The sequence below is a fragment of the Bradyrhizobium sp. HKCCYLS3077 genome (assembly GCF_051167555.1).
Taxonomy (GTDB): domain Bacteria; phylum Pseudomonadota; class Alphaproteobacteria; order Rhizobiales; family Xanthobacteraceae; genus Bradyrhizobium.
On the sequence record NZ_JBNPTH010000001.1, the window covers coordinates 907,243 to 964,507 of the forward strand.

At 65.9% G+C, this 57,265-nt stretch carries 47 protein-coding genes (2 of these 47 running past the window's edge); 30 read left to right on the forward strand and 17 right to left on the reverse strand.

Annotated elements, in window-relative coordinates; all coding sequences use genetic code 11:
- Both ACQR0Z_RS03985 and ACQR0Z_RS03990 read right to left on the reverse strand, forming a co-directional pair.
- Positions 1 to 1,954: the 5' portion of a methyl-accepting chemotaxis protein gene (locus tag ACQR0Z_RS03985; protein WP_434917744.1), read on the reverse strand. The gene continues 140 nt to the left of window position 1, outside the view; 1,954 of the gene's 2,094 nt are visible here — the first part of the coding sequence; it begins with the start codon at positions 1,952 to 1,954; its stop codon lies beyond the left edge, outside the window.
- Between the two features lie 65 nt (positions 1,955 to 2,019).
- The gene (locus ACQR0Z_RS03990; RefSeq protein WP_434917745.1) at positions 2,020 to 4,113 is read right to left on the reverse strand and encodes a methyl-accepting chemotaxis protein; all 2,094 of its coding nucleotides are present in this window, start codon (positions 4,111 to 4,113) and stop codon (positions 2,020 to 2,022) included.
- A gap of 176 nt (positions 4,114 to 4,289) precedes the next feature.
- On the opposite strand from ACQR0Z_RS03990, the gene ACQR0Z_RS03995 reads away from it, so the two are divergent.
- A complete protein-coding gene (locus tag ACQR0Z_RS03995) occupies positions 4,290 to 4,445 on the forward strand; it encodes a Thivi_2564 family membrane protein (RefSeq protein WP_434856295.1) in 156 nt (51 codons plus the stop codon).
- 63 nt (positions 4,446 to 4,508) lie between these two features.
- Here ACQR0Z_RS03995 and ACQR0Z_RS04000 read toward each other — a convergent pair whose 3' ends face one another.
- Positions 4,509 to 6,683 carry a malate synthase G gene (locus ACQR0Z_RS04000; protein ID WP_434917746.1) on the reverse strand — a complete coding sequence of 725 codons (2,175 nt, stop codon included), beginning with the start codon at positions 6,681 to 6,683 and terminating at the stop codon, positions 4,509 to 4,511.
- Positions 6,684 to 7,736: 1,053 nt separating this feature from the next.
- Between ACQR0Z_RS04000 and ACQR0Z_RS04005 the strand changes: the two genes are divergently transcribed.
- On the forward strand, positions 7,737 to 8,210 hold the full coding sequence (locus tag ACQR0Z_RS04005; protein ID WP_434917747.1) for a hypothetical protein: 474 nt from the start codon (positions 7,737 to 7,739) through the stop codon (positions 8,208 to 8,210).
- Positions 8,211 to 8,411: 201 nt separating this feature from the next.
- Here the strand turns inward: ACQR0Z_RS04005 and ACQR0Z_RS04010 are convergent, their stop codons facing one another.
- Positions 8,412 to 8,798 (reverse strand): hypothetical protein, encoded by a 387-nt coding sequence (locus ACQR0Z_RS04010; RefSeq protein WP_434917748.1) that lies wholly within the window; start codon positions 8,796 to 8,798, stop codon positions 8,412 to 8,414.
- A 333-nt stretch (positions 8,799 to 9,131) separates the two neighbouring features.
- On the opposite strand from ACQR0Z_RS04010, the gene ACQR0Z_RS04015 reads away from it, so the two are divergent.
- Complete coding sequence (locus tag ACQR0Z_RS04015) at positions 9,132 to 10,118, forward strand: cytochrome-c peroxidase (protein WP_434917749.1); 987 nt, start codon at positions 9,132 to 9,134, stop codon at positions 10,116 to 10,118.
- Between the two features lie 229 nt (positions 10,119 to 10,347).
- On the opposite strand, the gene cysC is transcribed toward ACQR0Z_RS04015, so the two are convergent.
- Positions 10,348 to 12,264 carry an adenylyl-sulfate kinase gene (gene cysC, locus ACQR0Z_RS04020; RefSeq protein ID WP_434917750.1) on the reverse strand — a complete coding sequence of 639 codons (1,917 nt, stop codon included), beginning with the start codon at positions 12,262 to 12,264 and terminating at the stop codon, positions 10,348 to 10,350.
- 16 nt (positions 12,265 to 12,280) lie between these two features.
- A complete protein-coding gene (gene cysD / locus ACQR0Z_RS04025) occupies positions 12,281 to 13,075 on the reverse strand; it encodes a sulfate adenylyltransferase subunit CysD (protein WP_434918021.1) in 795 nt (264 codons plus the stop codon).
- Positions 13,076 to 13,309: 234 nt separating this feature from the next.
- On the opposite strand from cysD, the gene cysG reads away from it, so the two are divergent.
- The 14 genes from cysG (at position 13,310) to ACQR0Z_RS04095 (ending at position 26,069) form a co-directional block, all read left to right on the forward strand.
- Complete coding sequence (gene cysG, locus ACQR0Z_RS04030) at positions 13,310 to 14,740, forward strand: siroheme synthase CysG (RefSeq protein ID WP_434917751.1); 1,431 nt, start codon at positions 13,310 to 13,312, stop codon at positions 14,738 to 14,740.
- Complete coding sequence (locus tag ACQR0Z_RS04035; RefSeq protein ID WP_434917752.1) at positions 14,741 to 15,055, forward strand: DUF2849 domain-containing protein; 315 nt, start codon at positions 14,741 to 14,743, stop codon at positions 15,053 to 15,055. It abuts the gene before it with no gap.
- Positions 15,056 to 15,065: 10 nt separating this feature from the next.
- A complete protein-coding gene (locus ACQR0Z_RS04040) occupies positions 15,066 to 16,721 on the forward strand; it encodes a nitrite/sulfite reductase (protein WP_434917753.1) in 1,656 nt (551 codons plus the stop codon).
- Positions 16,708 to 17,226 (forward strand): DUF934 domain-containing protein, encoded by a 519-nt coding sequence (locus tag ACQR0Z_RS04045; protein WP_434917754.1) that lies wholly within the window; start codon positions 16,708 to 16,710, stop codon positions 17,224 to 17,226. The genes ACQR0Z_RS04040 and ACQR0Z_RS04045 overlap by 14 nt, the downstream gene beginning before the upstream one ends.
- The gene (locus ACQR0Z_RS04050; protein WP_434917755.1) at positions 17,223 to 17,951 is read left to right on the forward strand and encodes a phosphoadenylyl-sulfate reductase; all 729 of its coding nucleotides are present in this window, start codon (positions 17,223 to 17,225) and stop codon (positions 17,949 to 17,951) included. The genes ACQR0Z_RS04045 and ACQR0Z_RS04050 overlap by 4 nt, the downstream gene beginning before the upstream one ends.
- Before the next feature lie 203 nt (positions 17,952 to 18,154).
- Positions 18,155 to 19,144 (forward strand): sulfate ABC transporter substrate-binding protein, encoded by a 990-nt coding sequence (locus ACQR0Z_RS04055; RefSeq protein WP_434856282.1) that lies wholly within the window; start codon positions 18,155 to 18,157, stop codon positions 19,142 to 19,144.
- 43 nt (positions 19,145 to 19,187) lie between these two features.
- The gene (gene cysT, locus ACQR0Z_RS04060; RefSeq protein ID WP_434856281.1) at positions 19,188 to 20,024 is read left to right on the forward strand and encodes a sulfate ABC transporter permease subunit CysT; all 837 of its coding nucleotides are present in this window, start codon (positions 19,188 to 19,190) and stop codon (positions 20,022 to 20,024) included.
- Positions 20,025 to 20,034: 10 nt separating this feature from the next.
- Positions 20,035 to 20,940, forward strand: a complete 906-nt coding sequence (gene cysW, locus ACQR0Z_RS04065) for a sulfate ABC transporter permease subunit CysW (RefSeq protein WP_434917756.1) — start codon at positions 20,035 to 20,037, stop codon at positions 20,938 to 20,940.
- On the forward strand, positions 20,930 to 21,967 hold the full coding sequence (locus ACQR0Z_RS04070) for a sulfate/molybdate ABC transporter ATP-binding protein (RefSeq protein WP_434917757.1): 1,038 nt from the start codon (positions 20,930 to 20,932) through the stop codon (positions 21,965 to 21,967). The genes cysW and ACQR0Z_RS04070 overlap by 11 nt, the downstream gene beginning before the upstream one ends.
- 387 nt (positions 21,968 to 22,354) lie before the next feature.
- The gene (locus ACQR0Z_RS04075; RefSeq protein ID WP_434856278.1) at positions 22,355 to 22,873 is read left to right on the forward strand and encodes a CAP domain-containing protein; all 519 of its coding nucleotides are present in this window, start codon (positions 22,355 to 22,357) and stop codon (positions 22,871 to 22,873) included.
- 146 nt (positions 22,874 to 23,019) lie between these two features.
- Positions 23,020 to 24,195 (forward strand): DUF3734 domain-containing protein, encoded by a 1,176-nt coding sequence (locus ACQR0Z_RS04080; protein ID WP_434856277.1) that lies wholly within the window; start codon positions 23,020 to 23,022, stop codon positions 24,193 to 24,195.
- A 4-nt stretch (positions 24,196 to 24,199) separates the two neighbouring features.
- Positions 24,200 to 24,991, forward strand: coding sequence for a 3-hydroxybutyrate dehydrogenase (locus ACQR0Z_RS04085; protein WP_434877929.1), 792 nt, complete (start codon positions 24,200 to 24,202; stop codon positions 24,989 to 24,991).
- A 263-nt stretch (positions 24,992 to 25,254) separates the two neighbouring features.
- Positions 25,255 to 25,506, forward strand: coding sequence for a SemiSWEET transporter (locus ACQR0Z_RS04090; protein WP_006614646.1), 252 nt, complete (start codon positions 25,255 to 25,257; stop codon positions 25,504 to 25,506).
- A gap of 11 nt (positions 25,507 to 25,517) precedes the next feature.
- Complete coding sequence (locus ACQR0Z_RS04095; RefSeq protein ID WP_434917758.1) at positions 25,518 to 26,069, forward strand: RNA 2'-phosphotransferase; 552 nt, start codon at positions 25,518 to 25,520, stop codon at positions 26,067 to 26,069.
- A 14-nt stretch (positions 26,070 to 26,083) separates the two neighbouring features.
- Here ACQR0Z_RS04095 and ACQR0Z_RS04100 read toward each other — a convergent pair whose 3' ends face one another.
- From ACQR0Z_RS04100 to ACQR0Z_RS04110, 3 genes are all read right to left on the reverse strand, one after another.
- Positions 26,084 to 26,743, reverse strand: coding sequence for a L,D-transpeptidase (locus ACQR0Z_RS04100; protein ID WP_434917759.1), 660 nt, complete (start codon positions 26,741 to 26,743; stop codon positions 26,084 to 26,086).
- A 172-nt stretch (positions 26,744 to 26,915) separates the two neighbouring features.
- The gene (locus tag ACQR0Z_RS04105) at positions 26,916 to 28,292 is read right to left on the reverse strand and encodes a lipopolysaccharide biosynthesis protein (RefSeq protein WP_434917760.1); all 1,377 of its coding nucleotides are present in this window, start codon (positions 28,290 to 28,292) and stop codon (positions 26,916 to 26,918) included.
- A gap of 114 nt (positions 28,293 to 28,406) precedes the next feature.
- A complete protein-coding gene (locus tag ACQR0Z_RS04110; RefSeq protein ID WP_434856272.1) occupies positions 28,407 to 29,246 on the reverse strand; it encodes a protein-disulfide reductase DsbD domain-containing protein in 840 nt (279 codons plus the stop codon).
- Positions 29,247 to 29,383: 137 nt separating this feature from the next.
- Between ACQR0Z_RS04110 and ACQR0Z_RS04115 the strand changes: the two genes are divergently transcribed.
- Complete coding sequence (locus ACQR0Z_RS04115; RefSeq protein ID WP_434877934.1) at positions 29,384 to 30,034, forward strand: YqgE/AlgH family protein; 651 nt, start codon at positions 29,384 to 29,386, stop codon at positions 30,032 to 30,034.
- Between the two features lie 287 nt (positions 30,035 to 30,321).
- Here ACQR0Z_RS04115 and ACQR0Z_RS04120 read toward each other — a convergent pair whose 3' ends face one another.
- Entirely contained in the window at positions 30,322 to 31,209 is an 888-nt protein-coding gene (locus ACQR0Z_RS04120; RefSeq protein WP_434917761.1) for a TauD/TfdA dioxygenase family protein, read from the reverse strand.
- Between the two features lie 134 nt (positions 31,210 to 31,343).
- Entirely contained in the window at positions 31,344 to 32,123 is a 780-nt protein-coding gene (locus tag ACQR0Z_RS04125) for an SDR family NAD(P)-dependent oxidoreductase (protein WP_434917762.1), read from the reverse strand.
- Between the two features lie 163 nt (positions 32,124 to 32,286).
- On the opposite strand from ACQR0Z_RS04125, the gene ACQR0Z_RS04130 reads away from it, so the two are divergent.
- The 3 genes from ACQR0Z_RS04130 (at position 32,287) to ACQR0Z_RS04140 (ending at position 34,692) form a co-directional block, all read left to right on the forward strand.
- Complete coding sequence (locus ACQR0Z_RS04130) at positions 32,287 to 33,402, forward strand: PQQ-dependent sugar dehydrogenase (RefSeq protein WP_434917763.1); 1,116 nt, start codon at positions 32,287 to 32,289, stop codon at positions 33,400 to 33,402.
- Between the two features lie 112 nt (positions 33,403 to 33,514).
- Positions 33,515 to 34,249: an SDR family NAD(P)-dependent oxidoreductase gene (locus ACQR0Z_RS04135; RefSeq protein WP_434877938.1), complete on the forward strand. Its 735-nt coding sequence runs from the start codon at positions 33,515 to 33,517 to the stop codon at positions 34,247 to 34,249.
- A 74-nt stretch (positions 34,250 to 34,323) separates the two neighbouring features.
- A complete protein-coding gene (locus tag ACQR0Z_RS04140) occupies positions 34,324 to 34,692 on the forward strand; it encodes a CsbD family protein (RefSeq protein WP_434856266.1) in 369 nt (122 codons plus the stop codon).
- A 558-nt stretch (positions 34,693 to 35,250) separates the two neighbouring features.
- On the opposite strand, the gene ACQR0Z_RS04145 is transcribed toward ACQR0Z_RS04140, so the two are convergent.
- Both ACQR0Z_RS04145 and ACQR0Z_RS04150 read right to left on the reverse strand, forming a co-directional pair.
- Complete coding sequence (locus tag ACQR0Z_RS04145; protein WP_434917764.1) at positions 35,251 to 36,987, reverse strand: SGNH/GDSL hydrolase family protein; 1,737 nt, start codon at positions 36,985 to 36,987, stop codon at positions 35,251 to 35,253.
- 139 nt (positions 36,988 to 37,126) lie between these two features.
- Positions 37,127 to 38,488 carry a lytic murein transglycosylase gene (locus tag ACQR0Z_RS04150; RefSeq protein WP_434917765.1) on the reverse strand — a complete coding sequence of 454 codons (1,362 nt, stop codon included), beginning with the start codon at positions 38,486 to 38,488 and terminating at the stop codon, positions 37,127 to 37,129.
- A 250-nt stretch (positions 38,489 to 38,738) separates the two neighbouring features.
- Here ACQR0Z_RS04150 and galU point away from each other — a divergent pair, with 250 nt between their 5' ends.
- A complete protein-coding gene (gene galU / locus ACQR0Z_RS04155; protein ID WP_434917766.1) occupies positions 38,739 to 39,614 on the forward strand; it encodes a UTP--glucose-1-phosphate uridylyltransferase GalU in 876 nt (291 codons plus the stop codon).
- An 18-nt stretch (positions 39,615 to 39,632) separates the two neighbouring features.
- Here galU and ACQR0Z_RS04160 read toward each other — a convergent pair whose 3' ends face one another.
- Positions 39,633 to 41,150, reverse strand: a complete 1,518-nt coding sequence (locus tag ACQR0Z_RS04160) for a sensor domain-containing diguanylate cyclase (RefSeq protein ID WP_434856262.1) — start codon at positions 41,148 to 41,150, stop codon at positions 39,633 to 39,635.
- 174 nt (positions 41,151 to 41,324) lie between these two features.
- On the opposite strand from ACQR0Z_RS04160, the gene ACQR0Z_RS04165 reads away from it, so the two are divergent.
- The 7 genes from ACQR0Z_RS04165 to ACQR0Z_RS04195 all read left to right on the forward strand — a co-directional run bounded on the left by ACQR0Z_RS04165 (position 41,325) and on the right by ACQR0Z_RS04195 (position 49,455).
- A complete protein-coding gene (locus tag ACQR0Z_RS04165; protein ID WP_434856261.1) occupies positions 41,325 to 41,582 on the forward strand; it encodes a DUF7662 domain-containing protein in 258 nt (85 codons plus the stop codon).
- 121 nt (positions 41,583 to 41,703) lie between these two features.
- On the forward strand, positions 41,704 to 43,497 hold the full coding sequence (locus tag ACQR0Z_RS04170) for a peptide ABC transporter substrate-binding protein (RefSeq protein WP_434917767.1): 1,794 nt from the start codon (positions 41,704 to 41,706) through the stop codon (positions 43,495 to 43,497).
- Between the two features lie 258 nt (positions 43,498 to 43,755).
- Positions 43,756 to 45,549: a peptide ABC transporter substrate-binding protein gene (locus ACQR0Z_RS04175; protein WP_434917768.1), complete on the forward strand. Its 1,794-nt coding sequence runs from the start codon at positions 43,756 to 43,758 to the stop codon at positions 45,547 to 45,549.
- Positions 45,550 to 45,592: 43 nt separating this feature from the next.
- The gene (locus tag ACQR0Z_RS04180; RefSeq protein WP_434856258.1) at positions 45,593 to 46,552 is read left to right on the forward strand and encodes an ABC transporter permease; all 960 of its coding nucleotides are present in this window, start codon (positions 45,593 to 45,595) and stop codon (positions 46,550 to 46,552) included.
- Positions 46,518 to 47,459 (forward strand): ABC transporter permease, encoded by a 942-nt coding sequence (locus ACQR0Z_RS04185; RefSeq protein ID WP_434856257.1) that lies wholly within the window; start codon positions 46,518 to 46,520, stop codon positions 47,457 to 47,459. The genes ACQR0Z_RS04180 and ACQR0Z_RS04185 overlap by 35 nt, the downstream gene beginning before the upstream one ends.
- The gene (locus ACQR0Z_RS04190; RefSeq protein ID WP_434856256.1) at positions 47,459 to 48,457 is read left to right on the forward strand and encodes an ABC transporter ATP-binding protein; all 999 of its coding nucleotides are present in this window, start codon (positions 47,459 to 47,461) and stop codon (positions 48,455 to 48,457) included. Before ACQR0Z_RS04185 ends, ACQR0Z_RS04190 begins: the two co-directional genes overlap by 1 nt.
- Complete coding sequence (locus tag ACQR0Z_RS04195; RefSeq protein WP_434917769.1) at positions 48,457 to 49,455, forward strand: ABC transporter ATP-binding protein; 999 nt, start codon at positions 48,457 to 48,459, stop codon at positions 49,453 to 49,455. The genes ACQR0Z_RS04190 and ACQR0Z_RS04195 overlap by 1 nt, the downstream gene beginning before the upstream one ends.
- A gap of 247 nt (positions 49,456 to 49,702) precedes the next feature.
- Here the strand turns inward: ACQR0Z_RS04195 and ACQR0Z_RS04200 are convergent, their stop codons facing one another.
- Positions 49,703 to 51,688: a cache domain-containing protein gene (locus tag ACQR0Z_RS04200; RefSeq protein ID WP_434877945.1), complete on the reverse strand. Its 1,986-nt coding sequence runs from the start codon at positions 51,686 to 51,688 to the stop codon at positions 49,703 to 49,705.
- A gap of 181 nt (positions 51,689 to 51,869) precedes the next feature.
- Positions 51,870 to 53,729: a feruloyl-CoA synthase gene (locus ACQR0Z_RS04205; protein ID WP_434917770.1), complete on the reverse strand. Its 1,860-nt coding sequence runs from the start codon at positions 53,727 to 53,729 to the stop codon at positions 51,870 to 51,872.
- 293 nt (positions 53,730 to 54,022) lie between these two features.
- Here ACQR0Z_RS04205 and ACQR0Z_RS04210 point away from each other — a divergent pair, with 293 nt between their 5' ends.
- Positions 54,023 to 54,502: a MarR family winged helix-turn-helix transcriptional regulator gene (locus tag ACQR0Z_RS04210; RefSeq protein ID WP_434917771.1), complete on the forward strand. Its 480-nt coding sequence runs from the start codon at positions 54,023 to 54,025 to the stop codon at positions 54,500 to 54,502.
- 181 nt (positions 54,503 to 54,683) lie between these two features.
- Here ACQR0Z_RS04210 and ACQR0Z_RS04215 read toward each other — a convergent pair whose 3' ends face one another.
- Positions 54,684 to 57,265 carry the 3' portion of an EAL domain-containing protein gene (locus ACQR0Z_RS04215; RefSeq protein ID WP_434856251.1) on the reverse strand. The gene runs 295 nt beyond the window's last position, so 2,582 of the gene's 2,877 nt are visible here — the last part of the coding sequence; its start codon lies off the right edge, out of view; it ends in the stop codon at positions 54,684 to 54,686.

Here is a 57,265-nt window from a genome sequence, read left to right on the forward strand (position 1 = left end):
TGTTGTCGGAGACGTTCCTGGTGCCGTCTGCGGCGAACTGCGTGCTGCGCGAAATCTCCTGCGTCGCCGCGCCTTGCTCCTGCACGGCGGCGGCGATGGCGGTGGCGACCTCGTTGACCTCTCCGATGATGCCGCCGATGCGCTGGATCGCATCGATCGCGTCATTGGCGACGCGCTGGATGTCGGCGATCTGCTCGGAAATCTCGTCGGTCGCCTTCGCCGTCTGGCTTGCCAGGGTCTTGACCTCCGAGGCGACGACGGCGAAGCCCTTGCCGGCCTCGCCGGCGCGCGCAGCCTCGATGGTCGCGTTCAGCGCCAGAAGATTGGTCTGCGAGGCGATGCTGTTGATCAGGCCGACGACCTCGCCGATCCGGTTGGCCGACTGCGACAGGCCCTGAACGGTGCCGTCGGTCATGCGGGCCTGGTCGACGGCGCGGCTGGCAATGCCGGCGGCATGCGAGGCCTGCTTGCTGATATCGGCGATCGAGGCGTTCAGCTCCTCGGCGGCCGACGCCACCGTCTGCACGCTCATCGAGGCATCGCTCGAGGCCTTTTCGGCGACTTCGGCGCGGTCGTTGGTCTGCCGGGAGACGTTGGTCAGGCCGGCCGACGTCGCCTGCATGTCGGTCGAGGCGCGGCCGAGCTGCTCCAGTGATTGGCGCACCTGCCCTTCGAAAGCGGCGACATGGGCTTCGATCGTCCGCTGGCGCGTGGCCGTGGCGGCATTGCGCTCGCGCTCCTGGGCCTCGATCGCAAGCTTGTCCTGAGCCTGCTGCTTGAAGGTTTCGAGCGCGTGGGCCAAGGCGCCGATCTCGTCCTGCCGCTGCGTATAGCCGGTGTTGACGGCGAGATCGCCGGAAGCCACCTTCAGCATCGCGTCGCGCATGGTGTGGAGAGGAATGATCACGTGCCGGCTGATGGCCATGACGGCGGCAGCCGCGGCGATCATGGCCAGGATCAGCAGCGAAGATTGCAGCAGCAGCGAGCGCAGAGCTGCGGCATTCTGAGTGCTGGCCTGCTGTCTGGCCGCATCGAGGGCGGCTTCCGCGACCGTGATCGCGGTGGCCATGCGGCCGACCGCCAAGGGGCTCCATTGCGTGGTGGTGATCTCCGGCTTCTCACCCTTGGCGACGGCTGCAACGAGCCGGTCAGCGAGCCCGACATATTGCGGCTCGAAATAGGCGGTCTGCGCGGCCTGAAGGGCCGTCGAGAGGGCCGGCGGCAGCTCCATGCCGGTCGTCGAGAGCTGCAACGCGGTCCAGCTCGCCTCGGCGCCCCCCATCAGCTTCCGGTAAGCGAGCTGGTTCTCCGGCGAGATGCTGCCGCTGTTGATCGCATTGCCGACGATCGACGATGCCTCGCCCGCGACGCTGCGCAACAGCCAGGCAAACTGCTTGATCGAGAGCAGCTGATCGATGGCAGCGTCCTGATGATTGACGCTCGTGACCAGCGCCGTGCTGATCTTGTCGAGCGTGGTCAGCAGCGTGGTGACCGTTTGCACGTAGTTGTCGGCCAGCGCCAGCCGGCGGGAGGATTTCGGCTTGGCGACCTCGCTCCAGAATTCGGTCTGATAGGCCAGGAGGGCCTTTTCGAGCCGTTCGAGCTCCGGAATGAGCGACTGGCTCTGTGCGAATTCGATCGCCGGCAGCAGTTCGCGGGCGCGCCCCAGCGCGGGCATTTCGGTGTCGCGCAGCGAGCGCACATATTTCTCGGCCGCCGGCTCCATCGCCTGGTCGGCATTGATCGCGCGCGGCGTGGTCGACCGGTCGCTGCGCAGATTGGTCATCGCGGTGAATAGGAACGCGGAAGCCTCCGTGACCTTGACGATGTTGCCGGTGACCTGCAGCCGCCGCCATGATTCCCAGGAATTCCAGGCGAAGGTGCCGATGACGATCAGGGCAGAAAATATGATCACCGTTTTGAGAACCGCGGCGACGGTGAAGCGACTAAGCATGGAATCCTCGAGTCTCTAGGGCGTTTCGCGTGTTCGTCTGCAGGATCGTCATCCCGATGGTCTCCTCAAGCCGCGCGAATCTTGCGGAGAAAATCCGTGACCTGATGGCCCAGGCTGCTGCTCTGGTGCTCCAGCGTCTCCGAGGCGTGGCGCACGTTCTCGGCTGCGGCGGCCGCAGCGTCGGCGTCCGACTTCACGCCGGCGATATTGTCGGAGACGTTCCTGGTGCCGTCGGCCGCGAACTGCGTGCTGCGCGAAATCTCCTGCGTCGCCGAGCCTTGCTGCTGCACGGCGGCGGCGATCGCGGTGGCGACCTCGTTGACCTCGCCGATGATGCCGCCGATGCGCTGGATGGCATCGATCGCGTCGTTCGCGACGCGCTGGATGTCGGCGATCTGCTCGGAAATTTCGTCGGTCGCCTTGGCGGTCTGGCTGGCGAGCGTCTTCACTTCGGAGGCGACGACGGCAAACCCCTTGCCAGCCTCGCCGGCCCGGGCAGCTTCGATGGTTGCATTCAGCGCCAGCAGGTTGGTCTGCGAGGCGATGTTGTTGATGAGCCCGACGACCTCGCCGATCCTGGTCGCGGATTGCGACAGTCCCTGCACCGTGCCGTCGGTCATGCGCGCCTGTTCGACGGCGCGGCTGGCGATTCCCGCGGCATGCGAGGCTTGCTTGCTGATGTCGGCGATCGAGGCGTTCAGTTCCTCGGCCGCCGAGGCGACGGTCTGCACGCTCATCGACGCATCGTTCGAAGCCTTCTCGGCCACCTCGGCGCGGGCATTCGTCTGCCGCGAGACGTTGGTCAGCCCCGCCGACGTCGCCTGCATGTCGGTCGAGGCCCGCCCGAGCTGTTCCAAGGACCCGCGCACGAGCCCCTCGAACTCGGCGACATAGCTCTCGATCGTGCGCTGGCGCGCGGCAGTGGCGGCATTGCGCTCACGCTCCTGGGCCTCGATCGCGAGCTTGTCCTGAGCCTGCTGCTTGAACGTCTCCAATGCATTCGCCAGTGCGCCGATCTCGTCCTGCCGCTCGGTGTACCCGGTATCGACGCTGAGATCTCCGCCGGCGACTGCGAGCATCGCATCGCGCATCCGGCGCAGCGGCCGGATCACGCGGCGGTTGACGGCGGCAATCGCTGCGCCGCCCGCGATGATGGACACCAGCAGTATCGTGAGCTGCAGGATCAGCGCCTCCATCGCGGCGCCATGTTGCGCGCCGGAATATTCTCGCGCCGCCTCGAGCGCCGCCTCGGCGAGCGTGACCGCGCTGCTCATCTTGCCGACCGAGAACGGACTCCACTGATAGGGCGTCATCTCAGGCTTCTCGCCCTTCTGCAGTGCTCCCAGCAGGCGTTCGCGCAATCCGGTGTATTCGGCGGTGAAGTAGGCCTTCTCGGTATTCGTCATCGCCGCGGACAGCGCGGGCGACAGCTCCATGCCTGAGGCCGCGAGCTGAACGGCCTTCCAGCCTGCATCGATGCCGCCGACGAGCTTGTTGTAGGCCAGCATGGACTCCGGCGACACTTTGCCGGCCGTCAGGCCGTTGCTGACGATCAACGACGCCTCGCCGGCGGTGTTGCGCATCAGCCAGGCCATCTGCTTGATGATCAGCAACTGATCGACGGTCGCGCTCTGGTGATTGACGCTGGCCGCGGCACTCGTCGCGGCCTTGTCGAGCAGGATCAGCAGAGCGTCGAACGTCTCGCCATACTCCTTGGCCAGGCCGGCGCGGCGTGCCGGCTTCGGCTTGACGATCTCGGTCCAGAATTCGGAATGCTGGTTGGTCAGCGTCTTGTTGAGGCGCTCGAGCTCGGAAGCGAGGCTCGGCGCCCCGGTGAAGTTCATGACCTGCAGCAGCTCCAGGCCATGGCTCAGGGCCGGCACGTAGATCTCCCGGCCCGCGCGGAGAAACTTCTCGGTATCGGCATCCATGGCCTGATCCGCGTTCAAGACGCGGATCGTGGTCGAGCGGTCGCTGCGCATGCTGTTCATCGCCTTGAACATCACGGCGGAGAGATCAACGACGCGCGCAATCCGCTGAGCCGCTTGCAGCCTGTTCCAGGACGCCCATGCATTCAGTGAGAACACCACGATCACGGCGAGCGCGGCCATCATGATCACGGTCTTCAGCAGCGACGAAATAGTCAGGCGGTTCAGCATGTTCAGCTCCGATTCACCGCATCTGATCGTAAAGCGGTAAAGATCCGCATGACTGTTCGGTCCGTGAAACTACGGGGGTTGAATGCGCGATCAGAGGTTCCGGACACGGAACCTCGCGCCTCCGAGCGGGTTGGGTCCCCAGCGCCAGCGCGTCCACCACTTGTCAGGGGCCCTTCATGCTCGTCAGTGCTCTCGTCACCTTTCTCGTCGTCATCCTCATTCTCTATCTAATCAACCTGTTGCCGCTCGACGGCCGGGCCAAGCAGATCTGCCGCGTCGTGGTCATCGTTCTCGGCGTGATCTCGCTGCTGAGGTACATCGCGGTGATATGATCCGGATCATGATACCGTCATTGGAAAAAAAAAGCCCCGGCCGATCGCCGGGGCTTTTCGTTGTCAGGCCTTTGCCTTCTCGCCTGCCTTGGCCTCGCGCCGCCGCGCGGTCAGGATGTATTCGGTGTAGCCGTTCGGCTGGGTCCGGCCTTCGAACACGAGATCGCACGCCGCCTTGAACGCGACGCCATCGAATGACGGCGCCATCGGCTGATACAGCGGATCGCCGGCGTTCTGCTTGTCGACGACGACGGCCATGCGCTTCAGTGAGTCCATCACCTGGTCCTTGCTGACCACGCCGTGATGCAGCCAGTTGGCGAGATGCTGGCTGGAGATGCGCAAGGTCGCGCGGTCTTCCATCAGGCCGACATCGTGGATGTCGGGCACCTTGGAGCAGCCGACGCCCTGGTCGATCCAGCGCACGACATAGCCGAGAATGCCCTGGCAGTTGTTGTCGATCTCCTGGCGGACGTCATCCGGCGCCCAGTTGGAGTTCGACACGGGGATGGTGAGGATGTCGCCGAGCTTGGCGCGCGGCCCGCCCTTCGTCAGTTCGTCCTGCCGAGCCTTCACATTGACCTGGTGATAGTGCAAAGCGTGCAAGGTGGCGGCGGTCGGCGACGGCACCCAGGCGGTGGTGGCGCCCGCCTGCGGGTGGCCGATCTTTTGCGCCAGCATGTCGGCCATCTTGTCCGGCGCGGCCCACATGCCCTTGCCGATCTGCGCATGGCCGGGCAGGCCGTCAATCAGGCCCATGTCGACGTTCCAGTCTTCGTAGGCCTTGATCCAGGGCTGCGCCTTCATCTCGTTCTTGCGGATCATCGGACCCGCTTCCATCGAGGTGTGGATCTCGTCGCCGGTGCGATCGAGGAAGCCGGTGTTGATGAAGACGATGCGCTTGGACGCCTGCTGGATGCAGGCCTTGAGGTTGACCGTGGTGCGGCGCTCCTCGTCCATGATGCCGACCTTCATGGTGTTCTCCGGCAGGCCGAGCAGCTTTTCGACGCGCGCGAACAATTCGACCGTCAGCGCCACCTCGTCCGGGCCGTGCATCTTCGGCTTGACGATGTAGATCGAGCCGGTGCGGCTGTTCTTGACCTTGGAGTTGCCCTTGAGGTCGTGGATCGCCAGCAGGCCGGTGACGACGGCATCGAGGATGCCTTCCGGCACTTCCTCGCCGTCGGCGCCGAGCACGGCGTCGGTGAACATGTGGTGTCCGCAGTTGCGGATCAGCAGCAGGCTGCGGCCGTGCAGAGTGAGCGTGCCGCCGGACGGCGTCGTGTAGCTGCGGTCGCTGTTCAAGGCGCGGGTCAGCGTCTTGCCGCCCTTCTCGAAATCGGCCGACAGCGTGCCGTTCATCAGGCCGAGCGTGTTGCGATAGACCAGAACCTTGTCCTCGGCGTCGACGGCGGCGACCGAGTCCTCCATGTCGAGGATGGTCGAGACCGCGGCCTCGAGGATCATGTCGGAGACGCCGGCCGCATCGTCCTTGCCGATGACGTGGCTGCGGTCGATCACGACCTCGATGTGCAGGCCGTTGTTGGCGAGCAGGATGACGCTCGGTGCGTCGGCCGAGCCCTGGTAGCCGGCGAACTGGTCGGCATTCTTCAGCGCGGTGGCATTGCCGCTCTTCAGCTTCGCTGCGAGCTGGCCGGCGATGACGCTGTAGGCGGTGACGTCGGTGTGGCTGCCGGTGGCGAGCGGCACGGCGGCGTCGAGGAACGCCTTCGCCTTGGCGATCACCTTGTCGCCCCTGGCCTTGTTGTAGCCGCGGCCGCCCTCGCTCGGATCATGCGGGATGGCGTCGGTGCCGTAGAAGGCGTCGTACAGCGAGCCCCAGCGCGCATTGGCGGCGTTCAGCGCATAGCGGGCATTGGTCAGCGGCACCACCAGCTGCGGGCCGCAGATCTTGCCGATCTCTTCGTCGACATTGGCGGTCTCGACCTTGTGGGTCGCGGGCTCGGGCAGGAGGTAGCCGATCTCCTTCAGGAACGCCGTGTAGGCGCCGAGGTCGAACGCCTTGCCCTTGTTGGCGAGGTGCCAGGCGTCGATCTTGTCCTGCAGCGCGTCACGGACTTTGAGCAGCTCGCGGTTTTTGGGGCCGAGATCGCGCAGGAGCGCGGCCAGCCCGGCCCAGAACGCGTCCGGATCAATTCCCGTCTTGGGGGCCGCCTCCTTGGCGATGAAGTCGAACAGAACCGGGGCGATCTTCAGTCCATGGGCGTCGATACGGGTCATGATGAGACGTTTCTCTCGGGTCAAAGCGACGTTGCGCGTGTTCTGGCATGCTGAAATGGCCGCCTGCGACGGGCGGCGTGTGCAGTGCATTTAACGCCAAAGCGGGGGCCAAGGAAGGGGGGAGGGGGGTATCGCCGTTGGTCGGGGGAGGGGCGCGGCGGGGTCGGTCTGGGCGCTTCCGGAACAACCCGCGCCTGCCGCATGCGATCCTGCCGCCGCCTCCACGGCTGTCATCCCGGGTCCGCCGCCACGCCGGAACTGTCGCCATTATCTCCGCTGTCATCACCCGCGAAAGCGGGTGATCCAGTACGCCGCGACCTCTCGTGGGCCTCACTGCCGACTCTGGAATACTGGATCGCCCGGTCAAGCCGGGCGATGACGGCTGTGGGTGGGGATGCGGCGGCGCACTCACGGGGATGGTCGCTCATCGAAATCATAACTCATGCGAACCCATCCTCGCGGCGCCAGATCGCGTCCGAGCTTTGCTCTTGCTCGCCCCTCGATCACGAGAGGCGCAGGGAAGGCCGGGTGCAGGCTGCACCCATGGCCCGCCTGCAGAAAAAAATGCAGGCGGCAGTCACCACAGGTACGAGCCGGACATCCGGCCTTCCCTGCGCGATGGATTGACGGTTGCTCCGTGGTCTCCCCGGTGCGCCGGGCTTTCTGGTCACCGTTGCCTACGCAGCGCGTTGGCGCTTCGCAGACGTGGCATCAGCATCGGGATGCCAGGACCCCACGGCTTGGCCGTGCGCCCCGGGACTGTCCGTCGACATGATTGCTCGCGCCGCAGCCCAAAGCGCCCACCGCATCCCGCACCCGACGTCCGTGACGGCCGCGAACTGTCCCTCGTGTGGGACGGGATGGGCAGAGATAAACATGATTTCCGAAAAAAAGAAAGAAGAATATTTTTCGCCACGGGACTGGACAGGGCAAATCAGGTTGAACCGGCAGACGAATTCGAGTTTTTAGCGTGCAGGGGAATAGGTGCATCAACAGAACACGCGTAGGGCGCTCAGCAGCCCTCGATGCGCTTCAATCGCACGGGAGCCGTACATGCCTGATCTTGCTCTCGATAGGATAGCCGGGGGCCGTGCCGGAGCCGCTGCAACGGAGGACGACATTCGCATGTTGACGTCGCGGCTTGGAAGTCGCCTGACTCCGGAATGGCTGCTGTCATTGCTCAGAACGTACGCTTTGGCCGGAAAACATTTCGACTTGCCGAGCGACGCGGACGCGTCCGGTATCGGCGTGGCGCTGGTCTGGTTGACACCGAGCCAGATCGCTTCCGAGGCGACCGAAAGCGAGCCGGGACTTTCGGTCGCCTCGCTTGGCTTCGTTCCGATAGGCGCCTGCGCCGTGGGATCAGGTGATCCCTATTTTCTCGATCTCCGCCAGGGCGCCGCCGATCCGCCCCTGGTCCGGATTCCTCATGACTTCGCCGTCGAGCAGCCGTACCCGCTGGACCGTGTCGAGATCGTGACGGGCACGTTGAGCGAATTCTTTGCCCGGGCGAGGCTTTCGCTATGAGGCGTGCGCTAGCGCGTGTCTCCTGAGCAGTGTGCCAGCGGCGTCAAAAGGCGGACTCCTCTGAGTGCACGTCCGGTGCTAGAATTTGAATAACGATCGGATGCTCATCGATGCAGGCCGATTGCGCGGTGTGAGACGGTGGGCACGCGCCGCCTTCAGCATCGCTTTGCCCACCCTACGAAACCGGCACTTCCGCTACTATCAACCGCCTGCCGCCACCCGCCTTCGCTCATTGGCATGCTCGTTGTCGTATTTGACGCGGGCGCGCTGCTCGGGGGTGACGCAGACGATGTCGCCGGCATAGGCCTCGCGCCAGACATAGCCGGGGATGCAGGCCTTGGGGCCGTTGCTGCGGTCGGCGTAGTTGATGCGGTTGGGCGCCTGGCGATTGTCGTTCGCGGCGCGGCTGCGCTGATCATAGGTCACGCAGGTGCGGTCGCCGGGATAAGCCTGGCGCCAGACGAAGCCGGCCTTGCAGCCGTCCGGCGGATAGAGGCGGCCCGCCTGGGTGTGGGTCATCCCGCTCAGCACGGACATCGACAGCAGCATGACAACCAAGACGATGTTGGTGGTGCCGAAACGTCCCATGGGTCCCTCCGTGAGTACAACGCATGCGGCCGGTGATTGCCGCTCAGCCGGGGCTGTCGCTGCGCGCGGCTCGACAGCGCCGCCGTCAGCGATACGCTCACGTTTAGAAATCGCGGGCTGCGCCGACCGTGATGCGGATCACGCAATGGGGTGAGGCCGCGTTTGATCCCTCGAACGCCGGAGCCAACAACAGCAACTCATGCGGGGCGAGGCACGGCGGTTGTGCGGCGGCCGGCGCACCCCGCGCCGATTCAATGCCGCCGCGCAGTCCTACTTCGGACTTAAAAGCTTTCGATAACGACTCGCATCTGGTGGGGTGCGGGGAGTGGTGTCATGGCGTTCACTGGGCTGCGGTCGGTCGTCCTGTGTCTCGGACTACTCACCTTGCCCGCGCTCGCGGCCGACAAGTCGGTGACGCCGTATCTCTCCGTGGTGCCGGAGAAGCCGAGCCTGCTGCAGCGGCTGGCGTCGGTGCTGCGACCCAAGCCGGTGCGGGCGGCCGAGCCCGCACACAAGGCCGCGCCTCGTCATGTCGCCAGCGTGGCCAAGAAGAGCAAGGCTCCGCCTGCCGCTGTGGCGACGGAGACGCCGGCGTTGTCCACGACCGTCGGCGCGGCGATGACCTCTCCAGCGCAACTCTCCGAGGCCGACCTCGCCGCCAAGGGCCTCGCGCTGTTCAACGATGCGAGCCTGTCGGGCGGCAGCAAGGCGTCCTGCGCCACCTGTCACTTCTCGACCGGCCACACCAACAACAAGACCTATGTCGGCCTCGATGTGGTTGCGGACGGCGATCCCAACGGCCGCAACACGCCGACCCTGTGGGGAGTCGGCGAACGCTCGGTGTTCGGCTGGCAGGGCCAGGCCGCGACGCTCGAGGACAGCATCCGCGGCATCATCGTCAACCGCATGAAGGGGCCGGAGCCTTCGAAGGAAACCCTGGCGGCGCTCATCGCCTATGTGAAGACGCTGAACTATCCGGCGAACTGGCAGGTCAGGGAGGACGGCACGCCGCGCGAGGATGCGAGCCCGGCGGTGAAGCGCGGCTTCGAGCTCTATGTCGGCGACGGCGGCTGCGGCACCTGCCATCAGCTCCCGAGTTTCGACAAGAAGAGCAAGGACGACATCGGCACCGGCGGCAAGTTCAAGGTGCCGACCCTGCACGCGGCCGCATCGACCGCGCCGTATTTCCATGACGGCCGCACGGCCTCGCTGCGCGACGCGGTCAAGCTGATGTGGGAGTTCTACGCCAAGAAGATGGAATCGCGGCTGCCGACGGAGGCCGAGCTCGATGATCTCACGGCGTATGTGGGGGCGCTGTGACGCGCGTTAGAGCAGTCTCATTCGCAACTCGACCCGCGCGAACCCTCAACCCTCTCCCTGAGGAGCCCGCCCTGAGGCGGGCGTCTCGAAGGGCGAGGCCCCGATGCGGGCCTCATGGTTCTCAAGGCGATGCGAGAGCATCGCCTGAACGCGCCGCCTTGGGCAGCTGTCGCGGAGAGGCTGCGGAGTAAGGCGCTCCTCACCATGAGGGGCAACAGCGGCCTTCGCCTCAGATATTCGCGCCGAGATCGGCGATGTCGTCGAACAGCACGCCAGTCCGGGAGAGCAGCGCTTCGAGTTCATCGGTGGCGTCGGCGATGCCGCGGGTGGCGGTGTCGAGCACGAGCTCGGCGTCCAGCGGCGGCTCGTAGTCGTTGCCGATGCCGGTGAAGTTCTTCAACGCGCCGGCGCGGGCCTTGGCATAGTGGCCCTTGGGGTCGCGGCTCTCGCAGATCTCGGCCGCCGTGGCGACGTAGATCTCGCGGAACAGGTCGCCGGCGATGCGCCGCGCGGCGGCGCGGTCCTCGCGCGCCGGCGACACCGCCGCGACGATCGCGATGTGGCCGTTGCGGGCGAGATGGGTCGCGACCTCGGCGAGGCGACGGATGTTCTCGGCACGGTCCTCCGGCGTGAAGCCGAGATCCTTGTTGAGGCCGGCGCGCACGGTGTCGCCATCGAGCAGCACCGGCGCGCCGCCGCGGCCGAACAGCCGCCGCTCCAGCGCGCGGGCAAGCGTCGACTTGCCGGCGCCGGGCAGGCCGGTCATCCAGACGACAGCGCCCTTGTGGCGGTAGCGGTCGGCACGCTCCTGCGGCTGCAGCGCGGATTCCACGGGGATGATGTCGACCGGCGCGGCGCGCTTGCCCGCAGCGATCGACAGCACGAGCCCGCCGCCGGCGATGCGGCCCTGGACCTCGATGACGAGGCGGCCGGTGCGCGCGTTCTCGGTATAGGGATCGACGGCGACCGGCTGGGTCAGCGCGATCTCGATCTCGCCGACATGGTTGCGCGCGATCGCATTGTTTTCCTCGTTCGAGAGCGAGCCGGGATCGACGGCCTTCTCGATCGCGACCACGCTGCCGCGCGCCTCGCGAGTGCCGAGCCGCACCAAAATGTTGTCGCCCTTGGCGAGCGGCTGGTCGTGCAGCCAGAAGATGCGGGCATGCAGCCGGCGCGCCGCCTGCGGCTCGCGGCCGACATGGGCGATGATATCGCCGCGCTCGATGAACAGCTCGCGGTCGAGCGTGATGCCGACCGAGCGGCCCGCGCCTTGCGCCGATGTCACCGGCGTCTGCGGCCAGCCTTCAACGGTCTTGATCTTCGCGATCTTGCCGGCCGGCATGATCACGATCTCGTCGCCCGAGCGCAATTCCCCGGCCTCGACGCGGCCGGCGACGATGCGGCGGTCGTCGAACTTGTAGATCGCCTGCACCGGCAGGCGCAGCGGCAGGCTTGACAGCGGCTTGGCCGGCTCCAGGCCGTCCAGCGCCTCGACCACGGTCGGGCCCTTGTACCAGCCGATCCGCGAGGTCAGCTCGGCGACGCCATCGCCGTCGCGCGCGGAGATCGGGATGACGGCGACCGGCTTGACGCCTAGGCCCTGGAGATGCGCCGAGATCTCGGCCTTGATGTCGTTGAAACGGGCTTCGCCGAAATCGACGCGGTCCATCTTGTTCACGACCACGGCGACTTGGCGAACGCCGAGCAGATGCAGGAGATAGCCGTGGCGGCGGGTCTGGTCGCGGACGCCTTCGAGCGCGTCGATGATCAGCACCGCGCCGTCGGCCTGCGAGGCGCCGGTGATCATGTTGCGCAGGAACTCGGCGTGGCCGGGCGCGTCGATCAGCACGACCTCGCGCGCATTGGTGCGGAAGCGGATCTGCGTGGTGTCAATGGTGATGCCCTGGTCGCGCTCGGTCTGCAGCGCGTCGAGCAGGAACGACCATTCGAACGGCATGCCGCGGCGCGCGGAGACCGCCTGCAGCATTTCAAGCTTGCCATCGGGCAGGCTGCCGGTCTCATGCAGTAGGCGGCCGACCAGGGTCGACTTGCCGTGGTCGACGTGGCCCACGATGACGATTGAGACCTGCGGGCGGCTGGTGCCGTTCGGCGTGGCGGGAGCGGCGGCCGGGACTCTCATGTTCATGACCTCGCGCTCCGCTCTAGAGATAGCCGGCGACGCGCAGACGCTCGAAGGCGTCCTCGGTCTCATGGTCGAGCGCGCGGCCCGCGCGCTCCGGCACCTTGGTGCTTTCGAGCTCGGCGAGAATTTCCGCGATGTTCGACGCATTCGACGCGACGGGGAAGGTGATGTCCTGGTCGCCGAGCGAGCGATAGCGCTTGCCGTTCTTGGCGAGATACAGCGGGATGATCGGAATGTTCTCGCGCGCGGTGTAGGCCCAGATATCGGCCTCGGTCCAATGCAGGATCGGATGGATGCGCAGATGCGCGCCCTGCGGCGGCGAGGCGTTGAAATGGTCCCAGAACTCCGGCGGCTGGTCGCGCACGTCCCAATTGCCTTCGGCGCCGCGCGGCGAGAACACGCGCTCCTTGGCGCGGGTCGCCTCCTCGTCACGGCGGATGCCGGCGATCAGGCCGTCAAAGCCGTGCTTGGCGAGCGCCATCTTCAGGCCCTCGGTCTTGCGCGCCGCGGAGCGCGCGGCTGGCGGCAGGGTCGGGTCGACGGCATCGATCGGCGGGCACGGTTCGACGCGGAGATCGAGGCCCCATTCCTGCGCGTAGGTGTCGCGGAAGGCGTACATCTCCGGAAACTTCTTGCCGGTATCGACATGCATCGCCGGAAACGGCACCCGGCCGAAGAAGGCCTTGCGCGCCAGCCAGATCATGACGTTGGAATCTTTTCCCAGCGACCACAGCAGCGCGAGCTTCTTCAGCCGTGCAAAGGCCTCGCGGAGAATGTAAATGCTCTGCGCCTCCAGCTGGTCGAGATGATCCATCGTCGGCGCGGCGCCGAGGACACGCGGCATGGAAGATGCTTGATCCAGCTCGGAAGAGGGCAACCGGTCTCTGGAAACGTCGTTGGTGAGAATGTGCATGCTGTCAGCCATCGCCTGCTTGGGAGAAAATTCTATGGCGAAGCCAAGAAATAATTTTCTCTTTACGTCCGCAGCGTGACACTTATATAGAAAATAATTCCAGTCAACCCCGAAGAGTCGAAGCCGAAGAGCGCAATGCAATATCTGCCGGTGTTTCTCGATCTGAAGACCGGCCCCGTGCTGCTGATCGGCGCGGGCGAGCTCGTGCGCGCCAAGCTGAGAGTCTTGCTGTCCGCGGGTGCCCGCATCCGCTGGTTCGCGACCGATGGCGATTTCGATCTCGGCGGGCTTAACGACGATCACGGCCAGATCGAGCGCGCCGAGGGCGATCCGCTGAGCGCGGATCTCACGGGCGTCATTGCGGTGCTCTGCGCCGGTGCCGGCGACATCGGCGTGGCGATGTCGGCGCGGGCGCGCAGCGTCGGCCTGCCGGTCAACGTGATGGATGACCTCGCGCATTCCAGCTTCATCTTTCCGGCGATCGTCGATCGCGGCGACGTCGTCGTGGCGATCGGCACCGGCGGCTCGTCGCCGGTGGTGGCGCGCCGCGTGCGCGAGCGCATCGAGGCGCTGCTGCCGGCGCGGATCGGCGAGCTCGCGGGCTTCATCGGCGACTTCCGCAAGATCATCAATCCGCTGATTGCCGAGATGCCGCTGCGCCGCCGGTTCTGGGAGCGAGTCGTCGACGGCCCGATCGGCGCGCTGGTGCTGGCGGGGCGCAAGCAGGAAGCTGAGGCGGCGCTGAACGGCATCGCCGATCTCACCGCGTTCGCGGGCGCCGATCATGCCGGCCGCAGCGAGGGGCATGTGACCCTGGTCGGCGCCGGTCCCGGCGATCCCGATCTTCTCACGATCAAGGCGCTGCGCGCGCTGCAGGACGCCGACGTCGTGTTCTACGACGAGCTGGTGACGCCGGAGATTCTCGACCGCATCCGCCGCGACGCCTCGCGCGTTCCGGTCGGCCGCCGCGTCGGCAAGCCCGGCATCGGCCAGGACGCGGTCAACAAGCTGCTGATCGACGCCGCGCGTGAAGGCAAGCGTGCCGTGCGCCTGAAGGGCGGCGACGCCTACGTGTTCGGCCGCGGCGGCGAGGAGGTCGACGCGCTGCGCAACGCCGGCGTGTCCTACACGATTGTCCCCGGCATCACCGCCGGCATCGGCGCCGCCGCGCAGTTCGAGGTGCCCTTGACCTTCCGCAGCAAGGCGCTGCGCATCACCTTCCTGACCGCGCACAAGGAGCGCGATGCCGAGGCGGTCGACTGGTCGGTGCTGACCGACACCAAGATGACGGTGGTCGTCTACATGGGCATGACCGCGGCTCCGGCGGTGCGCTCCGGCCTGCTCGCCGCGGGCCGTTCGCCGCAGACGCCGGTCGGCGTGTTCGCGCGCGTGACACGCCCCGACGCGCAGGCTGCGGTCGGCACGCTCGATCAGTTGCCGGATCTGGTCGCCAAGATCGATGGCGGTCCGGCCATTCTCATCATCGGTGACGTCGTGGCGCATTCGGCGCCGTGGCGTCAGCAGAATCTCAGTGGCGTGATTGCAAAACTCCTGGAACCCGTCTGAATGACCTCCCCGCTGCAACAGAAGATCAAGATCACCGGCCCCTCGATCGTCACCGCGAACCGCACGTGGGACGGCGCCGTCATCTACCGCACCGGCAGCAAGAGCTGGTCCGATGAGCTGACCGACGCGGCGATCGTGCGCACCGCCGACGAGGCGCGCGCGCTGCTGACGGAGGCGGTCGCCGATGATCTCAACGCGATCGGCTCCTACATCGCTCCCGTCGAAGTCGCCGCCGACGGCGCGGTCAAGCCCGGCAACATGCGCGAACACATCCGGCTGACGGGCGCCACCATCGCGCTCCCGGCTCAAGCCTGAAGGCCTTCTCATGTATGCTTATGACGAAATCGACCGCACTTTGGTCAACGAGCGCGTCGCCGAATTCCGCGACCAGGTGAAGCGGCGGCTCTCGGGCGAACTGTCCGAGGACGAGTTCAAGATGCTGCGGTTGCAGAACGGCGTGTATCTCCAGCTGCACGCCTACATGTACCGCATCGCCATTCCCTACGGCACGCTGTCGTCGGACCAGCTGCGCCGGCTGGCGCATGTCGCGCGCCGCTACGACCGCGGCTACGGCCACTTCACGACCCGGCAGAACATCCAGTTCAACTGGATCAAGCTCGCCGAGCTGCCGGACGCGATGGCTGATCTCGCCGAAGTCGGCATCCAGTCGATGCAGACCTCCGGCAACAACATGCGTAACGTCACCTCGGACCAATGGGCCGGCGTCGCGCCGGGCGAGATCGAGGACCCCCGCATCTGGGCCGAGCTGCTGCGCCAGTTCACGACGCTTCACCCGGAATTCTCGTTCCTGCCGCGCAAGTTCAAGATCGCGATCACGGCGTCCGAGCATGATCGCGCCGCGATCAAGATCCACGACATCGGCCTGCGTCTGAAGAAGAACGAGCAGGGCGAGACCGGCTTCGAGGTGCTGGTCGGCGGCGGCTTGGGACGCTCGCCCTTCATCGCCAAGACCATCAAGCCGTTCGTGCACGGCCATGACATCCTGAGCTATGTCGAGGCGATCCTGCGCGTCTACAATCAGTACGGCCGCCGCGACAACATCTACAAGGCGCGCATCAAGATCCTGGTGCACGAGCTCGGCATCGAGAAGTTCGCCGCCGAGGTCGAGGAGGAGTGGCAGCAGATCCGCGACGGCGTGCTCAAGCTCGACCAGGGCATCATCGAGGACATCCGCTCGCGCTTCTTCTATCCGGCCTATGAGACGCTCCCGCACATGCCGGACGAGCTGAAGCAGGCCGCGGCCGATCCGAAGTTCGAGGCCTGGCGCAAGAACTCGGTGTTTCCGCACAAGGTGCAGGGCTACGCCATCGCCGTCGTGTCGCTGAAGCCGATCGGCAAGCCGCCGGGCGACGCGACCGCCGGCCAGATGGACGCGCTCGCCGCCATCGCCGACAAATATTCGTTCGGCGAGATCCGCGTCGGCCACGAGCAGAACCTGGCTCTGCCGCATGTCCGCAAGCGCGACCTGCCGGCGGTGTGGAAGGCGCTCGAGGACGCCGGTCTCGCGATCCCCAACGTCAACCTCGTCTCCGACATCATCGCCTGCCCGGGCCTCGACTACTGCTCGCTGGCGAATGCGCGCTCGATCCCGATCGCGCAGGAGATCACGCGGCGCTTCGCCAACCACGACACCGCGAACCTGATCGGCCGGCTGCACATCAACATCTCCGGCTGCATCAATGCCTGCGGCCATCATCACGTCGGCCACATCGGCATCCTCGGCGTTGAGAAGAACAACGAGGAATTCTATCAGATCACGATCGGCGGCCGCGCCGACGAGGGCGCCGAGCTCGGCACCCTGATCGGCCCCGCGGTGCCCTATGCCGAAGTCGCCGATGTCGTCGAGGATATCGTCGAAGCCTATCTTGCGCTGCGCGCGCGCCCCGACGAGCTGTTCGTCGACACGGTGAAACGGATCGGGGTCGAACCATTCAGGGAGCGGGTTTATGCCACTCGTTAAGGGCGGACATATCGTTGCGGACGAGTTCGTCCGCGTCACCGACGATTCTGAGCTGCCGGCTGGCGGCGCGATCCTCGTCTCCGAGACGCGCTTCCTCGCCGGTCCCGACGCGCTGGTCAGCCGCGCCGGTGGCAAGCTCGGCGTGATCTGGCCGAACAATCGCGACGTCGACGATCTCGTGCCCTATCTCGACCGGCTCGCGCTGGTCGCACTGGTGTTCCCGAGTTTCCGCGACGGCCGCGCCTATACCCAGGCGCGCCTGCTGCGCGAGCGCTACGGTTATCGCGGCGAGCTGCGCGCCACCGGCCAGGTGCTGCGCGATCAGTTCGTGTTCATGCTGCGCGCCGGCTTCGACGCCTTCGACGTCAAGAAGCAGGCGGACGCCGAGGCGTTCACCGAGACCGTGAAGCGCTATTCGGTGTTCTACCAGCCGGCCGGCGACGGGCGGATCTCCGCGCTGCACCAGCGCCTGCAACTGCGTCATTCGGAGCGCGCCGGGCTGTGAGCACGCTGGCCGCATCACCAGAGGTCGAGCAGACACCGGTCGCAGCGCTGGATGCGGCGCTGCGCGCGGCGTCGCCGCATGAAGTGATCGCTGCCGCCGTGCAGGCGATCGGTCGAGAGCGGCTCGCGGTGGTCTCTTCCTTCGGCTCGGAATCGGCGGCGCTGCTGAAAGTGACCGCTGATGTCGATCCGGCCATTCCGGTGGTCTTCCTCGACACCGGCCATATGTTCGCGGAGACGCTCGCCTATCGCGACCAACTGATCGAGATCCTCGGCCTCCGTGACGTCCGCTCGATCAAGCCCGATGCGGCCGCGCTGGCGCGCGAGGATGCCGACAGCGATCTGTGGTTCTCAGATCCCGATGCCTGCTGCCGCATCCGCAAAGTCGAGCCGCTGGCCCGTGCGCTGGCGCCGTTCGCGGCCTGGATCAATGGCCGCAAGCGTTTCCAGGGCGGCCTGCGCGCCGCGATTCCCGTCGTCGAGCAGGACGGCGCGCGGGTGAAGTTCAACCCGTTCGCCAACGCCAGCCGCGAGGACATCGCGGGGATCTATCAGTCCGCCAACCTGCCGCAGCATCCGCTGGTCGCCTCCGGCTTCCGCTCGATCGGCTGCATGCCCTGCACCAGCCGCTCGGACACCGGCGAGGACGAGCGCGCCGGACGCTGGCGCGGCCGCGGCAAGACCGAATGCGGCATCCACACGGTCGCGACGTCGGCGGTCTCGTAGCAATCGTTGCCCCTTGTTCGGCTGCGAGGACGACATTGTGTCACGGCGAAGAACGTCTATGCCAATGCCGGGCGCATCGTAAGCAAAATGCTGATGCTCGGCCGGAAACAAGAAAATCCGGTTCCGTTGACTCTGACGTACACATCCGGCGATCTGAGGTGCGTGCGCCTGCAACATCGCGGGCCTGGAAATGGAGAGCTTGGATGATGCGGCGTGTTCTGGCTGTGGTCGCGGGCCTCGCATGGGCGGGATCTGCCTATGCGGCTGACGTGAACCTGCTCAACGTGTCCTACGATCCGACGCGTGAGCTCTATGTCGAATTCAACAAGGCGTTTGCCGCAAGCTATCAGAAGGAAACCGGCAAGTCGGTCGAGATCAAGCAGTCGCATGGCGGCTCGGGCGCGCAGGCGCGCAGCGTGATCGACGGCCTGCAGGCCGACGTCGTCACTTTGGCGCTGGCCTATGACATCGACGCCATCGCCAACAAGGGACTGCTCGACAAGGAGTGGCAGAAGCGGCTGCCGCAGAACGCCTCGCCCTACACCTCGACCATCGTGTTCCTGGTCCGCAAGGGCAACCCGAAGGGCATCAAGGACTGGGACGATCTCCTGAAGTCCGGCGTCGACGTCATCACCCCGAACCCGAAGACCTCCGGCGGCGCGCGCTGGAACTATCTGGCCGCCTGGGGCTATGCGCTGAAGAAGACCGGCTCGGCCGACAAAGCCAAGCAGTTCGTGGCCGACCTCTATAAGCACGTTCCCGTGCTTGACACCGGTGCCCGGGGCGCCACCGTCACCTTCGTGGAACGCGGCGTCGGCGACGTGCTGCTGGCCTGGGAGAACGAAGCTTATCTGGCGCTGAAAGAGTTCGGTAAGGAAAAGTTCGAGATCATCTCGCCGTCGCTGTCGATCCTGGCAGAACCGCCAGTTGCCGTCGTCGACACGGTCGTGGCCAAGAAGGGCACGCAGGCGGCCGCCGAAGCCTATCTGAAGTACTGGTATACGAAGGACGGCCAGGAAATCGCCGCACGCAACTTCTATCGTCCGCGTGATTCCGACGTCGCCAAGAAGTACGCCGAGTCGTTTGCCAAGGTCGACCTGTTCACGATCGATGATGTGTTCGGCGGCTGGACCAAGGCTCAGAAGGAGCATTTCGGCGAAGGCGGGATTTTCGATCAGATCTACAAGAACTGATTGTCCGGTCGGACGTCAGAGCTGGAATGAGCCGGGTGGCTAATTGAGCGTACTTGCACCACGACGCAGCACCTTGCCGGGCTTCGGTCTCACCATGGGACTGACGCTGACCTGGCTGTCCCTGATCGTCCTCATTCCCCTCGCCGGGCTGTTCGTGCGTTCGACGGATCTCAGCCTGGCGCAGTTCTGGGACATCGTCACCAGCCGGCGCACGCTCAGCGCGCTGAAGATCTCGTTCGGGCTGTCGTTCGCGGCGGCCTGCGTCAATCTCGTGATGGGCACGATCGTGGTCTGGGCGCTGGTGCGCTACCGCTTCCCGGGCCGGCGGCTGTTCGACGCCATCGTCGACGTGCCGTTCGCGCTGCCGACAGCGGTCGCCGGCGTGGCGCTCACGGCGCTGTTTGCGCAGAAGGGCTGGCTCGGCGCGCCGCTGGCCGAGCTCGGCATCAAGGTGGCGTTCACGCCGCTCGGCATCTTCATCGCGATGATCTTCATCGGCATCCCCTTCGTGGTCCGCACCGTGCAGCCGGTGCTGATCGATCTGGATCCGGAGATCGAGGAGGCGGCGGCGAGCCTCGGCGCCAGCCGCTGGCACATCGTCACCAAGGTCATCCTGCCGAGCCTGACGCCGGCCTTGCTGACCGGCTTCGCGCTCGCCTTCGCCCGCGCGGTCGGCGAGTACGGTTCCGTGATCTTCATCGCCGGCAACCTGCCGAACGTGTCCGAGATCGCGCCGCTTCTGATCGTGATCCGCCTGTCGGAGTTCCGCTATGCCGACGCCACGGCCATTGCAGTGGTCATGCTTGTGGTAGCATTCGTGATCATCTTTGCGGTGAATCGCCTGCAGCGCTGGGCCCAGGCCCAGGCGCCGTCAACGTGAGGGCCGCGGCATGAGCATCGAAATGACCCTGCAACAGACGCGCGACGCCACGGCAGCGCACAGCCATGCCGCAACGGCCGCCCGGCGCGATCCGCGCGCCGAGCCGCGCTTCGTGCGCATCGCGATCATCACGCTTGCTGTCGGGTTCCTGTCGATCTTCGTCGTGCTGCCGCTGGTCGTCGTGTTCGTCGAGGCGTTCGGCAAGGGTATTACGGCCTATTTTTCCGCCCTGGCCGACCCCGAGGCCTGGTCCGCCATTCGCCTGACGCTGGGTGTCGCTGCGGTGTCGGTGGGCACCAACCTGGTGTTCGGCCTCGCTGCCGCCTGGGCGATCGCGAAGTTCGAGTTTCCCGGCAAGACCTTCCTGATCACCTTGATCGACCTGCCGTTCTCGGTCAGCCCCGTCATCTCCGGCCTGGTCTTCGTGCTGCTGTTCGGCGCGCAGGGCTTCTTCGGCCCCTGGCTGCAGAGCCATGGCCTGCAGATCCTGTTCGCTTTCCCCGGCATCACGCTCGCCACCATCTTCGTGACCTTCCCGTTCGTGGCGCGCGCGCTGATCCCGCTGATGCAGGAGCAGGGCACGCAGGAGGAGGAGGCCGCGATCTCGCTCGGCGCCTCGGGCCTGCAGACTTTCTTCCGTGTCACCCTGCCCAACATCAAATGGGGCGTGCTGTACGGCGTCCTGCTGTGCAACGCGCGCGCGATGGGCGAGTTCGGCGCGGTGTCGGTGGTGTCGGGCCACATCCGCGGCGAGACCAACACGATGCCGCTCTTGGTCGAGATCCTCTACAACGAGTACCAGATGGTGGCCTCGTTCGCGATCGCCTCGCTGCTCGCGATGCTCGCGCTGATCACGCTGATCGCCAAGACCATTCTCGAACGCAATATCGACGGGGACTTGCCTCATGACCATTGAAGCGAGGGGCGTCGTCAAGACCTTCGGCGCGTTCAAGGCGCTCGACGGGGTCGACTTGAAGGTCGCCAATGGCGAGCTGCTGGCGCTGCTCGGTCCGTCCGGCTCGGGCAAGACGACCTTGCTGCGCATCATCGCCGGTCTCGAATGGCCCGATGCCGGCGAGATCCTGTTCGACGGCGAGAACGCGCTGGATCGTGGCGCGCGCGAGCGTCATGTCGGCTTCGTGTTCCAGCACTACGCGCTGTTCCGGCACATGAGCGTGTTCGAGAACGTCGCCTTCGGCCTGCGCGTGCAGCCGCGCAGCATCCGCAAGAGCGAGGCGCAGATCCGCGCGCGCGTCAAGGAGCTGCTCGATCTCGTGCAGCTCGACTGGCTCGCCGACCGCTATCCGAGCCAGCTCTCCGGCGGCCAGCGCCAGCGCATTGCGCTGGCGCGCGCGCTCGCCATCGAGCCGCGCATCCTCTTGCTCGACGAGCCGTTCGGCGCGCTCGACGCCAAGGTGCGCAAGGAGCTGCGGCAATGGCTGCGCACCCTGCATCATTCGATCAACGTCACCTCGATCTTCGTCACGCACGATCAGGAGGAGGCGCTCGAGGTCGCGCATCGCGTCGTGGTGATGGACAAGGGCCGCATCGAGCAGGTCGGCTCGCCGAACGACGTCTATGACAGCCCCGCGACGGCCTTCGTGCACGGCTTCATCGGCGAGTCGATCATGCTGCCGGTCGAGGTCACCGGCGGCGCGGTGCATCTGAATGGACGGCCGCTGGACATCGTCGCCGAGGGCGCTGCCACGGGTGCCTCCACCTTGTTCGTGCGGCGTCACGACATGCTGATCGGCCCGGCCGACAGCGGCACCCTGCACGGCGCGGTCACCCACGTCCGCAGCTTCGGCCCGGTGCAGCGCGCCGAGATCGCGCTGACGGAGGGCTCCACCATCGAGATCGACGCCCCCCGCGACCGCGAACTCCGCATCGGCGACCGCATCGGGCTCAAGCCGCGACACTATCGGATTTTTGCGGGCGGGTAGGGCCGGTCGAGCTCGGCTTCTACCGGCAGGTCGTTAGTCCAAGTCTGCGAGAAAAACATTCGCTGTCGTCCCGGACAAGCCCGGCAACGCGTCAGCGTTGGCGGGCGCCGATCCGGGACCCATACTCCGTGCAGCTTGTTGGGGCAGGCTGGAGCGGCATCGCGTCTCGCCACATCCGCCGCGGCGTATGGGTCCCGGCTCGGAGGCCGGGACGACAGCGGGAATGTGGCGTCGTCTCTGGCTTGACCGAAGCGTGCTTATGGTTGACCAACCCTTACCCGGCCGAAACGGCTCCAATTGTACCGATGGAACTTACCTTCGATTCACCTTTCAGCCACGGTTGATGTGCAACAACCCGCCTCTCGTCTTCGCATAGGGACCGGTTCATTGACGCGTCTGGCTATCGCTCTTCCCATCGCTCTCCTGCTCGCTGGCTGCGCGGCTGATACGCCGGCTGTCGTGCAGGCGCCGACCATGTACGCCGACATGGCGGTCGCGGGGGCGAGGCTCGATGCAGTCGCCGCGGCGACGATGATCTCACAATATCGTCAGAACAACGGGCTCGGCACCGTCGAGGTCGATCCCGAGCTGATGCGGCTTGCGGAGTCGCAGTCGCAGGCGATGGCCGACAAGAACAAGCTCGATCACGACGTGCGCGCGCCACTGGCCAAGCGCCTGACCGGCGCGGGCTATGATGCCGTCGTCGCGGTCGAGAACGTGTCGGCGGGCTATCATACCCTGGCGGAAGCCTTTTCTGGCTGGCGCGATTCGCCGCCTCACCGCGCCAACATGCTGAAGAACGGTGTCACAAAAATAGGCATCGCCGCGAGCTATGCTCCGAATACGAAATACAAGGTCTTCTGGACCATGATCCTCGCCGCTCCCGACGGCAAGAAGCCGTCCTGACAGGCACGCCGCTGCTCCCTGCATGGGCGGTGACCTGTCCGGTTTGGCCCCATGGCTGGCCGGAGGCGACCTATGCCGGAGGTTGATTTGACGTTATCAGCAAGTCACGCCACGCTGGCGCCACTGCTGATAACCGATCGATTGACATGAATCATCATTCGCTGCCGGCTCCGCCGACAACTCCCTCTGATGCCAAGCGCGTGCTCGTCCTGCAGGGCGGCGGCGCGCTCGGCTCCTATCAGGCCGGTGCCTATCAGGCGCTGTGCCATTTCGATTTCGAGCCCGAATGGGTCGCCGGCATCTCGATCGGCGCGATCAATTCCGCGATCATCGCCGGCAACGAGCGCGAGAAGCGCATCGAGCGCCTCAAGGAATTCTGGCACATGGTGTCCTCGCCGGTGCCGTGGAAGCCGCTGCTCAACGGCGATCATCACCGCTCGGCCTTCAACGAGGCGAGCGCCGCGCTGATCGCGGCGTTCGGCGTGCCCGGCTTCTTCACGCCGCGTTTCCCACCGGCACCGCTGTGGCCGGCCGGCACGCCGCAATCGGTGAGCTATTACGACACCGCGCCGCTGAAGAAGACGCTGGAGCGGCTGGTCGATTTCGATCGCATCAACGATTGCAGGACGCGGCTGTCGGTCGGCGCCGTCGGCGTCACCACCGGCAACTTCACCTATTTCGACAATGTCGAGTTCAAGAAGCAGGGCAAGCGCATCGGCCCGGAGCACATCATGGCCTCTGGCGCGCTGCCGCCGGGCTTCCCGCCGGTCGAGATCGACGGCGAGCACTACTGGGACGGCGGCATCGCCTCCAACACGCCGCTCGACTACGTGCTCGACATCGGGGCGGACCGTGATCTCTTGATCTTCCAGGTCGATCTGTTCTCCGCGCGCGGTGACCTGCCGCGCACCTTGTTGGAGGCCGCCGAACGCGAAAAGGACATCCGCTATTCCAGCCGGACGCGGATGAACACCGACAAGAACCGCATGATCCACAACACCCGCAAGGCGTTCCGCGAGCTCTATGCCAAGCTGCCTGACGAGCTGCGCAACGATCCGTCGCTGGAGATCCTGTGCAAGGCGGCGCAGGAGAACACGGTCACGGTCGTGCATCTGATCTATCGCAGCAAGAACTACGAGACGTCCTCCAAGGACTACGATTTTTCCCATGTCGCGATGGTCGAGCATTGGGAGGCGGGCGTGCGCGACGTGCATTCGTCGATGCGCCACAAGGACTGGCTGGAGCGGCCGCAGTCCGGCGAAACCATGGTGACCTACGATCTCACGCAGGACGGCAACCTTGCCGCCGCCAAGAAGGAGTGAAGTTATGACGACGAATTTGAAGGGCAAGACCGCGGTGGTCACCGGTTCGACCAGCGGCATCGGGCTTGCGATCGCCCGCGGTTTCGCAAGCGCCGGTGCCAACATCGTGCTCAACGGCTTCGGCGCTGCCGCCGATATCGAGAAGGAGCGCGCGGCGATCGAGAGCGAGTTCAAGGTGAAGGCCGTGCATTCGCCGGCCGACATGAGCAAGCCGGCCGAGATCGCCGGCATGATCGCGCTCGGCGAGAGCACGTTCGGCTCGGTCGATGTCCTCGTCAACAATGCCGGCATCCAGTTCGTCTCGCCGGTCGAGGAGTTTCCGCCGGAGAAGTGGGAGCAGATCATCGCGATCAACCTGTCCTCGGCGTTCTACGGCATTCACGCCGCCGTGCCCGGCATGAAGAAGCGCGGCTGGGGCCGCATCATCAACACCGCCTCGGCGCACTCGCTGGTCGCCTCGCCCTTCAAGTCGGCTTATGTGTCCGCCAAGCACGGCATCGCCGGCCTGACCAAGACCGTGGCGCTGGAGCTCGCGACCCACAAGATCACCTGCAACTGCATCTCGCCCGGCTATGTCTGGACGCCGCTGGTCGAGAAGCAGATCCCCGACACCATGAAGGCGCGCAACCTCACCAAGGAGCAGGTCATCAACGACGTGCTGCTGGCCGCGCAGCCGACCAAGGAGTTCGTCACCGTCGACCAGGTCGCCGCCCTCGCGCTGTTCCTGTGCAGCGACGAAGCCGCGCAGATCACCGGCACCAACCTGTCGATCGACGGCGGTTGGACTGCGGCGTAGCTTTGTTTGATGGGGGCGGAGCCTGCTTCACCCACACCGTCATCGTCCGCGCAGGCGGACGATCCAGTATTCCAGAGACGGCAGTGATCGATCGAGGGGCCGCGGCGTACTGGATTCCCCGCCTTCGCGGGGAATGACCGAGGGTGTTGGTGGGGGTCACCGCCTCACGCTCAGCAAGCAATTTCGCGCCGGAGCGGGTTTCGCTTCGGCGCGGGTCATTCTACAAGCGTGCGTTTCCACGACCAGCGCACGGACGTCTCATCTTGCTGACCACGATCATCGGCCTCGGCGCCGCCACCTGCACCACATGCTCGTTCCTGCCACAGGTCATCAAGGCCTGGCGCTCGCGTTCGACCCATGACATCTCGATGGGCATGTTCGTGCTGCAGACCACCGGCAATTCGATGTGGCTGCTCTACGGCGCGCTGATCAGCGACCTGCCGCTGGTCGTCGCCAACGCCATCACGCTGGGCCTGGTCGCCGCGATCCTCGGCCTGAAGCTGCGCTACGGCTAGGGTCTCTCATCATGGCGTTCGATCCTGTTCGACTGAGCAAGTTCCTGAGCCTGGTGTTGCGGCATCAGCCGGAGGCGATCGGTCTCGCGCTCGACGTCCAGGGCTGGACCGCCATCGACGACCTGATCGCACGCGCCACCGCGGCGGGAACGGCGTTCACCCGCGCCGAGCTGGAGCATGTGGTCGCGACCAGCGACAAGAAGCGCTTCACGATCTCCGACGATGGGCTGCGTATCCGCGCGGCGCAGGGACATTCGGTGTCAGTGGAGCTTGGACTCGCGCCGAGCGAGCCGCCGGCCGTGCTGTTTCATGGGACTGCGACGCGCTTCGTCGAGTCGATCATGGCTCAGGGATTGAAGCCTCAGTCGCGCCAGCACGTGCATCTGTCGCTGGATGAGGCCAATGCGCTCAACGTCGGCCGCCGTCACGGCAAGCCCGTCATATTTCGCGTCGATGCGGCGGCGATGCATCGCGCCGGCATGGCCTTCTATGTCGCCGACAATGGCGTCTGGCTCACCGATCACGTCCCGTCGACGTATCTGACCCCTTGCGCGACGTCCTGATCGACGGCGCGCCGTCAGCTGCGGCGCGCGAACACGTTCGTGTTGGAGGAGGCGACGCTTTGCCCGGGCGGCAGCACGACCACCGTCGATCCGAGCTGCACGCGATTGTAGAGATCGGCGACGTCGATGTTGGTCATGCGGATGCAGCCGGACGAGATCGCCTGGCCGATATATTCGGGCTGATTGGTGCCGTGGATGCGGTACAGCGTGTCCTTGTTGCCCTCGTAGAGATAGATCGCGCGGGCACCGAGCGGATTGGCCGGGCCGCCGGCGACGCGCTTCGGATAGGGACCGAGCCGCGCCTGGATGTCCGCGGTCGGAACCCAGTCCGGCCATTCCGCGAGCTTGCCGACGGTGGCGACGCCGGAAAAGGCCTGCGCCTCCTCGCCGACGGCGACGCCGTAGCGCACCGCCTTGCGGTCGGGCAGCACGTAATAGAGGAAGCGCGCATCGGTATCGACGACGATCGTGCCCGGCTGTTCCTGCCGCGTGTATTCGACGATGTGGCGCTGGAACTGGTCGGGAATCTTCGCCTCGGCGTAGGGCGCACGCGCCAGCAGTTGCCGGTCGCGCGGCGTCAAGGCGGCATCGGTGGTCGGCGACAGCGTCGCCTCCATGCAGCCTGCCAACAGCAACGGTGCAGCCAGCACCATCGCGAGCCCCAGTCTCGACATCTCGATCTCCCCCAACGCGCGGTCGAATGATCTGCCCGGAACATCGCGCCAATATCAAGGCGTTGCATTCAACACTTGCGTGATCACCGCGTGAGGGCCGGATGCTGATAACGCTCTTAGTTCTGCCGGAGAAGGGACAAGATGACGCAACGATCGTGCCGGCTGAGTTCCCTCACGCTGCCTTGCCGAAGGCGAGAACGTGCAGGCCAAGGCGCTGCTTGACGATGCGGAACAGCAGCACGGTCTCGAACGCCAGAGACAGCGAGGTCGCGGCTGCGGCGCCATGGCCGCCGAACTGCGGCACCAGCAGGACGCACAGCACGAGGTTCATGACGAAGGCCGCCGCATAGGCCATCGCGCAGGCGCGCTGCTGGCCCAGCATGTTCAGGAGCCGCTCGACCGGACCGATCGCCGCGCGCACGACGAGGCCGATCGCGGCGATGAACATGATATCGTAGCCCGCGGTGAATTGCGCGCCGAACAGATAGAGCAGCGGCTTGCCGAGCGCGAGCAGCACCAGGGTCGCGGCCAGCGACGGCCAGAACGTCCATTTGATCGCGTAGGCGACGTAGGCCGACAGCCGGGCCTTGTCGCCGAGTGCGTGGTATTCGGCGAAACGATGCGCCGTCGTCGCCGACATCGCATAGTGGATGAACGACACCAGCGCGAGCGTCTTGACGACCGCGAAATAGATGCCGACCTCCTCGGAGGAGCGGAACTGCTGCAGCACCAGCACGTCGGTGTAGGACAACAGCAGATAGAAGCTCTCGACCAGGAGGATGGGCAGCGAGATCGCGAGCCAGCCTCTGAGATCATACTGCTTCGGTCCGCGCGCGACATGGCGATCGAGCCTGCGGTTCAGCACCACCATCTGGCCGAGCATCGCGATCCACACCGCGGCGGCGCTCGCGGCCATCGCGGCGGTGGCGCCGAGGTCGAGGCCGAGCACGAAGGCGCCCGCGGTGAAGCCGATGATCAGGGTCTGGCGGATGATGAACTGCGGCATCAGCCCGAGCGTCATCCAGTCATGCGAGCGTGCGATGCCATCCTGGGTGTTGGCGACGACGAAGGCGGGCAGGGTCAGGCAGCCGATATAAAGCGGCATGCGCTCGCTCGGATCGATCCACGGCGACAGCAGCGCGACGAGTCCGGCGAGCAGCAGCGCGGCGGCGGTCGAGGTCGCCAAGGTCAGCCAGCGGCCGCCGGCGAGGAAGCCGCGCAGTAGCGCCGGCTGGTTCGACGTGCGGTAGTCGGGAATGATCTTCTGCGCGGAGGAGGCGATGCCGAAATCGAGCATGCTGCCGAGCAGCAGCACCCAGGTCCAGACATAGACATAGGTGCCGTAGTCGGAGCCGCCCATCCAGCGCGCCAGCAGGATCTGGCTGAGATAGGCAAGGCCGGCGCTGAGTACGCGAATGATGAAGATGGTGCCGGCCAGCCGCCGCGTCAGCGACGCGTCGCCACTGCCGCCGAGCGCGGCCAGGCGCGCCTTCAGGCGGGCGACGAGGCCGGTCGATACGCGTTCGTTACGGGCGTCCATCACGGCCACGGCAGGATCAGGCTCCACGTCCGCACCGATGGCGGCGATGGTAACCTTCCTATCAACGCATCGTTAAGAATCGGTTGGGCCCGAGGGCCAACGCGATGCGCCGCGGCGGCGCCGTCAGGGCAGGTTGAAGTTGAATTCGTAGGCCTTGTCGGGACCGACCAGCGTGAATTTCAGCGCGGCACCATCCGGCTTGACGCCCGGCGGGACGCCGTCGAGTTCGAACGCGAAGCGCTTGATGCCCGGTGCGCCGCTGTCGCGGGCGACCGGGATCGGCAGCGCCCAGTCCGGAGTGGGGCCCTCGACATAGAGCTGAACGCCGCGTGGGTCGGGCACGGCGACGTCGACGATGACGTCCTTCTTGCCGTCGCGCTTGACGTCGCGGATCGTCAGCGGAATGGGATCGCCGATATTGGCCGGCTTCGGCACGGTATCGAGGGCCGCAGACAACGAGGCATCCTCGGTGCTGGCGACGCTGGTGAAGGCGAGCTCCGCCTTGGCCTCCACCGGAATGCAGATCTTCTCGCAGACCGCGTAGCTGATGTCGGCGCGCAACGTCATCGGCTTGTCCGCGCTCTTGGCGACGATGCGCAGCGGCAGCACGACCTGGTCGTGATAGCCGAGCGAGTGGCCGCCGGCGCCATCATCGAACTTGGTCGGCGCCGGCCACAGAACCGTCACCGCCTCGACGTTGTCCGACTTGGAAAAGTCGAACCGTGGCGGCACACCGGAATCGCCGGGCGTGCGCCAATAGGTCTTCCATCCCGGCTGCAGCTGGATGGCGATGCCGCCGAGCATGACAGGGCCGCTGCGTGAGCCCGCAAGCAGGCGTACGGCGGAGTGGGTGTCGCGCTGCCAGGGCGAGGAGTCCTGCGCCTGCGCGCCGAACGCCAGGCAGGACGACAGGACGGAGACGATGAACAGTGTGGCGGAGTGGTGAGGAACCAAGGCGGACATGAGACGTCTTTAGAGTGAGCTTCAGGCGCAAACCATTGAATTGCTTGTGAGGTCGATTTCGTCGCGGTGCCCTGAACCTTGATTGACAGATGCGCATCCCAATATCAGGATATCAACGATCATGAGAGTCCTTGCGGATGAATCCTGAGGCAAAAAGGCTGGGCGACATTCGCCGCAAAGTGACCGGCATCGGGGATCACGCCTCGCAAGGTGGATATCTCGATGGCCAGCTGCTGGTCGCGATGCCCGTGATGGGCGATTCCCGCTTCGAGCGCTCGGTGATCTATCTGTGCGCGCACTCGGCCGAAGGCGCCATGGGTATCATGGTGAACCGGCCGGCGGGCAGCATCGATTTCCCGCAGCTCTTGATGCAACTCAATATCATTGAGAAGAGCGACCAGATCCATCTGCCGGACAGCGCCGAGACGATGAAGGTGCTGAGCGGTGGTCCGGTCGATACCGGACGCGGCTTCGTGCTGCATTCCAGCGATTACTTCATCGCCAATGCGACGCTGAAGATCAATGACGGCGTCTGCCTGACCACGACCATCGACATCCTCAAGGCGATCGCCAAGGGCAATGGCCCGAAGCACGCCATCCTCGCGCTCGGCTACGCCGGCTGGCGTGCCGGCCAGCTCGAGGAAGAGATCCAGGACAATGGCTGGCTGCATTGCGATGCCGATCCCGAGCTGATCTTCGGCGACAATGTCGAGAGCAAATACGATCTGGCGCTGCGCAAGATCGGCATCGATCCGGGGATGCTGTCCAACGCCGCGGGGCACGCTTAGGCGGTGTGGCACCGCTCCTGCCGCTCTCGAAGTTCACAACAGGTTTGGTTAGAACCCGCTGTTCCTCCGGGTCGTCCCGGCCTCCGAGCCGGGACCCATACGCGGAGGCGGGTGTGGTGACGCACGGTGCCGATCGAGCGGACCTAACAATAGATGTCACGGAGTATGGGTCCCGGATCGGCGTCCGGCATCGCTTGCGCGCTGCCGGACTTGTCCGGGACGACACCGGTGTGTTGAGGCTCGGCGAACATCTCTCCATGACGTCAAGGCAGAGCTCCCGCGACGAGCTACTCCGCAGCCTGCTGCGCGATCGTCGGCTCGGTGCCGGCCACCGTCGCGCGGCGCATGTCGCGGGGCTGGGACTGGTCGTAGCGGCGGACGCGGTGCATGGTCTGGCGATTGTCCCACATGATCAGATCGTGCAGCCGCCATGTATGGACATAGACGAACTCCGGCTGCGTGGCGTGCTCGGTGAGATCGCGCAGCAGCAGCCGGCCCTCGGGCATGCTCATGCCGATGACGGCGCCGGCATGCGATGACAGATACAGCGACTTGCGGCCATGCGCCGGATGCGTGCGCACCAGCCGCTGCTTGACCGGCTTGAACATCTCCTTCTCCTCCTCGGTGTAGTCGAGGAAGCCGAGCGAGCCGCGCGAATACATCAGCGAATGTTCGCAGACGAGATCCTCGATCTCCACCTTGGTCTCCTGATCGAGCGCATCATAGGCCGCGCGCATGTCCGCGAACTCGGTGTTGCCGCCCTTCGGATTCACGACGCGCGCCGACAGGATCGAGTACTTCGCCGGGATCGGCCGGAACGAGCTGTCGGAATGCCACAGGCAGTTGCCGAGGTTGAACAGATGCGTGCGATGATCCCGCGGCAGCGGCTTGCCGTCCTTGCCGAGATTGGAGACGTCGTTGAGACCGGTCGAGAGCCGGTAGTCCTCCTTCTTCGTCACCGTGCCGCCGCGCGCCTGCTCGCGGTCGCCAAAGCTGAGCGCAAAGCGGAGCTGCTGTTCGTCGGTGATGTCCTGGTCATGGAGCACCAGCACCGCGTAGTGATCGATCGCGGTCTGCAACTGCGCGATCTCGTCGAGAGTGAGCTGCTGGCGCAGGTCGACGCCGGAGACCTCGCCGACGAAATGCGGATGCAGTTGCCGGATGGCGATGGCCATGGCGTCCTCCTTGCGTGTCCTCATGATGGCGAACTGACGTTCGCTTCTGATGCCTGAGGCTACGCCCGCGAGGTGCGAAGTCAATTCATAGGCCGCGCGCCGCCGCGCACGGCTGACATGCCGGACGGTCAGGGTCAGGCGTTGCGCGCCATCAGCCCGCCGTCGACCGGAATGACGGCGCCGGTGATGAACGAGGCGGCCGGCAGGCACAGGCTCAACGTCATGTGCGCGACTTCCTCGGGATCGCCATAGCGTCCGAGCGCGGTCCGGCGCCGCGCATAGGTTGCCTTCTGCTCGTCGGGGATGCGCGCGGTCATCGCGGTCGTGATCGGCCCCGGACAGATGCAGTTCACGGTGATGCCGTCGCGTCCGAGCTCGACGGCGAGCGAGCGCGTCAACCCGGTCACGCCGGCCTTGGCGGCGGAATAGGCGCTGTGCATCGCGGTCGCGCCAAGCGCCTCGGTCGAGGCGATGTTGACGATGCGCGGGCTCGTCGAGCGCCGCAGATGCGGCAGCGCGGCACGAATGATGCGCTGCTGCGCGGTCAGCATCACCGCGAGTCCCCTGCTCCAGGCCTCGTCATAGCCGTCATCGTCGATCGCGACGCGCACGGAAATGCCGGCATTGTTGATGATGATGTCGAGGCCGCCGAAATGCGCCGCGGCCTGGCCGACGACGGTCGTGATGGCCGTGGGATCGCTGAGATCGAGCCGCCAGCCCTGCGCTGTTCCGCCCGATGTCGTGATGGCCTCGGCCACGGCGCGGGCGCCGTCCGCATCGACATCGGTGACGGCGACTTTCGCGCCCTCGTCGGCGAACACGCGCGCGGTCGCGCGGCCCATGCCCGAGGCCGCGCCTGTGATCAGCACGGTCAATTCCGCCACCGAGCGGCTGAGTTGCTTGTGGTCCTGCATATTTGCGGCTCACGGAAATATGCGCATCGCTTGCGCGTTCTCGGCACTATCACTGATCGGGCGCATTCGGTAGGCACCGATCCGGCATGGCCGAATGCACGTTGCATCCGATCGGGATCGACACACTGGAGTGATCATGGCGTTCTCCAAGACATTCGCATGCATGGCTTTTGTGGTGGGACTCGTTGCGGGCACCACCGCGCATGCCGACAGCATCAATGCCGGCGGCCGCAAGCCGAGCGCGGTGCGGCCGTTCGACGCCAAGAGCATCGCCGAGTTCGACACACCCTGGGCGATCGCGTTTCTGCCCGATGGCCGCATGCTGATCACGGAGAAGCCGGGCCGGATGTTCCTGGTCACGCAGAGCGGCCAGAAGCGCGACATCGGCAACGTGCCCGCGGTCGCGGCGCGTGGTCAGAACGGGCTGCTGGACGTCGCCATTTCGTCAGGCTTCGCGACAAATTCGCAGGTCTACATCACCTACACCGAGCCGAGCGCCGAGGGTAGCCGGCTCGTCCTCACCCGTGCCGAGCTGTCGCTCGCGAATGATCGCGTGACGCTGAACGACCCCAAGGTCATCTGGCGTCAGACGCCGTCCGGCGGCGGCGGCCAGCCCGGCGGCATCATCGCATTCGATCCGCAAGGCACGCATCTGTTCCTGACCGTCGGCGATCGCATGCAGCCCACCAGCGCCCAGGACCCGCGCCAGGCGCGCGGCAAGGTGCTGCGGCTCAATCTCGACGGCTCGACGCCGTCGGACAATCCGCAGGCGGAGGACAAGGGTGTGCCAGCACAGACCTGGACCACCGGCCATCGCAATCCCTATGGCCTGGCCTTCGCGTCCGACGGGCGGCTCTGGCTGCACGAGATGGGGCCGCGCGGTGGCGACGAACTCAACCTGATCGTGCAGGGCAAGAACTATGGCTGGCCGTTGGTTTCGAACGGCGACAATTACGACGGCACGCCGATCCCGCGTCACGCGACGCGGCCGAATCTCGAGGCGCCACTGCTGTACTGGGATCCCGTGATCGCGCCGGCCGGGCTCGCCTTCTATGAGGGCGCGATGTTTCCGCAATGGAAAGGCTCGGCCTTGATTGGCGGTTTGCGGGCCCAGGCGCTGGTGCGCGTCGCATTCCGGCCCGACGGCCAGCCGGATGAGGCTGAACGCTGGGACATGGGCAATCGCATTCGCGATGTCGCGGTCGCTCCCGATGGTGCGGTCTGGATCATCGAGGACGATTCACCGGGACGTCTGCTGCGCCTGATGCCGATGAACTGACGCGCTGCCGCCCGCCGGAATTCGGAAGGAGCGTGGCATGTCCCCAAGACGTTGACAGCCTCAAGGCCTGTCCCCACACAGGCAGATCAACAACAACAAGCGGAGCAGGGAGATGAACGCGCTCGATTTCACGGGACGCTCGGTGCTGGTGGTCGGCGGCTCCAGCGGCATCGGCAACGGCATCGCGCAGGCTTTTCGCGCGCAGGGGGCGCAGGTCAATATTTGCGGCACGCGCGCGAGCGCGGCGGATTATTCCGCGGAGGAGGGCTCCGATCTCCAGGGTCTGACCTATCATCAGCTCGATGTGAGTTCGCCGAGCGCGATCGAGGCGTTCGCGCCGAAACTCGACCGTCTCGACGTGCTGGTCCTGGCGCAGGGCGCGGTGCTCTACCGGCGCGGCGAATTCGCGATGGACGGCTTCCGCAAGGTCGTCGAGGTCAACCTCATGAGCCTGATGGCGTGTGCGACGAAGTTTCACGGAGCGCTGCGCGACGCCAAGGGATCGCTGATCATCGTGTCGTCGACGGCGGCCTATCACTCGACCATGGGCAACCCGGCCTACAATGCCTCCAAGACCGGCGCGGTCGGACTGACGCGGACGCTGGCCGAGGCCTGGGCCGAGGACGGCATTCGCGTCAACGGCATCGCGCCCGGCCTGGTCGATACCAAGATGACCAAGGTGACCACGGCCAATCCGCAGCGTCTCGAGGGCGCGCTGCAGCGCATCCCGCTGCGGCGGCTGGGCACGCCGCAGGACATGGCGGGCGCGGCCTTGTTCCTGGCATCTCCGCTGGCGTCCTACATCATCGGCCAGACGCTCGTGGTCGATGGCGGTCTGATTTTGTAGTCGTCCGGAACCTGCGCCGTGCTGGCCGGTTAGCAGGCCAGCAATCCCGCACAGCGCAGAGAAGGAGAGCGGCAATGGATCAGGATCGGCTGACCGGTACGGCCAAGGATGTCGCAGGCAAGGTTGAGGGCGGCATCGGCGAAATGCTGGGCGACAAGAGCACGCAGGCCTCAGGGCGGGCTCGTGAGGCGTCCGGCGTCGTGCAGAACATGTACGGCCAGGCCAAGGACGCCGCGCGCGAGGCCAGCGACGCTGCGATGGATTTCGCCAAGGACACCTTCGGCAACAGCACCGAGTCGCTGCGTGACGGCACCCAGGCGCTCACCAAGCGGGTTCAGGACAACCCGATGGGCGCGCTCCTGGTCGCCGGCGGCATCGGCTTCCTGCTGGCCATGCTGATGCGGCCGTCGAGCCGTCCGCAGCCCCAGCGCTGGCGCTACTGAGTTTCCGTAGAACCTTCAGGCGACGACAACCCCGTCGGCCCGCATTCGATCGCGAATGCGGGCCGATCGGCTTTGAATGGCCTGAGGAGCCTGAGGCTGATGTCGCTGGAGCGTCGCGTGTGTCCGCGGACTCGCTTCGTAGAAACTCGCGCGGTTGTCTCGATCAAGCGCGCAGCTCGCAGAGTGGCCCCGCTCTCACCCTCCCCCTGGAAGGCAGGGCAATCGCGTGTGGAAATTCCAGGCTGTCTCGACGAACGATCCTGCAAGTTAGTTACTCCGTCATGCCCGGGCTTGTCCCGGGCATCCACGTCGTTCTCAGCATGCCGGCCGACGTGGATGGCCGGGACAAGCCCGGCCATGACGACGTGGAGAGAGACGAGCACAAAACGGCGATCGCCACATGCGATTGCGCTGCCCTCCAGGGGAGGGTGAGACGGCGATCGTGGCGCCTGTCTTGGTCGTCATCGGGCGAGGGTCGTGCAGAGCAGCCACCCAGCCTCATCACGTCTCATCATTCGACTTGAACGAGACACGTCGCTCGTGGATCTCATCCCGCCGCTACCGCGGCGGCGCCTCAAGCACCGCTGCCGCGCGGCCGACTGAGCCCGGCGGCCTTGGCGGCGCGTTCGGATTGCGCGCGGCCGGGGGCCTCGCCGGCTGCTGTTGCGGCTGGGGCGCGCCGAAGCCGAAGAAGTCGCGGATGCCGGGGTTGGGCTGCTGGGCCTGAGAGGGCTGCTGCTGGGCGGGCGTGGCCGGTGTCGTCAGGCGCTTCTGCCGTTGCTGTGCTGGAAGCTGGCCCAGGGCTGCCGGGGCGGCCTCGGTCGGAGACGTCGCGGCGACCGGCGTATCCGGCTTGGTGAGCTCCTTCGGCGGCTCCTTGGCCTGTTCGCGGCCGACCTCGCGGCGCGGCCAGACAAAATCGTCGGCGCGACCGGCCGGCGGGCTCAGCGCCTCGCCCTTGACCAGAGTCCGCGCAGCCAGGGCATCGACATTGGCCGGACGCGACCCGGGGCCGCCGAGCAACTGGTCGGTGCCGACCGAGGAGGCGACCAGCGGCAGGATCGGGCCGGCGACCGGCCGCGGCGCAGGCTGGCCCGGGACCGCATTGGCGTCGGGCGTCGCCGGCTCACTCGGCAGCTCCAACGGCGCGGAGCGTGCGGCGAGCAGGCGGTTGATCTCTCGCTCGGCATAGTGGGCGAGCTTGCGGGCGCCCGGCCTGGTGAAATAGACGCCATCATAGGAGCGCAGCTGGCGGATCTGGCCCTCGAAATCGGGGCCCTTCTGCAGGAAGCGGCCAGCCTCGTCGACGAAGCCGTCCCAGACGTCGACATAGGTGATGCCGGCCTTGCCGGCGGCATCGCGATAGAGCGAGTCGAGATAGAGCGTGTCGGCGGTGCCCTTGGGGCCGCGCACCGCGGGCAGACCGACCCAGAGCACCGGCACGCCCTTGCTCTTGGCGACCGCGATCATCTCCTCGATCTTCTTGGTGTAGAGTTCGGCCCAGCGCTCGTCGCGGAATTCGTACAGGCCGCCCGGCGCGCGCGCGGCCTTCTCCGGCGCGGCGACGGCCGGCGTGTCGTTGTCGGCCTCGTCCTGCGGCAGGTCGCTGTCAGCCGGCTTGTCGTCGGGCTTGGCGGCCGTGTCTGTCTTGCCGTCCGGTTTGGCCTCGCCGGGCTTGGTCTCGCCTGGCTTGCCTTTCGCGTCCTTCTTGGCCTTGTCGGCCGCCTTCTTGTCGTCGGGCTTGTCAGTCTTCTCCACCACCGGCTCGCGCAGCGAGATGCGGTCGTTGAGGCCGAGCATGATGACGATGGCGTCGGCGCGCTCGGTCGCCAGGATGCCCTTGGCGGCGGCGGCCCAGTCGGCGGGGTCACCCTTCGGCTGGTATTTGATCAGGCCGGAATTGGTCTTGATCTTGCGCGTGACACCCATGTCAGGCTGCTCGGAATAGGCGTCTTCGAGGCCGTAGGCGAGCCAGTCGGCCATGCCGTCGCCAAGCACCAGGACGTAGCGCTCCGGAGCGCTGTCGCGCTTCTCGGGTGGAGGCGCCTTGGAATAATCCTGCGTGACCTTCTTCGGCTGCTGCTGCGGGTAGGGCGCGAAGAAGTCGTTGCCGAACCAGCCACCGCCGCCCCCGCCACCGCGGGGCGCCGGCCGCGGCGAGGCGAACGGGTTGAAATTGAAGAACTGGGCCGAGGCCGGTCCGGCAATGCCGACGAGCATGGCAATGACGACCGCCAGCACCACCAGCGGGCCGGGCTCGTTCAACAGCTTGAGGAAGGACTTCAGCTTTGACATGCGCACCCGTCGCGCGGCGAAATCGTCGCAACCTTATAATAGGAGCCGAATCAGGCCGCAAACGGGCATTCACCGGATGGTGTTGATCGGCCCCGCGATTGCCCCGAAAGGTTACCGCTCAGGCCGAAAATGCGGGCTTTCAGCGCCCGCGCAGCCGGTCCAGCACCTCGGAGGTCGCAAAACCGTCCGCCGGGGCGCCGATCGAGGCCTGGAAGTTCCGCAGCGCTTCCCGGGTCTGGCCACCGAACTGGCCGTCCGGGGTTCCGCGGTAATATCCGCGGTCGGCCAGCAGCTGCTGCAGTTCCAGCCGCTCCGCCCGCGACAGCGTGCGTTCCTCGCGCGGCCAGGCCTGGACGAAGGCCGGCGCGCCGCGCAGCCGGTCGGCGAAATGGCCGATCGCCAGCGCATAGGCCTCGGCCGGGTTGTATTTCATGATGACGCGGAAGTTCTGCAGCATCAGGAAGCCGGGGCCCTGAGCGCCCGCCGGGGCCAGCAGGTAGGCCTTCTCGTTGGTCGCCGGGAACGGCTGGCCATTGGCGCGCTTGAGTCCGAGCTGCTCCCACTGGCCAAAACTCATGCTCTTGGCGCGGTCGGCGAGCATGTAGTTGAAACCCTGGGGAACCACGACCTCGTAGCCCCAGCTCTGGCCGCTCTGCCAGCCGTCCTTCTTGAGGTTGTTGGCGGTCGAGGCGATCAGGTCGGCGGGATTGTCGACGACGTCGCGGCGGCCGTCGCCATCGGCATCGACGGCGAAGCGCTTGAACGCGGTCGGCATGAACTGGGTCGGGCCGAAGGCGCCGGCCCAGGAGCCGCGCAACTGTTCGGGGCGAAGGTCGCCACGGTTGAGGATCTCCAGCGCCGACAGGAACTCGTCCTTGAAATAGGCTTGGCGGCGGCCGATGCAGGCGAGCGTCGCGGTCGACTGCAGCACGCTGCGATCGCCGATCTGCGTCGAGTAGTTGGATTCGATGCCCCAGATCGAGGCGATGATGTAGCGGTCGACGCCATAGGCGCGCTCGGTGGCGTCGAACTGCGCCTTGTACTTCGCCAGCACCTCGCGGCCCTTGGCCAGGCGATTGTCGTTCACCAGGATGTCGAGATAGTCCCAGATCGACTTGGTGAACTCGGGCTGGGCGTCGAGCAGGTCCATGATGCGCAGGTCCGGCGACAGCCCTGCGGTGAAGCGCTGGAAATTGTCCTGGGTGATGTTGCGTCTTGCGGCATCTGGCCACATGCCGGCGACGCAGGCGTCGAAATTGCCGGCGGCGTCGCGGATCGCGGCCGCCGTCATCAGCGGATGGCCGGAGGCGCCGTCCTCGCCGCTCCAGGGCAGCGGGCCGTTGCCCGACGGTGTTTGGGCCGGCTGATTCGGGGCCGGATTGCCTTTGCTCAGCGTGCCCGTGAACAGGCTGTCGAGAAAGTTCAGCGGACCCCCGCTCGACTGCGCCGATGCGGAACCGGACACCGCCGCCAGCATGGCTGCCAGCACACCGGCTCTCATGATTCTCGCCATTTCGGCCCGTTCTGCCATGCGTCGATCCGTGCAGCGTCTGAAACAAGGCCTCCCAGGAGGCGCGTTGCTTCTTAACAGGAGATTAACAAGGTTGATGATTTCCGCAGCGAAATTTAGCCGTCGCACGCGGGTCGGCCGGAACCCTCGACCAACATCCGCCTTTGTTCTCGGCTGCAAACGAGCTACCAAGATGCGATCGATTTCGCATTCATATCGTCACAAGGTTTAATCTGTCGCCATGAAGATCCGCAAAGCCGTTTTTCCGGTCGCCGGCCTCGGTACCCGCGTCCTTCCCGCCACCAAGGCGATGCCGAAGGAGATGCTGACGATCGTCGACAAGCCGCTCATCCAGTATGTCTTCGACGAGGCCAAGGAAGCCGGCATCGAGCATTTCGTGTTCGTGACCGGGCGCAACAAGACCTCGATCGAAGATCACTTCGACCGGATGTATGAGCTCGACGCGACGCTCGCGGCGCGCGGCAAGAAGACCGAAATGGATATCCTGGCGCGTGACCAGCCGGAGGCGGGCGCCGTCAGCTTCACCCGTCAGCAGGCGCCGCTCGGCCTCGGCCATGCCGTGTGGTGCGCGCGCGACATCGTCGGCGACGAGCCGTTCGCGGTGGTACTGCCAGACGAGCTGGTGCTCAACTCGCCCGGGTGCCTGGCTCAGATGATTGCTGCCGCCAGCAAGCTGCCCGAGAAGAGCAACGTGCTCGCCGTGCAGGAGGTGCCGGCCGACCAGACCCATCAATACGGCATCTGCGGCGTAGGCAAGCGCGACGGCAAGATCTTCGAGGTGGACGGCATGGTCGAGAAGCCGGCCAAGGGCACCGCGCCGTCGAACTTCTCGATCACCGGGCGCTACATCCTGCAGCCGGAGATCTTCAAGATCCTGGCGACGCAGGAGCGCGGCGCCGGCGGCGAGATCCAGCTGACCGACGCGATGATCGGCCTGTCGAAGACGCAGAAATTCTACGGCGTCGATTTCGACGGCGAGCGGCATGATTGCGGTTCGAAGTCCGGCTTCCTGAAGGCCAACATCGCCTTCGCCATGGCGCGTTCCGACCTGCGCGACGGCCTGCGCGCCGACATGAAGAAGTATCTCGAAGGATAGCGCTAAGAGCTGGCGGCCTCACGCCGCCAGCGATGGCGGGACGGGCGTCGTCGCGAGTTGCGGCACGCTCGCCGTGGCGCAGCAGTTGCGGCCGGCCGCCTTGGCGGCATAGAGCGCGGTATCGGCGGCATGCAGCAGGCCGGTCCAGTGCGTCGTGCGAGACGGCGTGACGCTGGCGACGCCGATGCTGATCGACGTGTTGCAGGCATCGCCCGCCCACAGCGCGACCTTGCAGCGGATCGTCTCGGCGACATGCAGCGCATCGGCTTCCGCCGTCCCCGGCAGCAGCACCGCGAATTCCTCGCCGCCATAGCGCGCGGCGCAATCGCCGGCGCGACGCACCGAGTCGGAGATGCACACGGCGATGCCGACCAGGATCTGGTCGCCGGCTTGATGCCCGTGCGTGTCGTTGTAGCACTTGAAGTGATCGGCATCGATCATCAGAAGTGCCAGCGGCGCGCCGGCGCGATGGGCCCGCCGCCATTCGATCTCGATGGTCTCGTCGAACTTGCGCCGGTTCTTCAGCCCGGTCAGCGGGTCCGTGGTCGCGAGCTGCTCCAGCCGCCGCTCGACCTTGGCTCGCAGCTGGATCTCGCGCGCGGCGACCTGGGTTGCGGCGAGCACGAACACGATCAGCGCCAGCATCAGCGCGCCGATCTGGGCGGCCTCGTTGCGCCACACCGCGTAGACGCTGTCCCATGACCTCGAGGCGATCACCACCAGCGGCTCGGTGCCGTTGCGCCAGACCAAGAGCCGCGGCACGTCGTCCAAGGCGCCGGTGCTGCTGAGCCAGCCGGCCGGCTCGGTGAGCGCACGGGTCACCGCGGGCGCCCGGGCCAGGTTGCGGCCGATCGCGCCGGCGTCGAGCGGGGCCGTCACGATGACGGTGCCGTCGCGTCCGAGCACGGTCAGGCTGACGCCCGGCGCGAGCGACAGGCGGCTGAACAGGTCGCGGAAATAAGTGAGGCGAATGGTGCCGGCGACGACGCCGAGAAAGCGCCCGTCGGGCGCGGAGATGCGCCGGCTCAGCACGATGGAATATTGCCCGCGGTCCTCGGCGGGCCGGCTGACCTGAAGGCCGGCGTCGTTGCGATCGCGGTGGACCTGGAAGAAGTCGGCGTCGCTGCGATCGTCAGGCGCCGGATCGAGCGTCGACGAGTCGATGGTCAGGCGTCCCTTGGCGTCGAATACCTTGATGGCCCCGAAATTCTTCGCGGAGGAGGCGCGGTCGAACAGGATGAGCTGGCGGACCGGCTTGCTGACCTCGTTGATTTCGGGCAGCAACATGTTGGCGGCGACAGCGCGCAAGGAGAGATCGTAGAGCTCGATGTTGCGGCTGATGTCGGCGCCGATGCCGGCGGCGAGATTCTCCAGCGATTGCCGGGCGCGCACCGCCTCGCCGCGGCGAAGGTCGATCATGACGCTGGCGCAGATGGCGGAGAAGCCGATGATGGTCGAGATGGAGCAGGTGATGAGCGTGCGCGCCGATAGCCGCCACGGCTGCTTTGCCCGGCCTGTTCGGCGCTGCAGTGGCATCGGTCCCACCCCCGTGGAGTCCCGTCCGTAGAGTAACGGGTCACCCGGGAGTAACGCATGTTAGGTTAACGAGGGGTTGCGACGGTCGCGCGGCCGCCGCGCCCGCTCGGATGAAGATGGAATCGATAAGAATGGCGTCGAGAAGCATGGAGTCGAGAAGCATGGAGTCGAGACTTGCCGGACTATGATGCGCTGCGCGACTATCTCAAGCGGCAGACCCGCCCCGAGCTCGTGCTCAGCGTCGAGGAGATCGAGGAGCTGATCGGCGACAGTTTGCCGCGCGCGGCGCAGCGGGCGTCGTGGTGGGATAGTCTGCGCAGCCCGCAGGAGAAGATGCCACAGCGCGAAGCGTGTCTGGCGGCCGGCTATGTCGCCACCCGCATGCCCGACGGCAAGGGTGTCCGATTCCGCAGGCTGAAGGCCGAGCGCTAAGGAGATACCTTTTCTCGGTAACGTTTGGTCCCTATCGTGCGCGGGAACCGGCGACGCTGCGTCGGTTGAGCCGTCCGGCGCGATCGAGCGCCGGTGCTGTCGACGATCTGGAGAGACTGAAATGAACGAACAGGACCTGCGCCACGAGATTGCTGCGGTGAAGGCGGGGCGGCTGTCGCGCCGCGACTTCGTGCAGCGGATGCTCGCGCTCGGGCTGACCGCGCCGCTGGCCGGCATGATGCTGGCCAATTCGGGAGTGGCGATGGCGGCGCAGGAATTTCCCTACAAGCCGACCAAGGCCGGCGGCGGCGGGCCGCTGAAGATCCTGTTCTGGCAGGCACCCACGCTGTTGAACCCGCATTTCGCCATCGGCGCCAAGGATCAGGAAGCGGCGCGGGCGTTCTACGAGCCGCTGGCCGGATGGGATGCCGACGGCAACCTCGTGCCCGTCCTCGCGGCCGAGATCCCCAGCGTCGCGAAAGGCACGGTCGCCACGGACGGGACCTGGGTGATCTGGAAGCTCAAGTCCGGCGTCAAATGGCACGACGGCCAGCCGTTCACCGCCGACGACGTGATCTTCAACTGGCAGTTCGCCACCAATCCGGACACGTCGGCGGTCACCATCGCTGACTACAAGGAGATCAAGGAGATCGAGCGGATCGACGACCACACGGTTCGCCTCGTGTTCGCCAAGCCGACACCGCTATGGTTCACCGCCTTCGTCGGCGGCCGCGGCGCGATCATTCCGAAGCATCTGTTCGGCGACTATGTCGGCGCCAAGTCGCGCGAGGCGCCGAACAATCTCAAGCCCGTCGGCACCGGCGCCTATCTCTTCGTCGACTTCAAGCCGGGCGACATGCTGACCGCCAAGCTCAACCCGAACTATCACGTCGCCAACCGCCCGTACTTCGATACGCTGGAGATCAAGGGCGGCGGCGACGCCGTGTCGGCGGCCCGTGCGGTGCTGCAGACCGGGGAATACGACTACGCCTGGAATCTGCAGGTCGAGGACGAGATCCTGGTCAAGCTCGAGGCCGGCGGCACCGGCGTGGCCGAGATCGTGGCGACCGGCAATCTCGAATTCATCATGCTCAACGCCACCGACCCCAATGTCGAGGTCGACGGCGAGCGCGCGAGCCTCAAGACCAAGCATCCGCTGTTCTCCGATCCCGCGGTGCGCGAGGCGATCAACCTCTTGATCGACCGCGCCTCGATCCAGAAGTTCATCTACGGGCGCGGCGGCATCGCCACGGCGAACTGCGTCAACAATCCCGAGCGCTACCGTTCCAAGAACACCAGCTTCGAGTTCAACATCGAGAAGGCCAACCAGATCCTGGAGAACGCCGGCTGGAAGAAGGGCGCGAGCGGGCTGCGCGAGAAGGACGGCAAACAGCTCAAATTCGTGTTCCAGACCTCGACCAACGGGCCGCGGCAGAAGAACCAGGCGATCATCAAGCAGGCCTGCCAGAAGGCCGGCATCGAGATCGAGCTGAAATCGGTGGTGGGCTCGGTGTTCTTCTCCTCTGACGTCGCCAATCCCGACACCTACTCGCATTTCTATTGCGACATGGAGATGCTGATGATGACGATGTCGTCGCCGGAGCCGCAATCGTTCCTGAGCCAGTACGTCTCCTGGGAAGCGGCGAGCAAGGCCAACAAATGGCAGGGCCGCAACGTCTCGCGCTGGCAGAACAAGGAGTATGACGACCTCTACAACGAGCTGCTGCGCGAGCTCGACCCGGTCAAGCGCGCGGCGCTCTATATCAAGCTCAACGACCTGGTCTGCGCGGGCCGTCACGTGCTGCCTGAGCTCAACCGTCCGCGCGTCAGCGGCATCCGCAAGGGTCTGCAGACCCACTCCTCGGGCTGGGACAACGATCTCTGGCAGCTGCCGAACTGGTATCGCGAGAGCTGAGCACACGCGGCGATTGCAGCATCTGGCCTCGCTGGTGCAGGGCTACAGTTCCGCCGCGTAGTTCCATTTTCCGGGTGCTGTGCAGCGCAGATTGTCGCACCGCAAAGGTGCGACAATCGATCCTTTCCATCTTGCGAAATTGGCCCGGATTCTGCTTTGACAGTCGCTTCGAAGGCTGATCCAATTTTGTGCAGCTCCGCGCCGATGCATCGCGGGGCGCGTTTTTTTGGGCATCAGCACCAGCTTGGAGCCGATTGAATGAACGAGCGTGACCTCCGTAACCAGATCGCTGATGTCAAAGCGGGACGCCTGTCGCGGCGCGAATTTGTGCAGCGGATGATTGCCGTGGGGCTGACCGCGCCGATGGCCGGCGCCATGCTCTCCTATTCCGGCATCGCGGTGGCCGCCGACGCCATTCCCTACAAGCCGACCAAGGCCGGCGGCGGCGGTCCGCTCAAGCTTCTGCTGTGGCAGGCGCCGACCCTGCTCAATCCGCATTTCGCCATCGGCACCAAGGACCAGGAGGCCTGCCGCCTGTTCTACGAGCCGCTGGCGGGCTGGGACAAGGAAGGCAATCTCGTTCCGATTCTGGCGGCCGAAATCCCGAGCAAGGAGAACGGCGGTCTTGCCGCCGACGGTCTGTCCGTCACCTGGAAGCTGAAGCCTGGCGTGAAGTGGCACGACGGCAAGCCGTTCACGGCCGACGACGTGATCTTCAACTGGGAATACGCCAACAATCCCGAGACCTCGGCGGTCTCGATCGGCAGCTACAAGAACATCAAGGCGATCGAGAAGATCGACGACCTCACGGTGAAGTTGATCTTCCCGCAGCCGACGCCGTTCTGGGCCGACGGCTTCGTGGCGTCGTTCGGCTGCATCATTCCCAAGCACCATTTTGCGGACTACATCGGCGGCAAGTCGCGCGAGGCGCCGGCGAACCTGAAGCCGATCGGCACCGGCCCCTATATGTTCGTGGACTTCAAGCCGGGCGACACCGTCGCCGGCAAGCGCTTCCCGGACTATCACGTTCCGACGCAGCCTTATTTCGACACGGTCGAGATCAAGGGCGGCGGCGACGCGGTGTCGGCGGCGCGCGCGGTGCTGCAGACCGGCGAGTATGACTACGCCTACAATCTGCAGGTCGAGGACGAGATCCTTCAGAAGCTCGAGGCCGGCGGCCAGGGCAAGGCCGATCTCACGCTGACGGGCCACATCGAATATATCGGCCTCAACGTCACCGACCCCAACACCGAGGTGGACGGCGAGCGCGCCAGTCTCAAGACCAAGCATCCGCTGTTCTCCGATCCCGAGGTGCGCAAGGCGCTCAACCTGCTGATCGACCGCGCCTCGGTGCAGAAGTTCATCTATGGCCGCGCCGGCGTCGCGACGCCGAACTTCCTCAATAATCCCGAGCGCTTCCGCTCGAAGAACAATACGTTCGAGTTCTCGATCGAGAAGGCCAACCAGATCCTCGACGCCGCCGGCTGGAAGAAGGGCTCCTCCGGCATTCGTGAGAAGGACGGCAAGCCGCTCAAATTCGTGTTCCAGACCTCGATCAACGGCCCGCGCCAGAAGAACCAGGCGATCATCAAGCAGGCCTGTCAGAAGGCCGGCATCGATGTCGAGCTGAAGTCGGTCGTGGCCTCCGTGTTCTTCTCCTCTGATGTCGCCAACCCCGACACCTACTCGCATTTCTACTGCGACATGCAGATGTACCAGACGACGATGCCGCAGGCCGATCCGCAGTTCTTCATGAACCAGTTCACCTCGTGGGAGTGCGCCACCAAGGAGAACAAGTGGCAGGGCCGCAACGTCTGCCGCTGGCAGAACAAGGACTATGACGAGACCTACAAGCTGGCCCAGAGCGAGCTGGATCCCGTCAAGCGCGCCGCGCACTTCATCAAGCTCAACGACCTCGTCGTGCGCGACAACTACGTGCTGCCGGAGATCAACCGGCTCAACGTCATCGGCGTCAAGAACGGCATGGTGCTGTACAAGAGCGGCTGGGACAACGACCTCGCGTTCATCGCGACCTGGCATCGGGCGAGCTGACGCGCGGCCCGCATGACCAGCCAGACATCGTAGGGGTGGAGCGATGGGAAACTACCTTCTCAGGCGCCTCATCGTCGCTTTGCCGAGCCTGCTCGGCATCAGCCTCATCCTGTTCGTGCTGCTCGCGCTGGCGCCGGGCGACCCGTTCGGCGAGCTCGCGAGCAATCCGAACGTGCCGCCCGAGGTGCGCGAGGCCTTGCGCATCAAGTTCGGGATGAACGATCCCGTGCTGGTGCGCTACGTGCGCTGGCTGCTCGCCATGTTCCAGGGCGATTGGGGCTTCTCCTTCGCCAGCCGTGTCAATGTCGACACCCTGATCCTCCAGCGGATTCCGACCACGCTCTATGTGGTCGGCACCGCGCAGATCCTCGCGCTCGCGGTGGCGCTGCCGGTCGGCGTGCTGGCGGCGCGACGGCCCTATTCGATCTTCGACCAGATCGCCAACACCTTCGCCTTCATCGGTTTCTCGCTGCCGACCTTCTTCACCGGCCTGCTGCTGATCCTGATCTTCAGCGTCAATCTCGGCTGGCTGCCGTTCGTCTATCGCGCCGATCTGCAGGCCACGGGATGGCAATGGTGGTGGGAGAGCATCAAGCAGGCGATCATGCCGATCACGGTGCTCGGCCTCTATCAGGCGGCGTCCTACACCCGCTATGTCCGCTCGGCCGTGCTCGACGTGATCAAGCTCGACTACGTCACGACCGCGCGCTCCAAGGGCCTCGACGAGCGCAAGGTCATCGTCAAGCACGTCGTGCGCAACGCGCTGATCCCGGTGGTCACGCTGGTGGCGCTGCAGATGCCGACGGTGTTCGGCGGAGCCATCGTCACCGAGCAGATCTTCCGCATTCCCGGCATCGGCTCGCTCCTGATCAGCGCGATCCTTGCGAATGATACGCCGGTCATCATGGCCGTGACCTTCGTGTTCGCCTGCCTCGTCGTCCTCTTCAACCTCATCGCAGACATCCTGTATGGCTGGCTTGACCCACGCATCTCCTTCCGTTGAGACGGCGCCGGTCGCCGCATCGCCCAAACGGCGGTTCTCGCCGGGCCGCGACGCGCTCCGCCGCTTCCTCCGTCACCGCCTCGCGGCGGCCAGCATTGTCGTGCTGCTGCTGCTCGCGCTGTCGATCGTGCTCGGCCCGTTCCTGTGGCGGATTCCGATCAACGAGATCGATTTCACCGCGCGCCTCGCACCGCCGTCCTGGGAGCATCCGTTCGGCACAGACGATCTCGGCCAGGATCTCCTGGCGCGCATGATCTATGGCGGCCGCATCTCGCTCGCCGTCGGCTTCGCGGCGATGGGCGTGGCGCTGCTGGTCGGCATCGTCGTCGGCGCACTCGCCGGCACCGCGAAGGGGCCGGTTGATGCCGCGCTGATGTGGCTGACAGACCTGTTCCTGTCGCTGCCGCAACTGCCGCTGCTGCTGCTGATCATCTATCTGTTCCGCGACTTCCTCAAAGGCTGGCTTGGCCCTGAAGGCGGCGTGTTCGTGCTGATCGTGCTCGTCATCGGCGGCTTCCGCTGGATGCCGGTGGCGCGCCTGGTACGCGCGCAGTTTCTGTCGCTGCGCGAGAAGGAGTTCGTCGAGGCGGCGCGCGCGCTCGGCGCGTCGAATCTGCGTCTCATCGTCCGCCACATCCTGCCGAACGCGCTCGGGCCGGTGATCGTGGCCGGCACGATCGACGTGGCCGCCGCGATCATCGCGGAATCGACCTTGTCGTTCCTCGGCCTCGGCTTCCCGCCGGACATTCCGACCTGGGGCCGGCTGCTGTTCGACGCCAAGGATTATCTCGACATCGCGCCGCATTGGGCGCTGTTCGCCGGCGGCGCGATCTTCCTCACGGTCATCGCGATCAACTTCATCGGCGACGGCCTGCGCGATGCGCTCGATCCGCGGAAGGTGATGTGATGGATGCTCGTGTCACGCCCCTCCTCGAGATCAAGGGGCTCAAGACCTATTTCAACTCCGACGAAGGTCAGGTTCAGGCCGTCGACGGCGTCGACATCACCATCAATCGCGGTGAGACCTTGTGCGTCGTCGGCGAGTCCGGCTCCGGCAAGACTGTCACCGCGATGTCGGTGCTGAAGCTGATCGCGATGCCGCCCGGCCGCATCGCCGGCGGTCAGATACTGTGGCAGGGGCGGGACCTCGTCCCGCTGCCGACCTCCGAGCTCAATCGCATCCGTGCCAGCGAGATCGCGATCGTGTTCCAGGAGCCGATGACCTCGCTCAACCCGGTTTACACGGTCGGTGACCAGATCGCCGAGGTGATCCGGCTGCATCAGGGGCTCTCGAAGAAGGCGGCGATGGATCGTGCGGCGGAGATGCTGGCGCTGGTGCAGATCCCCAATCCGCAGCGCCGCGTGCACGACTATCCGCATCATTTCTCCGGCGGCATGCGCCAGCGCGTGATGATCGCGATGGCGCTGTCGTGCAATCCAAAACTCCTGATCGCCGACGAGCCGACCACCGCGCTCGACGTGACGATCCAGGCGCAGATCCTCGACCTGCTGCTCGACATGAAGGAGCGGCTCGGCATGTCGATCATGCTGATCACGCACGCCATGGGCGTCGTGGCCGAGGTCGCCGAGCGCGTGGTCGTGATGTATGCGGGCCGGGTGGCCGAGGAGGCGCCGGTCGACCGGCTGTTCGCAAATCCCCGCCATCCCTACACCCAGGGCTTGATCCGTTCGATCCCGCGCATCGATCTCGCGGCGGTCAAGAAGAGCCGGCTGGAGAGCATTCCCGGCAGCGTGCCGAAGCTGGTCAATCCGCCGCAAGGCTGCCGCTTCGCATCGCGCTGCCGCTTCGTCATCCCCGAGTGCAAGCTTGCGCAGCCGCCGCTGCGCGAGATCGAGCCCGGCCACAAGGTGGCGTGCATCCGCGCCGAAGAGACGTTGTCGTGATGACCGAAGCTGTCACTGCTCCCGTTGCCGCATCGGCGCCGCTGCTCACGGTGCGCAACCTGACCAAGGCGTTCCCGATCAAGGGCGGGCTCTTGAAACGCCAGATCGGCAGCGTCCGCGCGGTCGACTGCGTCAACTTCCACATCGAGCCGAGCGAGACATTCGGCCTGGTCGGCGAATCCGGCTGCGGCAAGTCGACCACGGGCCGTTGCGTGCTCAGGTTGATCGAGCCGAGCTCGGGCGAGTTGACCTTCGAGGGCAAGGACGTGATCTCGCTCTCGGGCGAGAGCCTGCGGGCGCTGCGCCGCGACATCCAGATCATCTTCCAGGACCCTTACGCCTCGCTCAATCCGCGCATGACCATCGGCGCCATTATCGGCGAGGCGCTGACCATCCATGGGCTGGCGTCCTCGCGGCAGCAATACGAAGAGCGCATCGTTCATCTGCTGGAGACCGTCGGCCTGCAGGCCGATCACATGACGCGCTATCCGCACGAATTCTCCGGCGGCCAGCGCCAGCGCATCGGCATTGCGCGCGCCATCGCGGTCGAGCCGAAGCTGATCATCTGCGACGAGCCGGTGTCCGCGCTCGACGTCTCGATCCAGGCCCAGGTCATCAACCTGCTCGAGGATTTGCAGCAGAAGTTCGGCATCGCCTATCTGTTCGTTGCCCATGATCTCTCGGTAGTCGAGCACATCAGCCGCCGCGTCGCTGTGATGTATCTCGGCCGCATCGTCGAGACCGCGCCGTCACGCCAGCTCTATTCGACACCGAAGCATCCCTACACCGAAGCGCTGCTGTCGGCGGTGCCGATCCCCGATCCGAGCGTGAAGCGCAAGCGCGTCCGGCTGAAGGGCGAAGTGCCGAGCCCGATCAATCCGCCGTCCGGCTGCCACTTCCACACTCGCTGCCCCATTGCCAAGGACGTCTGCAGCAAGGAAGTGCCGCCACTGAAGGCCAGCGACGAGGGCCATCTCGTCGCCTGCCATTTCCGTTGAGCCAGAGGAACGAAGCGTTCCATTAATTCGCATTCTCTTTCCGCGCCGTCATGGCCGGGCTTGTCCCGGCCATCCACGTCGGTCGGCATGTTGAGAACGACGTGGATGCCCGGGACAAGCCCGGGCATGACGGAGTAACTAATTGGCAGGATTGCTCGTTGGTAAGGCTCCGCATTTCCATATGCGATAGCCCTCCCCTTCAGGGGAGGCTGGCACCGAGATCGCGGCGTTTGTCATCGCCTTGGCGTCACGCCGCCTGGCGTTCGGAAATGATGCCCGTCAGGCGCGCCGACTGCTCGGCGTTGAGCGTGAACTGCACCAGCGCGGTGCGATCGCCGACGCGGGTCACCGTGCCCGGTAGATCCGACACCATGCCCGTGATCGCAAGCGTCACCGGCGTGTTGACCGACAGCCGCACCGGGATCTGCTCGAGCAGCGCGCCGCCGAGCGACAGGTTCCGCACTGTGATGCCGATCGCCTCGCCATTCACCTGAAGCGTGCCGGGACGGTTGATGTTGAGCCGCGTCGACAGGCGGCGGTCGACATCGGAGGTCGAGGTCCGGATCACCCGGACCAGCTCGGTGCGCAGGCGCTGGACCTTTTCGGCGACGGTGCTCGATCCGTCGCGAATGTCGGTCGAACGACGGCCGGCCTCGCTGGCTTCGCGCGAGACCTCGGCGATCTGGCTGGCGACCTCGCGGGCCGCCGCCGAGGTCTCCTCGACGGTGCGCGAGATCTCCATGGTCACGCTGTTCTGCGCCTGGATGGCGTCGGCGATCCCGGACGACACCGCCTCGACGTTGCGGATGACCTCGCCGATCGCGCCGATCGAGGTCACCGACGCGCGTGTCGACTCCTGGATCTCGGCGATCTGCTGCGCGATCTCGCTGGTGGCCTTGGCGGTCTGCTCGGCGAGCGACTTCACCTCGGAGGCGACCACCGCGAAGCCACGCCCGGCGTCACCGGCGCGCGCCGCTTCGATCGTCGCGTTCAGCGCGAGCAGGTTGGTCTGCCCCGCGATCTCGCTGATCAGGCTGGTGACGGCTCCCACCTTGTCGGCGGCTTCCGACAGTTTGGCGATCGTCGCCTGCGCCTCGGACGAGGTCGCGACCGCCTTGCGGGTCAGCTCACGCGAGGAACTGACCTGGGCCGAGATCTGCGAGATCGAGGCCGCGAGTTGCGAGGACGCCTTGGCGACGGTCTGCGTGGTCGCGAGCGCCTGTTCGGCGGCAGCGGCGACGCTGCTCGAATTGCGCTCCAGCGTCAGTGCGCTCTCCGTCATCGATTTCGCGTTCTTGGCCATGTGGCCGGTGCCGTCGGCAACCTCGCCGACCGCCGTGCTCGCCGCCAGCTCGACCGCTTCGGCCATTTCCTGCAGCGCCTTGCTCTTGACGCGCTCGGCGACCTGGCGCTGCTCGTCCTCGAGCATCGCGGTCTGCCGTGCCTTTTCCTCCGTCTTCAGCCGGAACTGTTCGATCGAACGCGCCATGTCGCCGAGCTCATCGCTGCGATTGAGGCCCGGCAGCTTGATATCGAAATTGCCGTGACCCAGCTCGTTCAACGCAGCGCCCATCGAGGCCAATGCCGCGGACATCCGGCGGGCGATGATCAGCGTGATCGACCCGATGACCAGCATCACCAGCAAGGCCGTGATGAAGACGCCGCGCTTGCTCTCCCACATCTGCGCTTCGAGATCGTCGACATAGACACCGGTGCCGATGATCCAGCCCCACGGCTCGAAGCCGGCGACATAGGACATCTTCGGCTGCGGCGCGTCCTTGCCGGGCTTCGGCCACATGTAGTCGACGACGCCGGCGCCCTGGCGCTTGACGACATCGACCATCTCCATGAACAGCCGCTTGCCGGTCGGATCCTTGTTGTCGGCAAGGCTCTGCCCGTTCAGCTCCGGCTTGATCGGATGCATGACCATCTTCGGAGTCATGTCGTTGATCCAGAAGTAGTCGCCGCTGCCGTAGCGCAGCTTGCCGATCCGCTCCGCTGCCTTCTTCTGTGCAAGCTCGGGCGCCACCTTGTCGCGCGCGATCGCATCATGTTCCTCGCGGGCGATGCTGAGGGCGGTCTGCGTCAGATGGACCAGCTCGCTCTGCCGCTGCTCCTTCAGGGAGCTTTCGAGATTCTGCGTCTGCGTGGCCGCGAGCCCGAGGAGTCCACAAAAGGACAGGCCGATGATCGCGTAGATGCGAAGCGCAAGAGAGAAACGCGGCTGAGCCATGGAGATACCGGGGCGCGAGAGGAGGGCTGATTGCGAACGACTTTAAGGAATCGCGGTTGATGCCCGGTTAAGTGCGCATGGTAGCATCATGCCGAACGGAGGTTGTCCGGCACGTAGTTCTACGGAATTTCAGGCCGACCCGACGGGTTGCGGGATGGATGCGCGACGCGGCGCTGTTCTCTCAATTGGGCGTTGGCCTGATGACTTCGGGCGCGGCGTCGTCCTGCAGCCTTGCCACGAGATGAGCGCGGCGCGTCAGCACGGCGCGCTGATTGATATAACCCTTGTCGGTGATCTCGCCGGCATCGAGGGAGGGTGGCTCGGCCATCAGCAGCGCACGCGCGGCATAGCGTGACGAGCCGACTGCCTCGGCGCGTAGTTTGGCAAGCCCCTGTGCGACGGCTTCGCGCACCGACGCGTGTCCCAGGATATCGCCGGCTGTCGCGCTGTCTGTAAGGCCGGCGTGGGTACGACAGGCGGCGATGTTGGGCACGATCAGGAAATGGACTTCGTCGGTGCCGTGTCCGGCGATGACGATGTCCTGCGCCAGCGGCGCCAGTGCCGAGATGCCGGCGACACGCAGCGCGCCGACATTGACCCAGGTGCCGGAGCTGAGCTTGAAATCCTCGGTGATGCGGCCGTCGAAGAATAGGCCACGCTCGGGATGATCGGGATCGGCGAGCTTCATGGCATCGCCGATCTTGTAGAAGCCTTCTTCGTCGAAGGCGGCGGCGGTGATGTCCGGCGCCTTCCAATAGCCCGGCATGACGTTCGATCCGCGTATGCGCACCTCGAGCTTCTCGCCCGCTGGCACCAGCTTGAGCTCCGTGCCGGGGATCGGCACGCCGATGTTTCCGGCGCGCTCGGCGAAGAAGTGGCAGTCGGTCGCGAGCGGCGAGGTCTCGGTGGCGCCCCAGGCCGAGACCAGCGGGGCGGGACGGCCGATCGTGGCCCGGCTCATCTCGTTGAGCGCGTCCCAGAGATTTTGCGGCAGCGCCGCCGCGGCATAGAGGATGCAGCGCACGCCGGAGAAGAATTTCTGCCGCAGCGTGTCGTCCGCCCTGAGCGCCGTGATCAGCATGTCGAAGCCGCGCGGAACGTTGAAGTAGATCGTCGGCACGATGCTGCGCAGATTCGCAAGCGAGGTCTCGAACAGGCCGGGCGCGGGCTTGCCGCCATCGATGTAGATCGAGCCGCCATGGGCGAGCACCAGGTTGAAGTTGTGGTTGGCGCCGAAGGTGTGGCTCCAGGGCAGCCAGTCGACGATGACAGGGCCGCCTTCGACCTCGCGCAGAAAGGTCCAGAGCTGGCCCTTGGCCTGCTGGCTCATCGTCAGCATCCGATGCGTGTTGATCACGGCTTTGGGCTGTCCGGTCGAACCCGAGGTGAACAGCAGCTTTGCGATCGTGTCGGGCGTCACCGCGGCAAAGGCGCTCTCCACCTCGGGGCCCGGCTTCGTCGCAAGCACGCTCTGCAACGCGACAGCGCTCGTCCCGCCGCTGTCGCCGGCGATGATCGGCGCGTGATGCAGGCCCTCGATGGCCGCCAGCGCCCGGGCAAACGGCTCGCGCTGCGCGACGAAGATGGCTCCGGGATCGAGCAGCCGGATCATCGCGCGCAGCTTCTCGTGATCCGTCGACATCAGCGAATAGGCCGGCGAGATCGCGCAGACGGGAATGCCGACATGCTGCGCGGCGAGCGCCAGCACGGCATGCGCGATGCTGTTGTCGGAGAGGATCGCGAGCGGACGGTCAGGGCCGAGCCCCTGCGTCAGCATCCAGGACGCGGCCGCGCGCACCTGCGCGAGCGTCTCGCCATAGGTGATCCAGGTCCAGCTGTCGCCGCGGCGCTCGGCCAGGAAGGTGCGGTCGGGATAATGGCGGCCCCAATGCTCCAGCCACTCGCCGGTGCAGCGCACCGTCGGCAGCAGCGGCATGCGCGAGCGCAGGATGATCGCGCCGTCGTCGCGTTTCAACGCCTCGATCGATGGCGCCGCGAACATCGCCGGTGCGGCGGCGCGGCGCGCTTCGGCTTCAGCCATGGCGCACCTCCGCGCGGTGGTCGGTCATCCATGGAGAGCGCGCGACGGCAAGGGGAGATGCGGCGCGGCCCCTGCCGCGATCAGCTGCATTGCGCCGCCGCATTGCCGTCGCAATGCAGGCAGCCGTCGCCATCGATGCCGGCATGACCGTTCCCCTCCCATCTGTATTTGTTGGACGCGAGACTAACAGAATAGTTGTGGTTTGCAATTATTGTGGATGTGACCAATTGCGGCGGCTTGTGCGCAAGAGTGCAGCGGTCTACGCAGGAATGCCCCATGTCAGCGAGCCCCTGATGTCCAAGAGCGCGAGTGCCGGAGCGCACAAAGATGGAGCCAGGCAGGACGCCGAAATCCGTCTCGGTGAGCTCGAGAACCATCTCGGCTATTTCGTCCGCCGCCTGCAGCACTGGATCTTCCGCGACGTCAATGCCGCGTTGGCGGCAATCGACCTCGATGTCATCGGCTATTCGATCCTGGAGACGATCGCCGCCAACCGAGGCGCCACGCAGATCGCGATCGCGGGGGCGCTCGGTATCGAGCGCGCGCGCATGGTCGGGCTGCTCGACGGCCTGCAGCGGGCCGGACTGATCGTGCGCGAGCGCGCCGAGCACGACCGCCGGGCCCACGCGCTCGGCCTGACGCCGCACGGCCGCATGATGCTGAAGAAGGCCAATGCGGCCGTTGCCGCGCATGAGAAGCGGGTGGCGCGGCGGCTCGGCGCGGAGAACTACCGCCGCGCGCTCGCGGCGCTGTCGCGGTTCGAATCCGACTAGACTCGTCGCGGATGGCACTGCCGTGAGCCTCCTGTCGCACCAGGACGCATCGGCCACACGCAGCCGGCACGCGAACGCGGTACTGCGGTAAGTCTACCTCAAGCAATCGAAAAGAAAAGATACATCCTGGGGATGTCGGGCGGCCGGACCTGTCTCGCGCCGGCCGCGGCCGATGAGCGGATCAGCTCGCCGCTTCCAGCCGCTCTTCCGTCAGCAGCCGCATGGCGGCGTCGGCGTCCATCGGCTCGCCGAAGGCGTAGCCCTGGGCGTATTCGCAACCGAGCTGGTAGAGCTCGACGGCATCGGAGTCCGACTCCGCGCCTTCCGCCACGACGTCCATGCCGAGATCGTGCGCCAGCGCGATGATCGATTTCAGGATCACCGGCCGCGTGCCGCGCGCGGTGGTGCGGACGAAGGACTGGTCGATCTTCAAGGTGTCGAACGGGAAACGCTGCAGATAGGCGAGCGACGAGTGGCCGGTGCCGAAATCGTCGATCGAGAGACCGACGCCGAGCTCGCGGATGCGCGCCAGCATCTGCGCGGCGTGCTCGGGGTTCTCCATCACCAGTGACTCCGTCAGCTCGATCTTGAGCGAGCCGCGCGCGACCGATGAGCGCGCCAGCACCGAGCGGATGTCGTGGATCAGGTCGTGGCGGAGCAGCTGGCGCGACGAGACGTTGACGCTGGCAAAAATCGGTTCGCGCAGCCGCGTCGCGCGCTGCCATACCGAGAGCTGCCGCGCGGTCTGGTCGAGCACGAAGGTGCCGAGATCGACGATCAGGCCGATCTCCTCGGCGATGGTGATGAACTCGATCGGCGACATCCGGCCGAGCTTCGGATGATCCCAGCGCGCCAAAGCCTCGAAGCCGGCGATCGAGCGATCCTCGAGCCGCACGATCGGCTGGTAGAGGATCGTGATCTCCTGGCGCTCGATCGAGCGGCGCAGCTCGCTCTCGAGCGTCAGCCGGTCGTTCTTGCGCGCGCGCATCGCCGGCTTGTAGACGTCGATGCGGTCGCCGCCGATGCGCTTGGAATGATACATCGCAAGCTCGGCATCCTTGATGATGTCCTCCGACAGCTGCGTCTGCGGATCGGACAAAGCGAGCCCGATCGAGGCGGTCAGGAAGATCTCGCGCTCGTTGAAGGCGATCGGCGCGCGGATGGTCTTGCGGATGGTCTCGGCAAACGCCGTGATGCGGGCGGGGTCCTGCTCCGACAGCAGAATCAGTCCGAACTGATCGCCGGCGAGCCGCGCCAGCGTGTCCTGCGGCTTGAGGATACGCGACAGCCGCCGCGCCAGGGTCAGCAGGATGGAATCGCCGACCGCGATGCCGACGGAATCGTTGACCTGCTTGAAGCGGTCGAGATCGATCACCATCAGGGTCGGCCGCAGGGTCGGCATCGTCTTGGCGAAATTGGCGACGGCGGCGAGGCGGTCGATGAACAGCTTGCGGTTGGGCAGGCCGGTCAGATTGTCGTGGACGCTGTCGTGGAGCAGGCGCTCCTCGGCGTTCTTGAACTCGGTCACATCCGTGAGCGTGCCGACGACGCGGGACACTTCGCCGTCGGAGCCGACCACCGGGCGCGCCTTCAGCGCGAACCACATGAAGTGGCCGTCGGGCGTGCGCAGGCGGAAATCCTGGACGAGGCGGCCGCGGCGCTGGTCGAGCACGCTGTCGAGCGCGGCGCGGAAGCGGTCCTGGTCGAGCGGATGCAGCACCTCGAGCCATTTCGCCGCCGGACCTTCCAGCGTGCCGCGCTTCAGCCCGAGCAGGCTCTCGGTCTCCGGGCTGGTGAACACCTTGTCGGCGGAGACGTCCCAGTCCCAGATCAAATCGCCGGAACCGGCCAGCGCCAGCGCGCGGCGCTCGACGTCGGAGACGATGCCGGTGGTGGCGCCGCCGCCGGCGAAGGCGTGCTGCATCACGGTGAAGCCGATCAGCATCACGATGAGCACGAGGCCGCCGAGCAAAGCGGGGCCGACGATGTCGTTGGTGACCTGGCCCGCGACCGTCATGCCGGCGGCCGCAACCCAGACCGTCAGCAGGAACCAGGTCGGGATCAGCAGCACCGCGCGATCGAAGCCGTGGCTGGAGAGATAGACGATCAGCGCGAAGCCGAGCACGGCGATCAGGAGCAGCGACATCCGCGCGATGCCCGAGGCCACCGCCGGATCGAACAGCGCGACCGCGACCAGCGAGCCCAGGAAGAACAGCCAGCCCAGCGTGATGTGCGAGTAGCGAACGTGCCAGCGCGAGAGGTTCAAATAGGCGAACAAAAACACCAGCAAGGTCGCGGCGAGGATCGCCTCGCCCGCCGCGCGCCAGACGCGCTCGGCATTGTTCGACATGTCCAGGACCTTGCCCCAGAAGCCGAAGTCGACGCCGATATAGACCAGCACCGCCCAGGCCAGCGCCGCGGCGGCCGGAAACATGATGCTGCCCTTGACCACGAACAGGATCGTCAGCACGAGGGCGAGAAGGCCGGAGATGCCGATCACGATGCCCTGGTACAAGGTGAACGAGTTCACCTTGTCCTTGTAGGCCTCGGGCTCCCACAGATAGAGCTGCGGCAGCTTGTCGGTGCGCAATTCGGCCACGAAGGTGACGACCGAGCCGGGATCGAGCGTGACGCGGAAGACGTCGGCGGTCGGGCTCTCCTGCCGCTCCGGCAGGTCGCCGATCGAGGGCGTGATGGTGGCGATGCGCGACAGGCCGAGATCAGGCCAGAACACGCCGGAGCCGACCACGCGGTAATGCGGCG

Bases quoted from the DNA above. Each gene is read 5' to 3' on its own strand.
- cysC (WP_434917750.1), bottom strand. From the start codon at position 12,264: ATGAACATGAGAGTCCCGGCCGCCGCTCCCGCCACGCCGAACGGCACC.
- galU (WP_434917766.1), top strand. From the start codon at position 38,739: ATGAAGATCCGCAAAGCCGTTTTTCCGGTCGCCGGCCTCGGTACCCGC.
- ACQR0Z_RS04015 (WP_434917749.1), top strand. From the start codon at position 9,132: ATGGCGTTCACTGGGCTGCGGTCGGTCGTCCTGTGTCTCGGACTACTC.
- ACQR0Z_RS04120 (WP_434917761.1), bottom strand. From the start codon at position 31,209: ATGGCCATCGCCATCCGGCAACTGCATCCGCATTTCGTCGGCGAGGTC.
- ACQR0Z_RS04160 (WP_434856262.1), bottom strand. From the start codon at position 41,150: ATGCCACTGCAGCGCCGAACAGGCCGGGCAAAGCAGCCGTGGCGGCTA.
- ACQR0Z_RS04200 (WP_434877945.1), bottom strand. From the start codon at position 51,688: ATGGCTCAGCCGCGTTTCTCTCTTGCGCTTCGCATCTACGCGATCATC.
- ACQR0Z_RS04000 (WP_434917746.1), bottom strand. From the start codon at position 6,683: ATGACCCGTATCGACGCCCATGGACTGAAGATCGCCCCGGTTCTGTTC.
- cysG (WP_434917751.1), top strand. From the start codon at position 13,310: ATGCAATATCTGCCGGTGTTTCTCGATCTGAAGACCGGCCCCGTGCTG.
- ACQR0Z_RS04070 (WP_434917757.1), top strand. From the start codon at position 20,930: ATGACCATTGAAGCGAGGGGCGTCGTCAAGACCTTCGGCGCGTTCAAG.
- ACQR0Z_RS04205 (WP_434917770.1), bottom strand. From the start codon at position 53,729: ATGGCTGAAGCCGAAGCGCGCCGCGCCGCCGCACCGGCGATGTTCGCG.
- ACQR0Z_RS04195 (WP_434917769.1), top strand. From the start codon at position 48,457: ATGACCGAAGCTGTCACTGCTCCCGTTGCCGCATCGGCGCCGCTGCTC.
- ACQR0Z_RS04175 (WP_434917768.1), top strand. From the start codon at position 43,756: ATGAACGAGCGTGACCTCCGTAACCAGATCGCTGATGTCAAAGCGGGA.
- ACQR0Z_RS04110 (WP_434856272.1), bottom strand. From the start codon at position 29,246: ATGTCCGCCTTGGTTCCTCACCACTCCGCCACACTGTTCATCGTCTCC.
- ACQR0Z_RS04135 (WP_434877938.1), top strand. From the start codon at position 33,515: ATGAACGCGCTCGATTTCACGGGACGCTCGGTGCTGGTGGTCGGCGGC.
- ACQR0Z_RS03990 (WP_434917745.1), bottom strand. From the start codon at position 4,113: ATGCTGAACCGCCTGACTATTTCGTCGCTGCTGAAGACCGTGATCATG.
- ACQR0Z_RS04100 (WP_434917759.1), bottom strand. From the start codon at position 26,743: ATGTCGAGACTGGGGCTCGCGATGGTGCTGGCTGCACCGTTGCTGTTG.
- ACQR0Z_RS04115 (WP_434877934.1), top strand. From the start codon at position 29,384: ATGAATCCTGAGGCAAAAAGGCTGGGCGACATTCGCCGCAAAGTGACC.
- ACQR0Z_RS04035 (WP_434917752.1), top strand. From the start codon at position 14,741: ATGACCTCCCCGCTGCAACAGAAGATCAAGATCACCGGCCCCTCGATC.
- ACQR0Z_RS04095 (WP_434917758.1), top strand. From the start codon at position 25,518: ATGGCGTTCGATCCTGTTCGACTGAGCAAGTTCCTGAGCCTGGTGTTG.
- ACQR0Z_RS04040 (WP_434917753.1), top strand. From the start codon at position 15,066: ATGTATGCTTATGACGAAATCGACCGCACTTTGGTCAACGAGCGCGTC.
- ACQR0Z_RS04145 (WP_434917764.1), bottom strand. From the start codon at position 36,987: ATGTCAAAGCTGAAGTCCTTCCTCAAGCTGTTGAACGAGCCCGGCCCG.
- cysD (WP_434918021.1), bottom strand. From the start codon at position 13,075: ATGGATCATCTCGACCAGCTGGAGGCGCAGAGCATTTACATTCTCCGC.
- ACQR0Z_RS03995 (WP_434856295.1), top strand. From the start codon at position 4,290: ATGCTCGTCAGTGCTCTCGTCACCTTTCTCGTCGTCATCCTCATTCTC.
- ACQR0Z_RS04080 (WP_434856277.1), top strand. From the start codon at position 23,020: ATGAATCATCATTCGCTGCCGGCTCCGCCGACAACTCCCTCTGATGCC.
- ACQR0Z_RS04150 (WP_434917765.1), bottom strand. From the start codon at position 38,488: ATGAGAGCCGGTGTGCTGGCAGCCATGCTGGCGGCGGTGTCCGGTTCC.
- ACQR0Z_RS04045 (WP_434917754.1), top strand. From the start codon at position 16,708: ATGCCACTCGTTAAGGGCGGACATATCGTTGCGGACGAGTTCGTCCGC.
- ACQR0Z_RS04125 (WP_434917762.1), bottom strand. From the start codon at position 32,123: ATGCAGGACCACAAGCAACTCAGCCGCTCGGTGGCGGAATTGACCGTG.
- ACQR0Z_RS04190 (WP_434856256.1), top strand. From the start codon at position 47,459: ATGGATGCTCGTGTCACGCCCCTCCTCGAGATCAAGGGGCTCAAGACC.
- ACQR0Z_RS04085 (WP_434877929.1), top strand. From the start codon at position 24,200: ATGACGACGAATTTGAAGGGCAAGACCGCGGTGGTCACCGGTTCGACC.
- ACQR0Z_RS04005 (WP_434917747.1), top strand. From the start codon at position 7,737: ATGCCTGATCTTGCTCTCGATAGGATAGCCGGGGGCCGTGCCGGAGCC.
- ACQR0Z_RS04010 (WP_434917748.1), bottom strand. From the start codon at position 8,798: ATGGGACGTTTCGGCACCACCAACATCGTCTTGGTTGTCATGCTGCTG.
- ACQR0Z_RS04055 (WP_434856282.1), top strand. From the start codon at position 18,155: ATGATGCGGCGTGTTCTGGCTGTGGTCGCGGGCCTCGCATGGGCGGGA.
- ACQR0Z_RS04185 (WP_434856257.1), top strand. From the start codon at position 46,518: ATGGCTGGCTTGACCCACGCATCTCCTTCCGTTGAGACGGCGCCGGTC.
- ACQR0Z_RS04210 (WP_434917771.1), top strand. From the start codon at position 54,023: ATGTCCAAGAGCGCGAGTGCCGGAGCGCACAAAGATGGAGCCAGGCAG.
- cysW (WP_434917756.1), top strand. From the start codon at position 20,035: ATGAGCATCGAAATGACCCTGCAACAGACGCGCGACGCCACGGCAGCG.
- ACQR0Z_RS04170 (WP_434917767.1), top strand. From the start codon at position 41,704: ATGAACGAACAGGACCTGCGCCACGAGATTGCTGCGGTGAAGGCGGGG.
- ACQR0Z_RS04130 (WP_434917763.1), top strand. From the start codon at position 32,287: ATGGCTTTTGTGGTGGGACTCGTTGCGGGCACCACCGCGCATGCCGAC.
- ACQR0Z_RS04180 (WP_434856258.1), top strand. From the start codon at position 45,593: ATGGGAAACTACCTTCTCAGGCGCCTCATCGTCGCTTTGCCGAGCCTG.
- ACQR0Z_RS04140 (WP_434856266.1), top strand. From the start codon at position 34,324: ATGGATCAGGATCGGCTGACCGGTACGGCCAAGGATGTCGCAGGCAAG.